This window comes from Paraburkholderia denitrificans, from assembly GCF_042655705.1.
In the GTDB taxonomy this organism is placed as follows: domain Bacteria; phylum Pseudomonadota; class Gammaproteobacteria; order Burkholderiales; family Burkholderiaceae; genus Paraburkholderia; species Paraburkholderia denitrificans.
The window spans coordinates 1-54,891 of the sequence record NZ_JBHSMP010000020.1 but is presented as its reverse complement, the minus strand read 5'-3'; the positions used below and the strand labels follow the sequence as shown (position 1 = coordinate 54,891).

56 protein-coding genes and 5 pseudogenes are annotated in these 54,891 nt (G+C 60.2%); 24 read left to right on the top strand and 37 right to left on the bottom strand.

Annotated features, from left to right (window positions below; all coding sequences use genetic code 11):
- Positions 1–21: 21 nt before the first annotated feature.
- Positions 22–936 carry a LysR family transcriptional regulator gene (locus ACFPTO_RS17160; RefSeq protein WP_377713032.1) on the bottom strand — a complete coding sequence of 305 codons (915 nt, stop codon included), beginning with the start codon at positions 934–936 and terminating at the stop codon, positions 22–24.
- A gap of 132 nt (positions 937–1,068) precedes the next feature.
- Here ACFPTO_RS17160 and ACFPTO_RS17155 point away from each other — a divergent pair, with 132 nt between their 5' ends.
- Positions 1,069–2,001: a DMT family transporter gene (locus ACFPTO_RS17155; protein WP_377713030.1), complete on the top strand. Its 933-nt coding sequence runs from the start codon at positions 1,069–1,071 to the stop codon at positions 1,999–2,001.
- Between the two features lie 57 nt (positions 2,002–2,058).
- Here the strand turns inward: ACFPTO_RS17155 and ACFPTO_RS17150 are convergent, their stop codons facing one another.
- The 3 genes from ACFPTO_RS17150 to ACFPTO_RS17140 form a co-directional block, all read right to left on the bottom strand.
- Positions 2,059–3,285 (bottom strand): YeeE/YedE family protein, encoded by a 1,227-nt coding sequence (locus ACFPTO_RS17150; protein ID WP_377713028.1) that lies wholly within the window; start codon positions 3,283–3,285, stop codon positions 2,059–2,061.
- A gap of 500 nt (positions 3,286–3,785) precedes the next feature.
- The gene (locus ACFPTO_RS17145; RefSeq protein ID WP_377713026.1) at positions 3,786–3,965 is read right to left on the bottom strand and encodes a hypothetical protein; all 180 of its coding nucleotides are present in this window, start codon (positions 3,963–3,965) and stop codon (positions 3,786–3,788) included.
- A gap of 177 nt (positions 3,966–4,142) precedes the next feature.
- Entirely contained in the window at positions 4,143–4,559 is a 417-nt protein-coding gene (locus ACFPTO_RS17140; RefSeq protein WP_377713024.1) for a L,D-transpeptidase family protein, read from the bottom strand.
- A 16-nt stretch (positions 4,560–4,575) separates the two neighbouring features.
- On the opposite strand from ACFPTO_RS17140, the gene ACFPTO_RS17135 reads away from it, so the two are divergent.
- Entirely contained in the window at positions 4,576–4,788 is a 213-nt protein-coding gene (locus ACFPTO_RS17135; RefSeq protein ID WP_377713022.1) for a hypothetical protein, read from the top strand.
- A gap of 223 nt (positions 4,789–5,011) precedes the next feature.
- On the opposite strand, the gene ACFPTO_RS17130 is transcribed toward ACFPTO_RS17135, so the two are convergent.
- From ACFPTO_RS17130 to phaP, 3 genes are all read right to left on the bottom strand, one after another.
- Positions 5,012–5,143: a hypothetical protein gene (locus ACFPTO_RS17130; protein ID WP_377713020.1), complete on the bottom strand. Its 132-nt coding sequence runs from the start codon at positions 5,141–5,143 to the stop codon at positions 5,012–5,014.
- Between the two features lie 91 nt (positions 5,144–5,234).
- Positions 5,235–5,978: an acetoacetyl-CoA reductase gene (gene phbB, locus ACFPTO_RS17125; RefSeq protein WP_377713018.1), complete on the bottom strand. Its 744-nt coding sequence runs from the start codon at positions 5,976–5,978 to the stop codon at positions 5,235–5,237.
- Between the two features lie 250 nt (positions 5,979–6,228).
- Positions 6,229–6,753, bottom strand: a complete 525-nt coding sequence (gene phaP / locus ACFPTO_RS17120; RefSeq protein WP_377713016.1) for a TIGR01841 family phasin — start codon at positions 6,751–6,753, stop codon at positions 6,229–6,231.
- Positions 6,754–7,619: 866 nt separating this feature from the next.
- Here phaP and ACFPTO_RS17115 point away from each other — a divergent pair.
- From ACFPTO_RS17115 to ACFPTO_RS17105, 3 genes are all read left to right on the top strand, one after another.
- Positions 7,620–8,171, top strand: a complete 552-nt coding sequence (locus tag ACFPTO_RS17115) for an NUDIX hydrolase (protein WP_377713014.1) — start codon at positions 7,620–7,622, stop codon at positions 8,169–8,171.
- 92 nt (positions 8,172–8,263) lie between these two features.
- On the top strand, positions 8,264–8,950 hold the full coding sequence (locus ACFPTO_RS17110) for an MgtC/SapB family protein (RefSeq protein WP_377713333.1): 687 nt from the start codon (positions 8,264–8,266) through the stop codon (positions 8,948–8,950).
- Positions 8,951–9,605: 655 nt separating this feature from the next.
- A complete protein-coding gene (locus tag ACFPTO_RS17105; RefSeq protein WP_377713012.1) occupies positions 9,606–10,508 on the top strand; it encodes a DMT family transporter in 903 nt (300 codons plus the stop codon).
- 77 nt (positions 10,509–10,585) lie between these two features.
- On the opposite strand, the pseudogene ACFPTO_RS17100 reads toward ACFPTO_RS17105, so the two are convergent.
- The 3 genes and pseudogenes from ACFPTO_RS17100 to ACFPTO_RS17090 all read right to left on the bottom strand — a co-directional run.
- A pseudogene (locus ACFPTO_RS17100) lies at positions 10,586–10,834 on the bottom strand (MarR family winged helix-turn-helix transcriptional regulator); the annotation flags it as partial.
- A gap of 7 nt (positions 10,835–10,841) precedes the next feature.
- Positions 10,842–11,996, bottom strand: coding sequence for a cytochrome P450 (locus tag ACFPTO_RS17095; protein WP_377713010.1), 1,155 nt, complete (start codon positions 11,994–11,996; stop codon positions 10,842–10,844).
- A 564-nt stretch (positions 11,997–12,560) separates the two neighbouring features.
- On the bottom strand, positions 12,561–13,304 hold the full coding sequence (locus ACFPTO_RS17090) for an oxygen-binding di-iron domain-containing protein (RefSeq protein ID WP_377713008.1): 744 nt from the start codon (positions 13,302–13,304) through the stop codon (positions 12,561–12,563).
- A gap of 197 nt (positions 13,305–13,501) precedes the next feature.
- On the opposite strand from ACFPTO_RS17090, the gene ACFPTO_RS17085 reads away from it, so the two are divergent.
- Both ACFPTO_RS17085 and ACFPTO_RS17080 read left to right on the top strand, forming a co-directional pair.
- Positions 13,502–13,723, top strand: a complete 222-nt coding sequence (locus tag ACFPTO_RS17085) for a hypothetical protein (protein WP_377713006.1) — start codon at positions 13,502–13,504, stop codon at positions 13,721–13,723.
- A gap of 291 nt (positions 13,724–14,014) precedes the next feature.
- Positions 14,015–14,830 carry a hypothetical protein gene (locus tag ACFPTO_RS17080; RefSeq protein ID WP_377713005.1) on the top strand — a complete coding sequence of 272 codons (816 nt, stop codon included), beginning with the start codon at positions 14,015–14,017 and terminating at the stop codon, positions 14,828–14,830.
- Positions 14,831–14,880: 50 nt separating this feature from the next.
- Here ACFPTO_RS17080 and ACFPTO_RS17075 read toward each other — a convergent pair whose 3' ends face one another.
- Both ACFPTO_RS17075 and ACFPTO_RS17070 read right to left on the bottom strand, forming a co-directional pair.
- Entirely contained in the window at positions 14,881–16,371 is a 1,491-nt protein-coding gene (locus ACFPTO_RS17075; protein ID WP_377713003.1) for a carbohydrate porin, read from the bottom strand.
- A 905-nt stretch (positions 16,372–17,276) separates the two neighbouring features.
- On the bottom strand, positions 17,277–17,477 hold the full coding sequence (locus ACFPTO_RS17070) for a hypothetical protein (RefSeq protein WP_377713002.1): 201 nt from the start codon (positions 17,475–17,477) through the stop codon (positions 17,277–17,279).
- Positions 17,478–17,845: 368 nt separating this feature from the next.
- On the opposite strand from ACFPTO_RS17070, the gene ACFPTO_RS17065 reads away from it, so the two are divergent.
- Positions 17,846–17,995: a hypothetical protein gene (locus ACFPTO_RS17065; protein ID WP_377713000.1), complete on the top strand. Its 150-nt coding sequence runs from the start codon at positions 17,846–17,848 to the stop codon at positions 17,993–17,995.
- A 250-nt stretch (positions 17,996–18,245) separates the two neighbouring features.
- The gene (locus ACFPTO_RS17060) at positions 18,246–19,193 is read left to right on the top strand and encodes a cation diffusion facilitator family transporter (RefSeq protein ID WP_377712999.1); all 948 of its coding nucleotides are present in this window, start codon (positions 18,246–18,248) and stop codon (positions 19,191–19,193) included.
- A 10-nt stretch (positions 19,194–19,203) separates the two neighbouring features.
- Here the strand turns inward: ACFPTO_RS17060 and ACFPTO_RS17055 are convergent, their stop codons facing one another.
- Together ACFPTO_RS17055 and ACFPTO_RS17050 are read right to left on the bottom strand one after the other, a co-directional pair.
- Positions 19,204–19,608: a nuclear transport factor 2 family protein gene (locus ACFPTO_RS17055; RefSeq protein WP_377712997.1), complete on the bottom strand. Its 405-nt coding sequence runs from the start codon at positions 19,606–19,608 to the stop codon at positions 19,204–19,206.
- 13 nt (positions 19,609–19,621) lie between these two features.
- Positions 19,622–19,798, bottom strand: a pseudogene (locus ACFPTO_RS17050) (short-chain dehydrogenase); the annotation flags it as partial.
- 236 nt (positions 19,799–20,034) lie between these two features.
- Between ACFPTO_RS17050 and ACFPTO_RS17045 the strand changes: the two are divergent.
- Positions 20,035–20,775 carry an SDR family oxidoreductase gene (locus tag ACFPTO_RS17045; protein WP_377713331.1) on the top strand — a complete coding sequence of 247 codons (741 nt, stop codon included), beginning with the start codon at positions 20,035–20,037 and terminating at the stop codon, positions 20,773–20,775.
- Positions 20,776–20,830: 55 nt separating this feature from the next.
- On the opposite strand, the gene ACFPTO_RS17040 is transcribed toward ACFPTO_RS17045, so the two are convergent.
- On the bottom strand, positions 20,831–21,400 hold the full coding sequence (locus tag ACFPTO_RS17040; RefSeq protein ID WP_377712995.1) for a TetR/AcrR family transcriptional regulator: 570 nt from the start codon (positions 21,398–21,400) through the stop codon (positions 20,831–20,833).
- Between the two features lie 138 nt (positions 21,401–21,538).
- Here ACFPTO_RS17040 and ACFPTO_RS17035 point away from each other — a divergent pair, with 138 nt between their 5' ends.
- Entirely contained in the window at positions 21,539–22,126 is a 588-nt protein-coding gene (locus ACFPTO_RS17035; RefSeq protein ID WP_377712993.1) for a 2-hydroxychromene-2-carboxylate isomerase, read from the top strand.
- Between the two features lie 147 nt (positions 22,127–22,273).
- Here the strand turns inward: ACFPTO_RS17035 and ACFPTO_RS17030 are convergent, their stop codons facing one another.
- From ACFPTO_RS17030 to ACFPTO_RS17020, 3 genes are all read right to left on the bottom strand, one after another.
- Positions 22,274–23,026 carry a hypothetical protein gene (locus ACFPTO_RS17030; RefSeq protein ID WP_377712991.1) on the bottom strand — a complete coding sequence of 251 codons (753 nt, stop codon included), beginning with the start codon at positions 23,024–23,026 and terminating at the stop codon, positions 22,274–22,276.
- A gap of 394 nt (positions 23,027–23,420) precedes the next feature.
- The gene (locus ACFPTO_RS17025; RefSeq protein ID WP_377712990.1) at positions 23,421–24,146 is read right to left on the bottom strand and encodes a hypothetical protein; all 726 of its coding nucleotides are present in this window, start codon (positions 24,144–24,146) and stop codon (positions 23,421–23,423) included.
- Between the two features lie 2 nt (positions 24,147–24,148).
- Entirely contained in the window at positions 24,149–24,280 is a 132-nt protein-coding gene (locus ACFPTO_RS17020; protein ID WP_377712988.1) for a hypothetical protein, read from the bottom strand.
- 548 nt (positions 24,281–24,828) lie between these two features.
- Here ACFPTO_RS17020 and ACFPTO_RS17015 point away from each other — a divergent pair.
- The 7 genes from ACFPTO_RS17015 (at position 24,829) to ACFPTO_RS16985 (ending at position 31,201) form a co-directional block, all read left to right on the top strand.
- Entirely contained in the window at positions 24,829–26,364 is a 1,536-nt protein-coding gene (locus tag ACFPTO_RS17015) for a DNA-binding protein (protein ID WP_377712987.1), read from the top strand.
- A gap of 510 nt (positions 26,365–26,874) precedes the next feature.
- On the top strand, positions 26,875–27,153 hold the full coding sequence (locus tag ACFPTO_RS17010; protein ID WP_377712985.1) for a DUF3649 domain-containing protein: 279 nt from the start codon (positions 26,875–26,877) through the stop codon (positions 27,151–27,153).
- The gene (locus ACFPTO_RS17005; protein WP_377712983.1) at positions 27,111–28,757 is read left to right on the top strand and encodes a PepSY-associated TM helix domain-containing protein; all 1,647 of its coding nucleotides are present in this window, start codon (positions 27,111–27,113) and stop codon (positions 28,755–28,757) included. Before ACFPTO_RS17010 ends, ACFPTO_RS17005 begins: the two co-directional genes overlap by 43 nt.
- A complete protein-coding gene (locus tag ACFPTO_RS17000; protein WP_377712981.1) occupies positions 28,757–29,053 on the top strand; it encodes a DUF3325 domain-containing protein in 297 nt (98 codons plus the stop codon). Before ACFPTO_RS17005 ends, ACFPTO_RS17000 begins: the two co-directional genes overlap by 1 nt.
- A 239-nt stretch (positions 29,054–29,292) precedes the next feature.
- Positions 29,293–30,000 carry an energy transducer TonB gene (locus tag ACFPTO_RS16995; protein WP_377712979.1) on the top strand — a complete coding sequence of 236 codons (708 nt, stop codon included), beginning with the start codon at positions 29,293–29,295 and terminating at the stop codon, positions 29,998–30,000.
- A gap of 46 nt (positions 30,001–30,046) precedes the next feature.
- Complete coding sequence (locus ACFPTO_RS16990) at positions 30,047–30,766, top strand: MotA/TolQ/ExbB proton channel family protein (protein ID WP_377712977.1); 720 nt, start codon at positions 30,047–30,049, stop codon at positions 30,764–30,766.
- Between the two features lie 15 nt (positions 30,767–30,781).
- On the top strand, positions 30,782–31,201 hold the full coding sequence (locus ACFPTO_RS16985; protein ID WP_377712975.1) for an ExbD/TolR family protein: 420 nt from the start codon (positions 30,782–30,784) through the stop codon (positions 31,199–31,201).
- A gap of 25 nt (positions 31,202–31,226) precedes the next feature.
- On the opposite strand, the gene ACFPTO_RS16980 is transcribed toward ACFPTO_RS16985, so the two are convergent.
- Positions 31,227–32,489, bottom strand: a complete 1,263-nt coding sequence (locus ACFPTO_RS16980; RefSeq protein WP_377712973.1) for an MFS transporter — start codon at positions 32,487–32,489, stop codon at positions 31,227–31,229.
- 301 nt (positions 32,490–32,790) lie between these two features.
- On the opposite strand from ACFPTO_RS16980, the gene ACFPTO_RS16975 reads away from it, so the two are divergent.
- Positions 32,791–34,029 (top strand): D-amino acid dehydrogenase, encoded by a 1,239-nt coding sequence (locus ACFPTO_RS16975; protein WP_377712971.1) that lies wholly within the window; start codon positions 32,791–32,793, stop codon positions 34,027–34,029.
- 79 nt (positions 34,030–34,108) lie between these two features.
- Here ACFPTO_RS16975 and ACFPTO_RS16970 read toward each other — a convergent pair whose 3' ends face one another.
- Positions 34,109–34,498, bottom strand: a complete 390-nt coding sequence (locus ACFPTO_RS16970) for a putative zinc-binding protein (protein ID WP_377712969.1) — start codon at positions 34,496–34,498, stop codon at positions 34,109–34,111.
- 862 nt (positions 34,499–35,360) lie between these two features.
- Between ACFPTO_RS16970 and ACFPTO_RS16965 the strand changes: the two genes are divergently transcribed.
- Positions 35,361–35,918, top strand: a complete 558-nt coding sequence (locus ACFPTO_RS16965; RefSeq protein ID WP_377712967.1) for a hypothetical protein — start codon at positions 35,361–35,363, stop codon at positions 35,916–35,918.
- A gap of 106 nt (positions 35,919–36,024) precedes the next feature.
- Here ACFPTO_RS16965 and ACFPTO_RS16960 read toward each other — a convergent pair whose 3' ends face one another.
- Positions 36,025–36,546 carry a DUF308 domain-containing protein gene (locus ACFPTO_RS16960; RefSeq protein WP_377712965.1) on the bottom strand — a complete coding sequence of 174 codons (522 nt, stop codon included), beginning with the start codon at positions 36,544–36,546 and terminating at the stop codon, positions 36,025–36,027.
- Between the two features lie 478 nt (positions 36,547–37,024).
- On the opposite strand from ACFPTO_RS16960, the gene ACFPTO_RS16955 reads away from it, so the two are divergent.
- On the top strand, positions 37,025–38,071 hold the full coding sequence (locus tag ACFPTO_RS16955; protein ID WP_377712963.1) for an AI-2E family transporter: 1,047 nt from the start codon (positions 37,025–37,027) through the stop codon (positions 38,069–38,071).
- 160 nt (positions 38,072–38,231) lie between these two features.
- On the opposite strand, the gene ACFPTO_RS16950 is transcribed toward ACFPTO_RS16955, so the two are convergent.
- The 8 genes and pseudogenes from ACFPTO_RS16950 to ACFPTO_RS16915 form a co-directional block, all read right to left on the bottom strand.
- Positions 38,232–38,561, bottom strand: a complete 330-nt coding sequence (locus ACFPTO_RS16950) for an RcnB family protein (RefSeq protein WP_377712961.1) — start codon at positions 38,559–38,561, stop codon at positions 38,232–38,234.
- A 451-nt stretch (positions 38,562–39,012) separates the two neighbouring features.
- Complete coding sequence (locus ACFPTO_RS16945) at positions 39,013–39,393, bottom strand: SHOCT domain-containing protein (protein ID WP_377712959.1); 381 nt, start codon at positions 39,391–39,393, stop codon at positions 39,013–39,015.
- Positions 39,394–39,598: 205 nt separating this feature from the next.
- A complete protein-coding gene (locus tag ACFPTO_RS16940; RefSeq protein ID WP_377712957.1) occupies positions 39,599–40,579 on the bottom strand; it encodes an ABC transporter permease in 981 nt (326 codons plus the stop codon).
- A 17-nt stretch (positions 40,580–40,596) separates the two neighbouring features.
- Entirely contained in the window at positions 40,597–41,616 is a 1,020-nt protein-coding gene (locus ACFPTO_RS16935) for an ABC transporter permease (protein WP_377712955.1), read from the bottom strand.
- A gap of 19 nt (positions 41,617–41,635) precedes the next feature.
- Positions 41,636–43,192: a sugar ABC transporter ATP-binding protein gene (locus tag ACFPTO_RS16930; protein ID WP_377712953.1), complete on the bottom strand. Its 1,557-nt coding sequence runs from the start codon at positions 43,190–43,192 to the stop codon at positions 41,636–41,638.
- 68 nt (positions 43,193–43,260) lie between these two features.
- Entirely contained in the window at positions 43,261–44,382 is a 1,122-nt protein-coding gene (locus ACFPTO_RS16925) for a substrate-binding domain-containing protein (protein WP_377712951.1), read from the bottom strand.
- Between the two features lie 155 nt (positions 44,383–44,537).
- Positions 44,538–44,912: a DUF2784 domain-containing protein gene (locus ACFPTO_RS16920; RefSeq protein WP_377712949.1), complete on the bottom strand. Its 375-nt coding sequence runs from the start codon at positions 44,910–44,912 to the stop codon at positions 44,538–44,540.
- Between the two features lie 107 nt (positions 44,913–45,019).
- Positions 45,020–45,682: pseudogene (locus ACFPTO_RS16915) on the bottom strand (aldehyde dehydrogenase family protein); the annotation flags it as partial.
- A 6-nt stretch (positions 45,683–45,688) separates the two neighbouring features.
- On the opposite strand from ACFPTO_RS16915, the pseudogene ACFPTO_RS16910 reads away from it, so the two are divergent.
- Positions 45,689–46,027, top strand: a pseudogene (locus tag ACFPTO_RS16910) (substrate-binding domain-containing protein); the annotation flags it as partial.
- A 135-nt stretch (positions 46,028–46,162) separates the two neighbouring features.
- Here the strand turns inward: ACFPTO_RS16910 and ACFPTO_RS16905 are convergent.
- The 5 genes from ACFPTO_RS16905 to ACFPTO_RS16885 all read right to left on the bottom strand — a co-directional run bounded on the left by ACFPTO_RS16905 (position 46,163) and on the right by ACFPTO_RS16885 (position 51,334).
- Positions 46,163–47,176: an SLAC1 family transporter gene (locus ACFPTO_RS16905; RefSeq protein WP_377712947.1), complete on the bottom strand. Its 1,014-nt coding sequence runs from the start codon at positions 47,174–47,176 to the stop codon at positions 46,163–46,165.
- Between the two features lie 138 nt (positions 47,177–47,314).
- Positions 47,315–47,752 carry a copper chaperone PCu(A)C gene (locus ACFPTO_RS16900; protein ID WP_377712945.1) on the bottom strand — a complete coding sequence of 146 codons (438 nt, stop codon included), beginning with the start codon at positions 47,750–47,752 and terminating at the stop codon, positions 47,315–47,317.
- 1,059 nt (positions 47,753–48,811) lie between these two features.
- Positions 48,812–49,498, bottom strand: coding sequence for a hypothetical protein (locus tag ACFPTO_RS16895; RefSeq protein WP_377712943.1), 687 nt, complete (start codon positions 49,496–49,498; stop codon positions 48,812–48,814).
- A 211-nt stretch (positions 49,499–49,709) separates the two neighbouring features.
- Positions 49,710–50,474 carry a Tat pathway signal protein gene (locus tag ACFPTO_RS16890; protein WP_377712941.1) on the bottom strand — a complete coding sequence of 255 codons (765 nt, stop codon included), beginning with the start codon at positions 50,472–50,474 and terminating at the stop codon, positions 49,710–49,712.
- Between the two features lie 32 nt (positions 50,475–50,506).
- The gene (locus ACFPTO_RS16885; RefSeq protein ID WP_377712939.1) at positions 50,507–51,334 is read right to left on the bottom strand and encodes a hypothetical protein; all 828 of its coding nucleotides are present in this window, start codon (positions 51,332–51,334) and stop codon (positions 50,507–50,509) included.
- 302 nt (positions 51,335–51,636) lie between these two features.
- Between ACFPTO_RS16885 and ACFPTO_RS16880 the strand changes: the two are divergent.
- Positions 51,637–51,816, top strand: a pseudogene (locus ACFPTO_RS16880) (hypothetical protein); the annotation flags it as partial.
- Positions 51,817–51,875: 59 nt separating this feature from the next.
- On the opposite strand, the gene ACFPTO_RS16875 reads toward ACFPTO_RS16880, so the two are convergent.
- Genes ACFPTO_RS16875 through ACFPTO_RS16865 form a run of 3 tightly spaced genes read right to left on the bottom strand, consistent with a single transcriptional unit; the run spans position 51,876 to position 54,075 of the window.
- Positions 51,876–52,643: an ABC transporter ATP-binding protein gene (locus ACFPTO_RS16875; RefSeq protein ID WP_377712937.1), complete on the bottom strand. Its 768-nt coding sequence runs from the start codon at positions 52,641–52,643 to the stop codon at positions 51,876–51,878.
- A 32-nt stretch (positions 52,644–52,675) separates the two neighbouring features.
- Positions 52,676–53,389, bottom strand: a complete 714-nt coding sequence (locus ACFPTO_RS16870) for an ABC transporter permease (protein WP_377712935.1) — start codon at positions 53,387–53,389, stop codon at positions 52,676–52,678.
- A complete protein-coding gene (locus tag ACFPTO_RS16865) occupies positions 53,386–54,075 on the bottom strand; it encodes an ABC transporter permease (protein ID WP_377712933.1) in 690 nt (229 codons plus the stop codon). Before ACFPTO_RS16865 ends, ACFPTO_RS16870 begins: the two co-directional genes overlap by 4 nt.
- 385 nt (positions 54,076–54,460) lie before the next feature.
- Between ACFPTO_RS16865 and ACFPTO_RS16860 the strand changes: the two genes are divergently transcribed.
- Positions 54,461–54,891: aromatic amino acid lyase (locus ACFPTO_RS16860; RefSeq protein ID WP_377712931.1), on the top strand; the 431-nt coding region annotated here is incomplete at its 3' end.

Sequence of the window (54,891 nt, the reverse complement as noted above, 5' to 3'; positions counted from 1 at the left end):
TCAGCTAAATCGGCGACTGAATTAACAACCGGACTGTTCCACTAACCAATCAATTAACACCCGCACTTTCGGCGGCATGAGCCGGTTCGGCGGATACAGCAACCAGACAGGCCCGCTGTAGGCGCGTGGCTCGAACAGCCATTCCGGCAGCACCTGTACCAGCCTGCCGGCACGGAGATCGTCCCCAACGGCAAATTCCGGCAGGCTCGCCACGCCCCAATCCTCCAGCGCCGCTTCACGCCTTGCGCTCACATCGTTCGCTATATATCGGCCTCTGACTTCAATCATCTGTGTGTGGTTGCCTTGGCGGAAAGTCCACTGGTTGTCGTCAGGCGTATCGCCGAGACATAGACAATCATGCTGCGCGAGCTCGTTTGGAACCACGGGCGTGCCGCGTGCACGCAGATAGCCAGGAGAGGCGCACGGCAGCCATCGCACCGTGCCGAGCCGTCTTGCCACGAGGCCTTGCGGTGGTGTCGGGGTGGGCCGCACAACGAGATCGATGTGATCGCGTACCGGATCGAACTCCCGGTCGTCGAATACAACCTGCACCTCGACTTCCTGATAGGTACGCAAGAAGCCGGAAATCTTCGGGTGAATCAGGCTTTTCGCGAGCGAAATCGGGGCGCTGATGCTGACCCGGCCGTGTGGTTGTGCCGTCAACTGGCTTGCCGCATCGACGGCTCCGGACGCTGCATCCATCATCTCCCGGCAGTGGCGATAGACCTGCATGCCGGACTCCGTTAGCCGGATGCGTCGGGTCGAGCGTTCGAAGAGCCGCGTGCCCAGTGCCCGTTCGAGCCGCTGCACTTGCCGGCTGATGGTCGAAGGTGTGGTGCCAAGCGGGCGGGCTGCTGACGAGAAGTTACCGGACTCGACCACCTGCGCGAAAGTCGCGAGATCCGGCAGCAACGGGAGAAGTTCGGTCGGTGTCATGGACGTATCCGGGCTGACGTGCGTTCCTGGTTTATTTATGCGCTGGATGCACAAAAGATATTCCAGTCGACCTGATTATCGCTGCCAATGCACTATCGGACAATGAGGGCCATTCATTACGGGAGGCTCGTCATGCGTTTCCGGTTCAGCACATCTGCCGATTTATTACTTCTTGTTGTGGCCTTTATCTGGGGAACGAGCTACGCCGTGGTGAAAAGCGCATTGCTCGTCTATCCGGTGTTGGGCCTTCTCGCCTTGCGCTTCGGCATCACGTTCGTGCTGTTGTCGCCATCCCTGTGGTCGATGCGCGGATTATCGCGTTCTCAGTGGGGCAGGATCGTCGGCGCCGGGTGCGTACTGCTCGGGATTTTTCTGGCTGAAACTTTCGGCGTGTGGATAACGAGCGCGTCGAATGCGGCGTTTCTGATCAGCCTGTGCGTGGTGATGACGCCGCTGGTCGAATGGGCATGGCTCAGGCGTACGCCGCGCGGCGTCGAATGGGTGGCAGCCGGGCTTTCTCTGCTGGGCGCCTTTCTGCTCGGCGGCGGCCGATTCGATTTCACCCCTGGCGATGCGTTGGTGGTGCTTGCCGCGCTGTTACGCGCGATCAATGTGTGCGCAACGAAGCGTGTCATGCAGGTCAACGCCGTTTCGCCGCTGGCGATGACGGCCGTGCAATCCGGCGTTGTGTCGTTCGGCTGCGCCGTGCTCGCTCTGACCGTCGCGAGGTCCGAATGGCAGCCCTTGCCTCTATTCGCCGGGTATGAGCGTTTCTGGATGATCGTTATTTATCTGGTCGCGGGCTGCACGTTGTTCGCATTCTTCGTGCAGAACTACGCGGTCAGCCGTAGCACGCCGACACGCGTCGCGCTGCTGATGGGCAGCGAGCCTGTCTTTGGCGCCTTGTTTGCGAGCATATGGCTTGGGGAACGGGTAACTGTGCTTGCGGCCATCGGTGGTGGGTCGATCGTCCTTGCATCCCTGCTCGCATCGATTAAAGGAAAGGATCGGCACGATCGGGATGTCGTTCCGGATTTTGAAGAGCCGAAACGGTTAGCCATCTAAGGGAAAAGCGCCGAGAGCCGCGCATCGCGCGGCGGCTCATGGCCGAAACCGCTCTGATCAGCAGCCCGTTTGCTTCACGCGCTCGACTGCGAGACCGAACGCCGGACGCAGCTTCGTGCCGATCACGTTGCCGGCAAATGCCGAGACGAGCCACAGCCAGCCGTGCAGGCTGCCCGACGCGATGCCGCTGAAGTACGCGCCGATATTGCAGCCGTACGCGAGGCGTGCGCCGTAGCCGAGCAGCAGTCCGCCGACGATTGCGGCGATCAGCGAGCGCCGCGGCAGACGCCACACGGGCGCATAGCGGCCGGCGAGCGAAGCGGCAACCATCGCGCCGATCACGATGCCGATGTCCATCACCGACTTCACGTCGTGGCTGATCGGGGCGGCGAGGGCGGCCGCGTTCGGGCCGGTGCTCCACGCATGCCAGCTTGCGACGTCGATGCCGATTGCGGAGAACGCCTTGGCGCCCCACAACGCGAACGCCGACGTGATACCCCACGGATGGCCCGAAATGGCGAGCGTCACGAAGTTGAGGACCGCAAGCACGACAGCGCCGGCAAGGACCGGCCACGGGCCATGCAGCCACGGCGACGCGTTCGGTGCGCGCTCAACGTCATTCACGAGGCGGCCGTGACGGCGCTTTTCGATCAGCACGGTCAGCGCGGCGATTGCTGCGAAAACCACGAGGTTCAGCACGATTGCCGGGCCGACGCCGAGCGTCTTCACGAGCGAGATCGGCTGGAGATGCGGCAGCGCGGCCCAGAACGGCATGTGCGCAGTACCGACCACCGAGCCGATGACGAACGCGATCAGCGTGACGATCATCCGCGTGCTGCCGCCGCCGACCGCGAACAGCGTGCCGGAGGCGCAGCCGCCGCCGAGTTGCATGCCAATGCCGAACATGAACGCGCCGATCATGACCGATGTGCTGACGGGCGACACTTCGCCGACAACCGGATGACCGAACAGCGTACCGGCGGAAAGCGCCGGGAAAAACAGCAGCACGCCGATCGCGAGCATCAGCATCTGTGCGCGCAGTCCGGCGCCGCGGCCGTCGGCAATGAACACGCGCCATGCGGACGTGAAGCCGAACGCGGCGTGATAGAGCGTGATGCCGAGCAGCGCGCCGAGGACGTACAGTGCGGCCTGCTTCACGCTGACTGTCTGCGCGAGATAGATCGCGCCGAGCACGACGAGCGCGAGCGCAATGGAGAGCGGCTTCGGATTGATGTTGGCGAGGCGGCGGGGCGTGCCGCCGAACGACGTGGACAGATCGGACATGATGAACGGGGTCGGACGCGCTTGTTTCGCAAGGGCGGCACGCCGGTGAAGCGGGCGTTCGCAGTGTGGACGAAAGGTCGCGAAAACTCGTTGAAGGAAAGCTGCCGAGTATATAGAAATGACGCGGTGCGCCCACGGCCCGCCACGGTCAGCGCTGCTCGATGGCAGGGCCGGGCGCACGCTGTGTCGTTAGCCCGAGAGGCCCGCCGTGCGGGGCTTTGCAGGAATCGATGCCGGTTGATGCCGATTGTTTAATAACCCTGTGTAATAGCGATATTTCAAATCTGCCTTGAAATCGCATTATTTTTTGCAGGAAAACGACAAGGTTAGCGGTGCTGACAAGGCGAAAGACAGCTCTTCTGGATTGGCGATGACGGGAGTCTCCGACCGACACGGAGCGGTGCTTCAGATTTGACCGAAGCGCTCAGGCCAGGTCACGAACGGCAGCGTCCGCGCCTTTCTTCCGCCCCGCGAACGAGGAGACCTGACGCCGGTTCCGATCAACCGAAAAGCCCTCTTAACGTGTCCCACGTGTGTTGAAGCCCGCAGTACAGCCCGCCGGAATTCTCGTCGCAGGTCTGATAACGTTTGCCTTCGGGGTGGTAATTGAACGTTACGGCACCCACAAGCAGTGCCACGAGTGCAAGGATCTTCGAACCTTCCAAAATAGCCTTCAGCATTGCCGTCTCCCTTGGAGTAGTTCTTCCGTACGCGACGATATCTGACTATTTTTAAGCGAAAGCTGATGTGAGCGACTGTGATCGATGTGGCTATGGGCAGATTGTCAGCAATCCAGGTCCGCCTGTCGAGTGATCGTTTGTCCGGACGGTTGCCCGATACGGCGGCTACATTGCACTTTATGGTTCGATGAAAACGGGTGTTCCTGACTCGACCAGATCGAATAGCTCCACGATGTCCGTGTTGCGCATTCTTATGCAACCGTGAGAAGCCGGCACGCCCATCGGTTCAGTGTCGGGGCAACCGTGAATGTAGATATAACGTCGCATCGTATCTACTTCACCTAAGCGGTTTTTTCCGTGTTCGCAGCCGCGTAGCCAGAGGATGCGGGTCAATATCCAGTCGCGTTCCGGGAACTGATCCGCGAGTTCGGTCGAGTAGATTTCACCCGTTGCTCTACGGCCGACAAAAACGGTGCCGACTGGACAGGAGGCACCGATCTTTATCCTGACGACATGCTGGCCGCGAGGCGTGCAACCGCTTCCCATTTGTTCGCCAGCGCCGTTTTTCGCTGTCGAGACCGGATAGGTCCGCACGGTTTCTCCTTCCCGTATGAACGTCAACGTTTGTCTGGAGAGGTTTGCAACGAGTCGCGGAATTGCCATTGGATTTTTCAGCTTCGGGAACGCGGATCGCCATCGCGTGAAGGATGTCGACTTCCTGCCGATGATTGTCGACGATCTGCGCGATGATGTCGAACGTCTTAAATCTGGCCAGGCGGCATTCCGCTGGCGCACAAGTGAAAATCCCCGCATGTGCTGTTAGCGGAAAAGCGTGTGCGGCGGTACTGGCGTAAGGTGTGTCGCGGTTAAACGAGCCGGACTGCGGCGACGCGCAGGCCGCCGCTCAGTGCTCGAATGGTGATGTGGTGCCCTGTGGACGTTAATAGTGCGGCAATGTCTGGTGTCATTCACCACCGCTTTCGCAGCTGTGTTCGCGCTATTGGCCGCACAGGCAGTGCGGCCAATAGCGCGCGCGTTGGGTGCCACTACTTGTAATGATTGAGATTGCGTAGCATTCCTGCCCGTATCCGCTCATGGTGATAATGAACAATCACCATGAAAAATCCGATACCAAGGGCCGAACCTCCGATGATCAGACCCAACCAGGTCTCACTCATGACTCATTCCTCTCACGGAACCACAGGGGAAGCGAATAGATCATGCGGGTTCGCATTGCGTCCCCCGCACGAAACGGACGCGCGCATCGTGTTACTGCATGTGCTGCCCGCCATTGATCGCGATATTGGAGCCGGTCACGAAGCCAGCATCGTCCGAGCACAGATAGAGGACGAGCGATGCCACTTCTTCCGGCTTGCCGAGACGCCCCATCGGAATCTGCGGCAGGATCTTCGAATCGAGGATCTCCTGCGGAATTGCCGTAACCATTTTTGTCGCCAGGTAGCCCGGCGAAATCGTGTTGACGGTCACGCCTTTGCGCGCGACCTCGAGCGCCAGCGACTTCGTGAAGCCGTGCATGCCGGCCTTGGCCGCGGCGTAATTGGTCTGGCCAATAGAGCCTTTGGAACCGTTGACCGACGAGATATTGACGATTCTTCCCCAACCGCGTGTGACCATGTCTTCACATAGCGGCTTGGTCATGTTGAACACCGAGTCGAGATTGGTGCGAATGACCGCGTCCCAGTTGACCTTGTCCATCTTCTTGAGCGTCATGTCCTTCGTGATCCCGGCGTTGTTCACCAGAATGTCGACTGGACCGACTTCGGCCTGAATGCTGGCCACACAGCGCTGGCATGAGTCGTAGTCGGAAACATCAACCGGGTAAGCGCGAAAATTCCGACCGGACTTTTCCATGCTCGCCAGCCAGTCGGCTACGCCGGTGTTGTTCGGCGAGTGTGTCACCACAACGGCATAGCCAGCGTCGTGAAGTTTCGTGCTGATCGCTTCTCCAAGACCGCCCATGCCGCCCGTCACAACAACAGTGCGTTTCGTCATAGTTTCCATCCGTGAAATTAATAACTGAGAGGTTCATGAATACCCATTGGCCACCTCGTATCACCCGTCATTGCGTTAGCACAAAGTGTCGCCGGCCGCCGCGTTTTGGGAGGCAATGGGTACAGCTTCGATTGAGCCGCGCGGGTTTTTGTAGTCTTGTGGTATTGCGCGAGTAGAGCCCGGTGCGCCGACGAACTACGACATGCTGCCGCGTAGGCGCACCGTTAAAAATTCCAGATGTCCGCCGTTCTCAGGCGCGCGTGTCCGAGTGCGACGCAACTGTGCTGCTGGCTCCCGCAATCATCGCGGAAACATTGGCCTGCATGCCTTCCACGACACTACGGACCGATTTGCGCATCGTTTCCGCCGCGTTGCTCGCCGTCGAAAACGCCGATTGCACGGTGATGAAAGCGGTTTCTGAGCCCGTTGGCGTTTGCTTTGCCCAGCTTTCAACACGGGCTAGCAAGTCGCGGGTGAACTGGTCGTAGTGCGCGTCGATGATCTTCGCAGCGGCGCTTTCGGTCGCGATTGCGATGTCATAGGCATGCAACTGATATGAGAGCGATTTCGCAATAGCGGACTGGGCGAGGCACAACGGCGAACCCGGCCAATCCACGGTTGCGGCGTCGGACTGCATTTCCCGCAGACGTGCAACGCTATCCGCCAACACGGAGTGTGCGGCCTGCAGATTCAGTTCCGCGAGCTTTTGCACCCCATCAGACGCCTCGCAAGCCAGTGAAATGAAGAGCGAAGTATTCGCTCGATAGAATTGCATCAGGTCTTCAGACGAAAACACGTTGATTTCCTCTCCGGGAATGTTGGTGGCGACCACCCGATCCGATGGATCGCACACGCCTGTGGTTTTCAGATTGCTCTTGGTGCGGAATTTACTTTCAAAGTTATTATTAGTATGACCAATTAGGTGAGAGACGAATCGACCGGAATCGGAACTTCCTCACTTGGTCTGCGACACGTGAAATCTTGCGCGGCACTGATTTCAGAATCGCGACTGGCGCGCTTATGCGCCGTGGCTGGATGATCGGCCGCGAAGCTGGCGCAGCATCTTCCGCTACTGAAACTTCGATTTATGCAACTACATAAATAATGAGTTAGAATTTTTATTCTAACCAGCAAATGTTAAATAACGCTACTGAATTCTGAGGTGGTTACATTTACTTACCGTGCCGTGGGCGCGCTGTCGCCGTTATTGTCTGACCACTTTGAATATTCGAACAAGAAATTGAAAGTCCGGGCCAGTGACTCTTTCGTGTCACACCCCAACGCGTGGATCGACTTTGGTCAATCATAAGTGAATGTGTCAATGCAAAGGGCATGAAGTGCCGCGCGGGCGACAACTCCGGTCACACATCAAATGTCAACTTGTCAACGTCTTGTGAGAACGACTTCAGATCAGTTTTGATCTGGATGCTGCGCCTCTCTCCCGCAACGATCGGTATGCCCAAAACATAGATCGCATGTGAACGAAAGCTGTACGCCGTCCGTTTCGCACGTGTCACAGCCACCAGACGAAGTGAAAGTAAAGCAGGCCAGGGGATCGGAGCCCGCGCAAGCAATTTCGGTGAAGCCATCTGGAGAATGATTGGTTGCGTGCGAGTCGGGAGCGAGAGCACGTGGGCTCTCATGTCTTTTGCTCCCCGTCAAATGCGGTGCCCGGGAAATTGTTACGAGAAAGTCGCGCGCCGGGCCCAAACGTTGCTTCATACTCGTCATTCACCTGTCTTGTTACCAGAGGCTTTCAAACCGTCCAATTTTTCGATTCACTCCGAAAACTGGGGCATCGTGTCCGAACTAGCGAATATGAAAGAAAGAGCGACCGTTGTGTGCTGGCGGCAAGGCCGAATCCTTCTCGTCGAACGGGGACGATCGCGGTGGGCGTTGCCCGGTGGAACGATTCGGCGTGACGAATCTCCGATTGATGCCGCGAAGCGCGAACTGAGCGAGGAAACGACCCTTTCGGAGTGCGAATTCGGATATCTGTTCCAGTTTGGCGGGTTGAACAAGCGGCATCACGTCTTCTACACGGTCCTGCCACGGGACGTCCGACCTCAGCCGAGCAACGAAATCCTCGCATGTCGATGGTTTCGGCCCGGCAAGGTGGCCACGCTTCTCACCAGTGTGCCGACGCGCGAAATCGTGAATCTCATTTTTGGTCATAAAGACGCCACAATCTAGACGCTGCGATCGTCCGCGTCCGGTGCCTTGCTCCAGGATCGCAGCTATCCGATTTGGCTGACTAATTGGACCGGGAAGATGGGGCCGAGACCATGATAGGAAACTTTGAAATTCTGGAGCGCCTGCTCATGGCCGCGGTGCTGGGCAGCGTAGTCGGCTTCGAGCGTGAAAGACTGAACTGGGCTGCGGGTTTGCGCACGCACATGCTGGTGAGCGTCGGGGCCTGCCTGATGATGCTGGTGTCGGCATACGGCTTTGCCGATGTGCTGGGCGAAAAGAACGTCGCGCTCGATCCATCACGCGTTGCGGCTCAGGTCGTATCGGGAATTGGCTTCCTCGGGGCAGGGTCAATCCTGCTTCGGGGCGAAGTCGTGCGGGGATTGACCACGGCAGCCAGCCTGTGGTCCGTCGCGGGCGTCGGCCTTGCTGTCGGTGGCGGAATGTACACCGCCGCCATCGGTGCAACCGTCATCATCCTGGCAATTCTCGCGGGCCTGAAGCCGCTTGAACGCCGCTTCATTTCCGTCCGGCAACAGCGCAACGTACAGTTGCTGGTCGAACGCGGAAGCGTGTCTCTGGACACCGTGCATCACACGCTCGGTTCGGGGAGCGTGCGGGTCAAGCAGTTTATCGTCCAGCAATCCGAAGACGATCCGGAACTCGACGACGTGCAAATCGCACTGTCGCGCGTGAGCGAAAGCGAGTTCCTGGCCATCTGCGCGCGGCTCGAGAAAATGGATGGCGTGCGCGTCTGCCGGCACGATGATGGAACGCAGTGAGACTGCGGATAAATTGCGAACACAACGGTTTTGCCGTGGAGACTCATGTGAGTCGGCGGCCGTAGCACGTAGCGCACATACGCACATACGCGGGGATCGGATGCGAGTGTCTGTATCGGATAGACAACTACGTACCCGTCGGCGGTTGCGCAGATTTGCCACGTGTCGTTCGGTCTGAACAATCCTGGCTTGTGGCGAAGAGTGCGCCGATCGCCCCGGAATCAGGCGGGGCGGGCGAGCGCGCGGAATAGCCTTGCATACCCTTTGCGGTTTTCTAGAATTAAAGGCGACACGCCGTTTCCACATTGCAGGGTGACAGAGCCTGCTTGTGATCCATACGGCTGCGCGCATTTTCCACTTCACGCCATCATTTCCCGAGTGGCTGACACCTGATCGGGGCCACGGCGTTAACGACCGCACCGCACGCGCTTCCGTACGCGGAGGCTGAGTCGAACTTGCCCGGCACCGCGTGTAATCGACACATCTTCCTGCCGGTACCCGGCACACCGTTTTGTGCCGAGCCCGTCGAGGCGGCTCGCCGCTTTAGCACGCAGTGCGCTACGCGCTGGTGCTGCGCTGCGTCGTAATGCTGATTTGGGCGGCGCTGCTCATGGCCAGCCATACCTGAGGCCTCTTCGAACCCGTGGGTGCGGATATGGACCAAAGTCAGCCCGCTGCACGCACCGTGCTGCTCACGAGCGCCACGATGGTCGCTTTCGCTTCCAACTCGCTGCTGTGCCGTCTGGCCTTGCAGCATGCCAGTATCGACGCGGCGAGCTTTTCCAGTATCCGGCTGGTCTCGGGTGCGGCAATGCTCATGGTGCTCACGCGCTCGGGTAGGACTAAAGCGCCGCGAGCGAGTGCGGACTGGATCGCGGCAACGATGCTGTTTTCGTATGTCGCGTTCTTCTCGTTCGCGTATCTAACAGTGAGTGCGAGCACTGGCGCATTGATTCTGTTCGGCGCCGTCCAGTTGACGATGTTCGGCGCCGGCCTGCGCGCAGGCGAACAATTCGCGCCGCGCGCGTGGCTTGGGCTCGCGCTGGCACTTGCGGGGCTCATCTATCTGGTGTCGCCTGGCATCACCGCGCCAACGCCGTTGGGTGCCTTGCTGATGAGCGTGGCAGGTGTGTCCTGGGGCGTGTATTCGCTGCGCGGGCGCGGCATCGCGAATCCACTTGCGGCCACGGCGGGTAATTTCCTCCGGGCGGCTCCCATGGCGCTCGTTTTGAGTCTTTTGTTTCATAACCGCTTTCACGCTGCTCCCGCTGGCATCGCGCTGGCGATCACATCGGGTGCGGTGACGTCGGGCATCGGCTACGTGCTGTGGTATGCGGCGCTGAAAGGGCTGTCCGCGATGCGCGCCGCGACGGTGCAGTTGTCAGTGCCGCCGATAGCCGCTTTTGCCGCCGTGCCGTTATTGTCCGAGGTCATTACTTTGCGCCTTGTGGTCGCGTCCGCTGCGATTCTGGGCGGGATTGCCATGGCGCTGGTGAGCCGCACGCAAAGCAAAAGCGCGACGCCGCTTTCCGATCAAGGCAGCAAGCCAGGACAATAGTTGCTGACGAATTCAGACTTTGGCGGCGCTTGAACAGCGGCTTGAAGAAATTTGCTGGTTGTCGATGGCAACCCGATCGAGACGCGGCGCTCCACGATTCCGGCTGCTTGGAGCCGCGAAACGTGTCGGCTCGTGTTCGATTTGTCCAGCGGCAGGATGTTGCCGAGGTGCTTCGCGCCGATGCCCGGCGGCACGCCGATTTCGAGGACGGCGTGAACCGCCGAAGGCGCCAGATCACTATCCGCAAGGGCTGCGCGCATGAAGCCTGGTTCGCGAACCAGTTTGCGGGAGAAAGTGCGTAGCTCGAGGTGCCCATTCGTGCACAAACACCGTTCAGCGCCGAATCCTTAGCGGAAGCGTGGAAAATCCACTGGCGGGATAAACGGCCTTTACCGGCCGATTGTCCGGTACCAGCTCGATCCGGCTGCGCTTGAGAAGTTCTTCCGTGATAAGCCGTAGCTCCAGCCTGGCCAACGGTGCACCTGGGCAAACATGAATGCCCGCCCCGTACAGGAGATTATTCGCCGGATCGCGATCCAGACGGAACTCATCGGGATCGCCGAACACCGCTTCGTCACGGTTGGCCGAAGCCCACATCAGCGTGACGCGTGCGCCGGCAGGCAGTTGTTGGCCGCTGATTTCCACTGCGCGGGTCGTCACCCGGCGATTGGAGACAAGCGGCGCATGAATGCGCAGAATCTCATCAATCGCAGCAGGCAGCAGCGAAGGATTTTCCCGCAATTCCTGCTGGAGAGCGGGGCGCTCGGCTAAATACTGCGCCAGAATGCCGACGCTGGCAGAGATTGTGCTTAACTCCCCCACCGTCCAGTTGCGCAAAATGCTGACGATTTCATCGTCGTTGATAAGACGATCGCCTACTTGTTCTCGCAACAGGCTGGTTGTGACGTCGTCCGGCGCATTTATGCCGGCGGAACGACGATCTGCCAGCAGTGCTTTGATATAGCCGTCAAATTCATAGGCGACATCCTCAAGTGCCGCTCTATCCCGCGCCAACGTCGCCTCGTGATTCTTGCGCGTCCAGCGGCGAAGCGGCTCGTGCAAATCAGTGGGCCAACCCATAAAAGCCGACTGAACCTGTAATGCAAAGTCTTCGGCAATTGCGGACATGAACTCCACCTCGCCGGATTGCGGAAGACTCTCCACCAACGTAATTGCAATCTTTTGGCATATCGGCTCAAACGCCTGCATACGCGCCGCGCTGAAATACGGCTCGATTATTCGCCGGTATAAATCGTGCTCGGGCGGATCCATGCCATTCGGCACTGAGGGGTGGCTGGATACGGCGTTGCTGAACGTCTCGTGCTCGTGCAGGGCACGCATCACATCCCGATGCTTGAAAAACGACCAGTTCAGATACGTGCTGTGCGCGACCGGACAGCGGCGCCGCATATCGTCATAGGCAGCAATCTGGTCCTCAAGCACGGCGTCGGACCTTGGATCCCAATCCGGGTTTTGTTTTTCAACCACGATTCCTCAGCAATCTATAGCAAATACCGAATTGATCCGGCGCTCTGGCAGCGTGTTGTGCAGACTTTGCCTGACAATCCCTGGGGTACATTTTGAAGCGCCCGCTTAATGCAAGCAGGGTTGCTGAAGTAATCTCAGTGGCCGGAAGTCGCGCGCCGGGGTAACACAGGCGCCTTGGGGCGAGAAACAATCCTGAGCCCTTGCTGCGCAGCGAGTCTGTTTGTTCACTTCAGGCTGCGTCAGCCTCAATAGGCGGTACCCGTTGGCAAAGAAAAATGGGGAGAAGGCTGACGCCTGTCTCCCCGAACGTTACTTTTGGTGAGATGAGAATGTCAAAAAAGATAACGGGGCTTACAGAGTTCAGCATACACGGTTGCACTATGTCTGAGCGGAGACACCCTACTGCCACCAAGGATATGTCATAGCGTGATATATGGCGTGGTTCTGCCCGGCGCAACGCAATTGCTGAAACCAGTCAGGTACCTTTTCCATCGCGACCTCTTCATGGAAAGCGCCGATGCTTTCGATGTCGACGCGGTCTACGCCGCACCATAAAGCGCCACTTCAGGCCGAAGGCTGGCCGTGTTCAACGCTATCGGCGAGCGCGCGCAACAAGACCGCACCATCGCCGCGCCAGGCGCTGCCGTGCATGCAGGCGAGCGTCGCAGGCTGTAATTCAGCGAGGCGTTCCAGCATGGCGCGCGCATTTCTCGTGTGTGAGAAGTAGTCCATCTTGTGACGGAATGCCTCGCTGGGTTCGAGAATATCGTCCTCGGTCAGCGGCGGATGATGCGAACCGCTCTGGGTAAACAAGTCGCTGCAGAGCAGCGTTGCCGACCTGGTCTCCATGAGGAGCCCGCATTCCCACGCATGCGGCAGATGTGGCGTATCGAGCCAGCGCACGCTGTGCTGACCGAGCGAGACCGTTTCGTCGTCGTTAAGCGCGCGGGGCGGCCGGTTGGCAAAATCGCCCACCGAGACCATGGCTGCGATCTGGCCGCACAGTGGTTCAGCCTGCGGCGCGACAGCGAGAAACTCATTGAGTGCGCCGCATTCGTCGGCTTCGAAATGCGAAAAGCCGATATAGCGCAAGCGATCGACAGGCATGATCCGCCCGACTGCTTCCGCTACAACCGGAAACAGTGCGCGCAGGCCGGTATGAAACAGCAGCGGCGCGTCGTCGTCGATCAGGTACTGATTGAACGAGAATCCGGTGCCGCCAGGAAGCTCGACTGGCGTGGCAATGCGATAGATGCGGTCTGCAATCTCGTCGATTGTCGTACCGCCTGGAAGGGATAGGGTCATCATGGTGTTCTCCCTTTTTGCGCAACTGACGTGGTCCGGCCCGATTGGATCGGCCGGGTGCCGATGTCCGGTAACCGCTATTGTGGCGCTTCGCGCGTAATGCCGGCGTTTTCAGGTAGCGCCCGGAAACGCGGGATCCGTGCGCGCCGACTATCACAGATCAGTTCCTGATCAATCAGCCCGGGAAGGACGCATGGCCCGTGATCGGGGCGACTTATGCAATTGTGCGGGCAAGGCCCGGCGATGCGCGCCACACCGAGGAAACGCCAAAGTTCTTCAACTGGGCGCTGCTGCATGGTCAATCGAGCAGTGAGGCGCTCGACTATAGTCCGCTGCCGATTCCGGTAATCGCAAAGATCCGGTCGCAGTGGCACAGCAATGCAGGTAACGTGGTGGCGCGCGCGCCAGTCGCCGGTCAATAATTCGATCGTTTCCGCGACACGGATCCTCATCGGAGCAGTCCGCGCGAGCAATGCCTGAAGCATCCCTGGCCGACTTGCGCGGGCTGCCTGTTGAAATCCAGTTCCTATATTCTGGAGTGCGACAGATTCCATGTCATCAATGGATATTGAAATGTCACTGGCACTCAAAGAAAATAGCGGCGATGGATCGATCGCGTCGCCGATCCATACCTGAGCACACTGCGAGTTGAGAATCCCATCCACACAGATCAAACAGCAAGTGTTCGCGCTGTGAACATCTGCCACCGAACGTTGGACCAGAAATCCTTGTCTCCTGAAAATCTCTACCGTTGCTTGAGCGCGTCGAAGCGCCTTCGGGTTTTTGCCATCATCGTTGCGACACTTGGCGTCGCAGCAGCGGCGAACGCGTCGCCGGAATCCGTCGCATCATCTCACCCGCCTTTCCTTGCGCGGGTCGACGGAAACAAGTTGCTATCGCTTGTTGTCGAGCCTCGGCAGCTGGCGCTGGATATGAATCGGGAAAATTCCATCAGATCCGAAACAAACGACTTCAAACCGGCGCGTTACTATTTCCCCGATGCTACCGTTCCGCGTTCTGTTCTGAAAAATCTCAAGGAAGTCTACCGCTACAACCGTCGCCGGGATGTACCGATCGTCTCTTCCGGCGGCAATTGGGTAATTGCCGAATACTTCCGGGCTAACTCACATATACCCTCAGTAAGATTCAGACTCCTCGGAAAACGGGTGCAACGTCAGGAGCAACTTGATCCGGCAGGGAAGGTAACGGGGATCGTGCTGGTGGGATGGGCGCCGCGCAGTTCGATTGAAGACGATGTGCAGTCGGGTAGTCCCTCTGCGCCGGGTGAGCATGCGGCGTGGATCCGTGTGCTGAAGGTGTCGGCAACGGGAAAGAAGACGCTGGTTGCCGTTGCCTGGAAAGCCGCTGGTGGTGCCGTCTCTGCATTGATGAATGACGAACCGAACGAGCGCGATCTAAATTTCGGTCGCCCGGATGGAACAGTGCGATGGCATTCAATGGATGAGTTTGTGAAATCCACGGGCATCGATCTCAACGCCAGGAGCCTTTCGGGGAAGTCTCCACAATAAGCGGCGGTCGTTGCCCGTGGGGCTGCGCACGATCAATCCGAACCGGTGGATCAGAACGTCACGACGGTGCGCAATCCCGCCACGGCCTCATTGCGCACCCGCGTACCGTTGTTATTCGGATCGGCGATGCCGCCGCCCGGATGGAAGATGTACTGGAGTTCGCCCTGTAGCAGCCACCATGGCGTGACCTGGTATTGATACGTCGCCTCGATTACCGTCTCTGCGGTACGCACGGGATAGCCCGGCGTCTGGAAAGTTGCGATGTCGCGATCGAGCGCGCTCGTGCTTGCGCTGACGTTCGCGTAACTGACCGCGAGTCCTGCAGAGTCGTTGTCGCGACCCTTGAACGGAGCCTTTAGCACGATCCCGGCATTGAGATTGAAGTCGAGCAGGTTGCGGTCGCCCGGCGCGCCCATTACGCGCGCGAACACGCCGAGCGATTGCGGGCTGTCCGCGCGCGGGCGCCACACCATCTGGTCTGCAATCGCATAAACGCTGAAGTTGCCGCGATGCATGGCGGGCTCGCCGTTCGACGTGGGGCTCGCGAGCGAGATGCCATTCGTGTCGAGATGTTGGTCTGCGAAGCGATTGTTGTTGTACCAGAAGCCCAATTTGTAGGTACCTGGGAGCCCGCTCGGCTGCGTTGCAGCGGAGTCCCCGGTCGAAGGCTGATTGATCGCGTACTGGATCTCGCCGATGATCATGGCGCCGTCGTGCAGGTTGAACTGCGTGCCGCTGGCGTTGAGCCGCTGTGGGTCGCCGTTGCCCGGCGCCGGGTTGCCGTCGAAGATGCCGCCGAGAAGCGTCATCGAATCGCTTGGCTTGACCCGCAGGCGCACGCCGAGCGATGCCAGCGGATAGGCGGGGCCGCCCGCGGGCAAGGCAGTAGCAGCCAACTCGGGCCAACCGAATGCCGCATTAGCGAACGTGCTGGCGTACTGGCTGACGATAAATTCCTGATCGAGGCTCTGCTGGCCGATCCTGACGTCGAATTTGTCGCCCAGCGACTGCTGATACCAGAGCTCCCACAGGCGCGTCGTCGCTTCCGCCTCGACGCCGCTTACGGTTTGCAGCGAATTCAGGCGTGCTGCGGTGATGCCGTGTCCGTGAATCTGCAGGGCATCGACAAAAAAGGTGCCGCCTTTCAGACCGAACGCCTTGCCGGTATCCACGTTAAGTCCGAATTGCGTGGCGCCGTTGTACGAAGCGCCCTTCGAGACGCCGCCGGAGAAGTTGCCGTAGAGCTCACTCGTTTCTTGCGCATTGAATGTCACACCGTAGTTGCCCAATAGCGTACGCAGGCCACCCATGTCGCCGAGCAGGTTCGAACGGTCCCAGAAACCAGTCGGCGCGGCGTCCTGGTTTGCTGCTGCCGGGTCGGATGACGCCGACTGCGCGTGAGCGGGAACACTTGCAACAGCGGTCAGTGCAAGCGTTAGCGTTGCGGCTATGCAGACTGGCTTCAGGCGCGAAAACTGAGCGAAGCGGCACTGCGTGTCAATGCCGTTGTCGTTTTGTGTGAGGGTGCCAATGGAAAGCATGGTGTTTTCTTCTGGTGAAACGAACCGATGAATGAGCGATGCCGAAGCTGAAAGGCATTCGATGCGGGCTTGCGGTCGATTTGCAGTTTGTGGGGAAGTCGTCATCGCGACGACAGCCCGCTCAGGCGGGCCATGATGTGCCGCGAACGTTGCGTGTTGATGTCGCCCAGAGCACTGCGATTGACGTGGCGCCTTGGACTGATTGCCCCATGCGCACGCTTGCGTGTCTCCGGAGCAGGCCATGTCCTTCGCGCTCCCGGCGCGATGCAATGGCCGCGGACGCGAGCAAGTAAGCGCGTGAGACGCGCAAAAACCGTTCGATATGCATGATTCAACTCCCGTCTGGCCCGGCAAGGCCGGGCAACGTTCGGAAAGCGCCGCTTGTCCAGCGAGTGAACGCTGTCGGCAAGCTTGCGCAAAAAAGGGAGCGTGCTACAGACAAACCGCAAAGGCGGCCTGGGAAGAAGCGCGCTGGCCCGGGGCAATCCGGGTCAGCGGCAGGACGGGGAATCCGGTGTCGCTAACGCGTGATTGCAGCTTGGGTGCCGGCATGGACCGGCTTACAAGATCGACTGCTAGAGCTTGCGTCCACGAGGGACTCTCCTGTTTGGAAGACAGGGCGGATTCTATGCGCGCCGTTTGTGACCGCGCAAGTAAAAATTGCTATGCAGTGCTTAGCCGCTTGAAAAACGACATCGAACGCGCTGCCGATCCCGAGCCGATGGCCTGCAGTCCCAGCGCGCGAACGTTCACTATGTCGCTCGTGTGCAACGCAGCGAGCGCAGCAATCCATGCTGCGTGGATGCAGTATGAAGAGGCGAGGAAAATGATTCGCATCCACGGCCGATAACGGATTCGAAAGAAAAAACTTCGAAAAAAACGTTGACTCGGCTCGCGCGCCGTCACTAGAATTCGCCTGTTTTCACGAAAGGGGCATATGCCTTGGACAGTTGCAGTAGTCGACCTTCGATCAGTTTTTCTGCCTGACCGGCACGACGCCCGCTTTGAATCTTCCTTAGCCGCCGTCCTGCCAGCAGGCAGACGGTGCGCGCCGCAGTAGCTTCCGCAGTTCTTTCCTCGCGCATCTTTCGATCGACCGCCGTCATGGACGCGTGTGTTGTCGCGCACATTCGTCCAGACGATTTGTCGCAGCGAGCCGTTGGCTCGCGGCGCCGCCTGCTCATACCACGTGCTCACGCCGTCTTGCGCACCGCATGCCGTGCGGATCGACGTGCGGTTTAACACGTCCGCCGATTTTCGATTCGGACTCAAACGACACAGGAGTTCACGATGCCCGACCCTGAACCTTGCCCTTGCACGACTGAACGCGCGTTCTCGCCGAACACCGTTCGCTTCGCCTGACCACCTGGCCACACACGTTCCTTCACCCGCGCGAGCACTTCGCCTCGCGTGAGCGGAAACGATGGCGGGCCTGGTCGAAGGCGCCATGTTTCAAGCTATTGGAGGAATCACCATGTACTTCGCTCTGCTCGTTTCGCAGCTCCCGCACGTCGAAGAATCTCGCACGTACTACAACGACAGGCTCGCGCTTGACACCCGTTCACACGCATCGGCCGGTGTCGCCGCTGCCATCTGGACGGCGCTCAGGAAGCTCGCTCGCTGACACTGCCTGGTGTGGCCGCGCGTGCCCGGAGCCATCTCCGGGCACGATTTTCATTTATTGCGCGCCAAAGCGTCGATGGACGGGCACTCTATCGCGCAGACAATTAAAAGAAAAGAGACCGAGAATTATTGTCATTCAAAGATTGCATAAAAATCAATGGGTTGCATGATTTTATTGTTTGATTGTGTGATAATCCGCGCTCTGATTTTTTAGTCTCTGCATTCAGCCGGAGACATGCGGAGCCACATCCATGAGCGTTAAAGACTCGATTGAAGCCAACCATCACGCCGCGGCCCAGCGCAGCATCGTGGTCAGCGTCTGCACAAACCTGCTCCTCTCGTTCGCGCAAGTCATCATCGGCGTCGTGGCGAGTTCGCAGGCTTTGGTATCCGATGGCGTCCATTCGCTTTCCGATCTCCTGGCCGATTTTGTGGTCCTCCTCGCGGGCCGACAAAGCAGGAAGGGGCCGGACGAAGACCATCCCTATGGACATCGGCGTTTCGAGAATGCTGCGTCCTTCATTCTGGGATTGCTTCTGCTTGTGGTGGGCGGTGGCATGCTCTGGAGCGCCGTCGTGAAGTTCGGCAATCCGGCGGCGATACCGCGCGTGCACGTGGCCGCTTTGTGGGTTGCATCCATCGCGCTTGTCGCGAAGGAATCGCTTTTCCGTTACATGCTCGCCGTGGCGAAGCGCATTCGATCGAGCATGTTGGCCGCGAATGCCTGGCATGCGCGGTCGGATGCCGCGTCATCGCTCGTTGCGGCGCTCGGCATTATTGGCAGCCTGCTCGGCTATCCGATTCTCGATCCTGTCGCGGCACTGATTGTGGGCGTCATGGTGACCCGCATGGGCTGGCAATTTGCGTGGGCCGCTTTGAACGACCTGATGGATCGTGCGGCAGACGAAGACGAAGTCGCCGCTATTCGAGCCACGCTGGCGGCCATGCCCGCCATCGCGGGCTTCCACGACCTTCGGACTCGCAAGATGGGCGACATGATCGTGGTCGACGTTCACCTCGAAGTGAACGCGCGGTTGTCGCTGGTCGAGGCACACGACATCGCGGCGGCTGCGCAGCGCGAGCTCGTCGACAAACATCGGGTGCTGAACGTCATGACGCACATCGATCCTGTGGGTGAAGCGACTCACGGCGAGGCCGGTATTCATGGCCACGATCATGGGCTTCGCCTGTCAAGCTGATGGGGAAGCGTTATTCCTCACCCGGGAATGTGCTGCCGAACATCGGGTAGCCGCCAGCCGACTCGCTACGCGTCGGCTCATCCTGCAGGACGTCCCAATGCTCGACGAGCTTGCCGTCTTCGATGCGCAGGATATCCACGGCAATTATCGCGGCGGGCGCGGCCGAACTCATGTAGCGGCTGTGCAGCCAGACGAAGTTGTCTTTGGCGATCACCATGTCGTACTCGAAACGGACGTCGCCGAGCGATCGCACGAGGCCGAAAAGCCCATCCCGCCCGGCTGGAACGTGACGGCTGTGCTGAACGTAGGAGTCGGACCAGAACTGCGCGGCTCGCTCGTAGTCTTTCCTGTTGAACAGCGTGTCGAGTGCCTCGAGGACGAGCGCTGTGTTCTTCGCTTCGGATGTTGCGGTCATGGCGGAACACCTCTCATTCGACGGGAATCGGATTGTCGACAACGAACTGGTTGAACCGTTCGACCAGCGCGTGTTCGTTGGGTCCTGCGTTATCGCGCATCGGTTTCGCTGCATCGACGACAACCTCGGTCGTTGCGGTTTCAAGCAGCTTCATTGTTTCGGCGATGAATGCGTCAAGCGGCACGGCGCGCGATCCATGTCCCCACCTCGCCGGGTAGGCGTCACGCCGCGATTGCTGAACCTTCCGTTCGAGCATCTACCTTTTAACGCCTGTCGGCAACTGGAACGTGTGAGGACGTTCAGTCCGATGATGCGGCTGGTGGCGGGAACCTTGCAGGTATATGACAAGGAAAAATATGATTGACAACGCACACCCATATAATTAACGTTCGTTTATTGAACGATCGTTCTATAAGAGGAGACGCAATGCAGTCAGACAATTCCACGCCGAAGGTCGTACTGGTAATTGGCGCAGGCGACGCCACGGGCGGGGCGATCGCCGCAAGATTCGCACGCGAAGGCTATATCGCGTGCGTAAGCCGCCGCTCCGCAGACAAGCTGGAACCGCTCGTCAACCGCATTCGGGAGCAGGGCGGCCAGGCATTCGGCTACGGCAGCGATGCGCGCAAGGAAGAGGATGTCGTCGCGCTGATCGAACGTGTTGAGGCCGAGCACGGTCCGATCGAGGCAATGGTATTCAACATCGGCGCCAACGTGCCGTGCAGCATCCTGGAAGAGACGGCGCGCAAATACTTCAAGATCTGGGAGATGGCATGCTTGAGCGCGTTTCTGAACGGCCGCGAAGTGGCAAAGCGCATGGTTGCGCGAGGTCGCGGCACGATCCTGTTTACCGGGGCAACCGCGAGTGTCAGGGGGGCGGCGGATTTTGCGGCCTTCTCCGGTGCAAAGCACGCTCTTCGCGCCCTCGCGCAAAGCATGGCCAGAGAGCTGGGGCCCCGCAACATTCACGTTGCTCACGTGATCGTCGATGGAGCGATCGATACCGATTTCATCCGCACGACATTTCCGGAGCGCTACGCGCTGAAGGAGCAGGACGGCATCCTCAATCCGGAACACATCGCGGAAAACTACTGGTATCTGCACCAGCAGCCGCGCGACGCGTGGACGTTCGAGCTGGATCTGCGTCCGTACATGGAGCGCTGGTAATTCTTCAGCGCCCGCCTACGCACACGCCCACGCCCACGCCCACGCAATGCGAACGTTACTTGAGGTTGTCGAGGCCCAACGCCTCTGCGAGAAAGCGTCTGCTCGAAACAAGTATGTCCCGGCGCGTGCGTTCGCCTGCAACCGTGCGCGCGAGCACGAGGGCGCCAACACATTGGGCCATCACCGCCCAGGCGGCTTCCGGGTTGTCGATCTGCGAACTCCAGCTCTTCTGAATGCGTTTGAGCGACTTCTCGACTTCGGCGCGCGCCGCGGGCGTGGCACGCGCGATTTCCGGGCCGAGTGTCGGCAGCGCGCAGCCCGACTCTGGATGCTGAACATGATGCGTGCTCAGATAGCTGCGCAGACGCTTGGCCAGATCTCCATCGGGAGCGCCAGCGTCGGCTGCGAGCAGATCGGCGCTGTTGGAGGCTTCCTCGCTCACGAGCGCCTCGAAAAGCGCCTGTTTAGAAGGGAAGTGGTTATAGAACGCGGCGCCCGTCAGTCCGATCGATGCCATCAATGCGTCGATGCCGGTGGACGCGAAGCCGTCTTCTTTCGCGATGGCGCGACTGCTCTCGATGAGCTTGCGTCGCGTTTCTTCTTTGTGAGAGCTCGAATAGCGCATGGTCGGTTCCGGACTGAATGGCAAACGAGAATAGCATAACCGTCGTTCAGTTAAAGATGGTTCATCTATTGTTTCGGTGCAATCTCGGGAACGGCTGGCGTCGAAAAACGGCAAGACAGTGCCATGGAGGATTTGAAAATGAAAACAGTCGAGTTTTATTTCGATTTCGGTAGTCCCGCGAGTTATCTCGCCTGGACCCAGCTTCCGGCGATCGCGACGCAGAGCGGCGCCCAGCTTGTCTACCGTCCGGTCCTGCTGGGAGGGATCCACAAGGCGACGAACAATACTTCGCCTGCGGCCATTCCCGCCAAAGGAGCGTGGATGCAAGTGGATCTCGCACGTTTCGCGCGGCGCTATGGCGTCGAGTTCGTGCACAACCCGCACTTTCCGATCAACACGCTGACGCTCATGCGCGGCGCAACCGGCCTGCAGATGCAGGACGAAGCGTCGTTCCTGCGCTACGTCGAGGTTGTGTTCCAGGCGATGTGGGCGCGGCCGCAAAACATGGCCGACCCGGCCATCGTCCGTGCGGTGATCGAGGCGGGCGGTCTCGACGCGTCGCTTCTTTTGCAACTGACCGAAAGCCCCGCGGTGAAGGAAAAGCTGAAGCAGGATACGGAGGCGGCTGTAGCGCGGGGCCTGTTTGGCGCACCGACGATGTTCGTGGGCGACGACATGTTCTTTGGACAGGACCGACTTGATTTCGTCAGGGAAGCACTGGGTTAGCCGGTGCCGCGCCAGTTTGAATTTCTCGGCGTGTTGCCGAAGTCTACCGTTGGGAAGATTTTGAGGAGCGCGTTACGCTGGCGCGCCGCGTTTTCAGGACGTTGTTGCCCGGCCCATCCGCATGCGAGAGCCGGGCAACGGCAGCGCTTATCGGCTCAGTCCGGTCTGCGCGCGGTGCAGCCACTCGCTGTTATGTTCGCGCGCGTGGCGTGGCCAATGCTTCGCGTCGTGCACGATCTCGGCGTAAAGCTCCTGCGCGCGTTTGCGGTCGGCTTCGTCGGGCTGCGCCGCCAGCCAGTCGGCGAACAGGCAGCGCGGCGCCGCGTCGCTCGCGCAGGAAAGCGCCGTCTCGAACGCAGCGCGTGTGCCGCTCGCACCGACCGCGGCCAGGGCCCGCGCATACAGCAAGGCGGGAACGGGTTGCCGGCGTGCGATCGGATGAACGTCGAACAGTTTTTCCAGCGTTTCCTGCGTGGCCAAAGCATCGCCGTTGGCAAACTGCGCCCGCGCCAACCCTTCGAGCAAGGCCGGATCGGATGAGAACGGCCCACTGGCTGCGGCGCGGTAATGCTCCAGCGCTTCGGCGGCGTTGCCCGCATCGAGCAGCGCGGCACCCAGCCGCATGCGATGCGCAACGGTCGGCGCGCGATCGAAATCCGTGCGCGCCTCACGCACCGCCCGGTTGGGATCGACGAACTGCGTGATCGCCCGCGTTGCCGCCGTTGCGCCACGCGACTGGCGCAGGGAGGGCAGGTAAATCACGAAAAAGTAGACCAGACTGCCAAGGCCGGGGAAAAGAAACAGGATGATCAGCCAATACATGTTCTGTCGGCTGCGAACGGCATGTATCGCAAAGAACAGGGCAATGATGACGTAGAGGCTTATTCCGAAGATGCGCATTGACGAGAGGATCAGTAGTGGTGCGTTGCCAGCGGCACGGCGGCGAAATGGCAAAGCGCTATTGTGACAGAAGTGGCAGAAGTTTATTGGCATGCCTGATTGCCGATTGCCCGGCAGATCGCCTGTGCACGCTACAGCCTTTCGACGACGCCACGTGAGCAAGGCCGGATGTGGCGTAGAGGGGATGTGTCGCGACGCATCACGCTGCCGATTCGAACGATGTCATGTGCGCGAGGGCGCTCGTGGCGATTGCGCAGCCGCAGTGACGCGTAATCCGCTCAGATCTGAAACGTATCGGGTACGTGCATGACACGACGTACCGTGACGGCGCCGGAGAAGCTGGAAATCCATGAGCGGCTGCGTTTAGCGTCCGGCGCAATTTGCGAACCACGTGTCATGACCCGCCGGGCTTGTAGGCTTCGAGCTCGGTCGTAAAACGCTGGGTGCGTACGCCATTGCTGCCGTAATACTCCTCTACCGATTTCACCCAGCGGCCGACTTCAGGCACATACCAGAATGCTTTATAGGTGTTGCCGGCTGTCGCCTCAGGCGTGACGTGTTGCGCCTGCGTGAGGAGCGTCGTTTGTCCCGGGCGCGCCTGCGCTGCCTGGACGACTGTGTTCGACGGAGCAATCTGGCCACGCCAGTCGCCTTCCGCTTCGATTTTCAAAGCGTGAAACTTGCCTGCGGGCACTTCGACGTCTTCATATCCGACGACCTTGTATTTCGTCGTCCACGTCGCCGAACTGAGCTTTGGATTCGGATGCGGCTCCGTGTACTGGAGTTCCCAGGTCTTGCCTGTTGTCAGCGGAAACGCCAACGGCCGGTTGACGACGACCTGGTTTCCGCTAATTTCGCGCACCCGGCTCCAGTCCGCGTCGACGATGACTTCGTTGCCGCCGGTGCTGGATCCGACTGGTTTCGATGAAACATAAATATGCGAATCCGTTATGCGCTGGACTGTGATCGCGTCACGCGTCTGGCGCCATCCGTTCGGGCCCGTTTCGACCGTATTGACGTACGTCCAGGAGTCGCCCGCCTTCACCGTCGGCGCGGCGATCGATTGTGCCATGGCTATAACCGGGATACCGCAGGCGAACAGCAAAGCGATTTTTTTCATTTTCAATTGCCTTGACCTTGCGTGACGGTGCCGACGATTTTAACCACTTTTCTGGCGTCGGGCATCGCGTAATCGAGTGTTGTAATTCGATGTAATAAAGCCTCCGCGCCGGCATCGATTTTAACGAATGCCATGGGCGTTCCGTCCTTGATCAATCTCACGACGAATACGCGGTCGTTCGCGAAGCGGATCGGATCCCGATATGTTTGCTATCGCAACCAGTTTCAAGCTTTGAAACCGAAGGTGGTATTTCCATAATCGTCAACGCCGTACTCTCCGGGTTTCAGTTCATCTCAAGGTAATCATTGGGTATCCAGAGGAAACCTGGACCGGGCTTGCCGCGGAACCCCAGTTGCATGGCGAACGACAAAATCCGCCGCATTTAAGGGCCTCGTGCGCACCGTGCGATCCAGACCCCAAATACCCCGGTCAGCCACACGCGGGATTGCGGCAGATCGAGAATCGGCTGTTATCGCGGGTCATGCCGGTTTCGGGCCAGAGGGGCGTTCGCGCAGATGCAGTGCAATCGCATGAATACCTGCCCGTAATCCGGGCTATTCGGGCGATCGGACGCGAGGTCGATCCCCGACAATCGGTAGATTCGCAGGGTGGGCCGTAACTTGCGCCCGCCGGTTGCAAAACTTAACGTATCCACCACCACTCGCGCTTTGTCGAGGCACATATGTCAAGCAACGTTACGATCACGGACGAACTGATTGCTGAAATCGCGGACCGGATGGCCGACGAAGGCCAGAAGATCTCTCCACTGGCTATCTGGTCCGAAGTCCATACCGGCTCGGTCGTCGCGGTGTCCGCCGCATTGCGCAAGTGGCGTGAAGCGCGCACGCCGCGGGTGCCGCAGGTCGTGGAGCGTCCGGCGTTGCCGGAAGTCGTGACGGATACGATGCGCGACGCGCTTGACCGGCTGTGGACGTCGGCGCAGGACGAGGCTGAACGCGCGGTGGCGCGGCGCCTTGCCGCGATGCGCCAGCGCGTGGACGATGCGAGCAGCGAGCGCGACGACGCGCTTGCTGAACTGCAAAGCACCGTCCAGGAGCTCGATTCGTTGCAGGGTCAACTGGATCAATTGACGCGCGCTTACGAGGCGAAGGTCGATTCGGCGGCAGGCTCGGAAGAGGACATCGCGCTCGCGGCGCAGCGGATCGATGCGGCGGAACAACGTGCTCGGGAACTCGCGGCGCGCGTTTCGGTGCTTGAAGCGGAACTGGAGCGCGCGACGTCGGAACTGGCTGCGGAGCGCGAAGCGCGCGCCACCCTTGAGGCTGGTATCGCCGACGAAGACGCGGTGGCGAGTGCTCCGGCCGAGCCGGTGGTTGCCGACGAAGACCGCGAATCGGAGCGTGCGGCGCTGGAGGCTGCGCATTCGGAAGCGGTCGCGCGTCTCGAAGGCGAACTGGACGCGATCCGTGCAGCGCTGCGGGCCGAGCAGGACGCGCATGCGGCCCAGCGGGAAGAGGCCGCCGGGGTGCACGCTGAACGGGATGCCGCAGCGCTCGATCTGCAAAATGCGCAGGCGCAGCTTGCGAGCCTGACCGATGAGCGCCATGTGGCTGCTTCGGAAATCGAGCGGCTCTCTGCGAGCTTGACCGAAGCGCAAGCGCGTGCCGAATCCGCCGAGCAGCACGCCGACGCCGCTCAACAGCAGATCGAAGCCGCCCAGCAGCAGGCTGAAGCCGCCCAGCAACACGCCGAAGCTGTCCAACAGCAGATCGAGGCCGCTCAACAACAGGCCGAAGCCGCCCGGCAACAGGCGGCCGACCTCGCCGAGCGCGCGGCAGCGGGCGAACAGGCGCACGGTGCGGATCAGGCATCGTCAGCGGGTGTCGATCCGCAAGCGCTCGAAGCACTCAAGGCCCAGCTCGCCAGTGAGGCTGAGGTGCATGCCGCTGCGATTGCCGAAGCACGCGAGAACATGAAGAAATGGTCCGAGTATGCAAACGGGCTAAAGCAGCAATTGACCCAGGCCAACGAGAAGATGATCGTCGTCCTTGCACGTGGCGCAGGCGAAGCATCGTTGAGCCGTCGCCTTGCCGCCGAACTGGGCCAGGTCAATCCGGAGCATCAACTGCTGCGCAAGGATCTCCAGCAGCAACTGGTGATCGAAGCGATCAGCGCACAGCTCGAGCAGCAGGGCTACCGTTACGACGCGAAGACGGGCGTGGTGTCGAAGGTGAACGCCGAAAACGTGACGGTATGACGGCGTAGTTGTCTGATCGAAGCTGGCGCGCCGAAGCCGGATAGCGGGCGCGAGCGAATAAAGGGAGCTGGCCGCCTCTGGCCAGCTCTACCGCAGTTCCCGGCAGTCCGCGTTTTCCCCGCACGCCCGATACAAGGGCGATCCTCACATATACGCGCAACCCCGGCCTCGCTTGTGTGCCCGGCGGCTGCGCGAAGCAATCAGCAATCAGCAATCAGCAATCAGCGATCCTCGAATCGGCCGTTTCGGGCGCGTTGCTACCTGCGCCTTGCGGGTCTGGCAGCCGACATCGATACCCGCAATGCGTGCACGACACGCTGACGCAGCATGTGGCCCCTGCGCGCACCTCACTTGCAAATGATTCTCATTGCCACTAACATTACGAAAATCTTTCGACAGCCGCTGCGCTGCCCGGCTGTCCTTCTTTCCTGCGAGCCAGATCCCACCCCTGCAGTTATGTCCGTCCTCGAAACGCCACTCCATCGCGATATGTTCGTCCGGCTATGCCGCATGGGGCCGCTCATCGCGCGCATCGTCGGCGCGGTTTTCGGCGGCTATGTGCTCGGCGCGCTTTCGAGCGTAGCCGCGCTTCTGTTGCCGATTCCGGCGCCACAAGCCGTGTTGACGGGCGCGCTCATCAGCTTCCTCGTGTATGCGGGCGCTGCGATCTGGGTGTTTATCGCGCGCAATCCGTTGCGTGCGTGGTCGGGACTCGTGATCGCAGCAGCGCCGCTCGCATTGGCGGCATGGTTGGCCACATCGGCCGCGGCACGAGCCGAACTGCTGTGAGCCGCGCCGCGATCAACCCGCCCGGGCGCGGCGTCAGGCAGAGCACGGCAGGTCTTCATACGTGGGCTGGCCTGCTGCTCGGCTGGTTGCTCTACGCAATGTTCCTGACCGGCACGGTCAGCTATTTCAGGGAAGAAATTTCGCAGTGGATGCGGCCCGAGGTTGCACGCCTGCGGACTGCGCCCGATCCGGCAGCGCTCGCACAACGGGTGACCGATGCGCTCGAAACGCAGGCGGCAGGCAGCGCGCAATGGAGCATCCGGTTGCCGACGGAGCGCAGCAATGTCGCTACCGCATTCTGGCGCACGCCTGGCGCGGCATCCGGCGAGCGCACGCTCCAGAGCGCAATCTTCGACCCCGCCACGGGCAAGCAACTGGTTGCGCGCGAAACACTCGGCGGCACGCTTTTCCATCGTTTCCACTACGAGTTTTACTACCTGCCTGCCCTGTGGGGCCGATGGCTCGCGGGCCTGTGCGCGATGTTCATGTTCGTGGCGATCATCAGCGGCGTCATTACGCACAAGAAGATCTTCGTCGACTTCTTTACGTTCCGTTGGGGCAAAGGGCAGCGATCATGGCTCGACGCGCATAGCGCGCTTTCGGTCTTCGGCCTGCCGTTTTATCTCATGATTGCGTACACGGGTCTCGTCATGCACATGACGACCTATATGCCATGGGGCGCGCAGGCCGCGCTGAAAACGCCCGCGCAGCAGCAAGCGCTTGCCGCACAGTTGAGCGCTGCTATCCGGCCCGGAAAACCAGAACACATCGCGGTGCCGCTTGCGCGCGTCGATGCGATGGTGCGCGAGGCCCAGCTTCGCTGGGGCACGAATAATGTGCAGCGCGTGACGGTGACGAACCCGGGCGATACGAGCGCGCGTGTGGCGGTTTCGCGCGGCGATGTTGCACGCGTTTCGTTGAGTCCACAGTATCTGCTGTTCGACGGTACGACCGGCCAGTTGCTCGAAGCGAAGGAGAGCGTGGGCGCAGCGGCTGAAACGCGCGGCGTGCTGGCCGCGCTGCATAGAGGCCGGTTTAGCGATCTGCCGTTACGTTGGCTTTATTTCAGCCTGGGACTCGGCGGCACGGCCATGATCGGCACCGGGCTCGTGATGTGGACCGTGAAGCGCCGCCAGCGCCTGCCCGATCCCGAGCGGCCGTACTTTGGTTTTCGTCTGGTCGAGCACCTGAATGTCGCGGTTATCGCGGGTTTGCCCGTCGCCATGGCCAGCTATCTATGGGCCAATCGATTGCTGCCTGTATCGATGACTCATCGCGCCGATGCGGAGATCAACGTGTTCTTCGGCGTCTGGGGCGCGGCATTGCTATTTGCGCTCGTTCGCCCCGCGAAGCGCGCGTGGATCGGACTGCTCTGGTGCGCAGCGGCGCTGCTGGCGCTCGTGCCTGTGGTGAATGCGCTGACCACTGCGCGCCCATTCTGGCGCAGCGTTGCTACCGGCGACTGGGTGTACGCGGGCTTCGATCTGGCGATGTGGGCGTTTGCCGCATTGCATGCGACGCTCGCGCTGCGCGCGGCACGGCATCGACCTCGCGTTCGGACCACGCACGCGCACGCCGCTGTCTCGCAGCCGCAGGACGCGTGATGCCGATTTACGTCCTGTTTTACGTCCTGCTCCTGTGCGTACTGGCCTTTGCGTGCCTCGCCCTTGCGATGGCGCGCCATCAGGAAGCGGTTTTCGGCAAGCTGCTTTCCTGCGCTGCGTCACGCGTTTTTCGAGGCGGTGGATGGAGTGGCCTGCTCATGGCGCTGTGGCTGTCGGTGTCCGCGGGACACGTTTGGGCACTGGGGCTCGTCTACTTCGTTGGTTGCACAAGTTTTTCCGCTGGCGTCGTCTACGGTGCCCTCATCGCGCATGAGCGATGGTTCGCAGCGCGGTGACGCGTTATCCGGCTGCGCGATCCGGGTCATCGAATCACGCCGCTGGTTGGCTAGCGGTCCTGGATTCAGCCGGGAACATGTGTGCTTTTTACCGAACCGTGCAGCGTGCCGATGTCTGCGCGAGTCGGTTTTCGATGTCGAACGCAGCCGAACCTTAGAGGCATTTCCGACAACGCGTTCATCCACGGCGGAACGGTTGCCGATTGCCCCGCCATCATCATGAAGTGAGTACATAGCCCATGCTCTTCGCCGCTCGAACGGATCGCAGTGTCGTCACCGCCGTCGCCCTCGTCGTGGTGCTACATGCTGCGTCGATCGCGTTCATGCTGGGGCGGCGCGACGCTGCCGCGCCGGTCGCGCTCAATTCGCAGACGATCGCCGCCGAACTGCTGGCGCCCGAACCCGTTGCGGCGCCGCCCGCCATTCAGTCGACGCCCACGCCTGCGCCGCCCAAATCCTCCCCGCCCGTCACGCGCGAAAAACCACGGGTTCAGCCGAAGCCGAAATCCGTGCCGCTGCCGCTCGCGCAGGCACCGTCGCAACATCCGGTCGAGGCGGAACCGCCCGCCGCGCCGACGACGACTGCGCCCGCCGAATCGTCTCCGGCTCCGGCGCCCGCCGCAGCGGCAGCGCCTGCAGCGGGCAAGCCGACGATGGCAATGAACGCGCCGAAAAGCGTCTCGCACCTCGACTGCCGGATCGTGCAGCCGGATTACCCGATGCTGTCGAAGCGGCGCGGCGAGACCGGTATCGCCTATGTGCGCTTCGTGGTTGGCGTGAGCGGTCGGATCGAGAACATCGAATTGCAGAAAACGAGCGGCTACAGCCGTCTCGATGATGCCGCGCTCGCCGCAATGCGCGACAGCGCGTGCAAGCCGTATCTGGAAAACGGCGAGCCGGTGCGCGCCGCGTACACGCAACCTTTTAATTTCAGCCTGCGCGACTGAGCGCGATCGAATCCAGCAGTTTCGTGAACCACCAAGAGGAATGACTATGCAGAACTACGGTATCGCCCACGTATGGGCGCAAGGGGATTTCGTGACGCGCAGTATCGCGATCACGCTGCTGATCATGTCGGTGCTGTCGTGGTGTGTGATCGTCGTGAAAGGGTGGAACGTCGTGCGCCTGACGCGGCTCACGAAAAACACTGAACGGGCGTTCTGGCATTCGGACGATTTCACGGATGGCGTGAAGAAGCTCGGCCATGGCGGTCGCGAAGGCAATCCGTTTCTGGCGCTCGCGCTATCGGGCCAGGAAGCTGCCGAGCACCATCACCAGACGCAGCCGCATCTGCACGACGGGATGGATTTTTCGGACTGGATCACACGCTGCCTGAAAGACACGATGGACGACGCAATCGCAAAGATGCAAAGCGGTCTTGCGGTGCTCGCATCGATCGGCAGCACGGCGCCGTTCGTCGGCCTGTTCGGCACCGTATGGGGCATCTACCACGCGCTGCTGCAGATCGGCGCGTCGGGACAGAGTTCGATTGACGCGGTTGCCGGGCCGGTCGGCGAGGCACTGATCATGACCGCGTTCGGCCTGTTCGTCGCGATTCCCGCGGTGCTCGGCTATAACGCGCTGACCCGCGCGAACAAGGGCGTCGTCACGAAGCTGAATCGTTTTGCGCACAGTCTGCATGGGTACTTCGTGACGGGCGCGCGGCTCGCGTCGTCGAAGGGCAATTTACGCGTCGCCACGCGCGGCCAGTGACGACGGAGGCTTGCGATGGGAATGAACACCTTTTCGAGCGACGATGACGACGGTCTCATGAACGAGATCAACATGACGCCGCTTGTCGACGTGATGCTGGTTTTGCTAATCGTATTCATGGTGACGATTCCGGTGATCCGCCACGCGGTGAAGATCGAATTGCCGCATGCGAGCAGCCAGAAGGAGGACACGAAACCCGCGCAGATCGACGTGTCGATTCAGGCGGACGGCACGGTGTTGTGGGACGGCGCGCCGGTCGACAGTGCCGCGCTGGGCGCAAAGATCGCATCGGCCGCGCAGGCCGCGCCGCAGCCCGTGCTGCGTTTGAGCGCCGACCGCAAGGTTGCGTATGAGAAGGTCGCGCAGTTAATGTCGGCTGCGCAGCGCGGCGGTCTCGCGAAGATTGGATTCGTGACCGATCCCGTGAAGGATTGAGCCGGTAGCGCTTTTGCTGCCCGATTCAGATCTTGATCTTGCGACGACGTAGATAAACCAGCGCAACAATCGCAACAATCGCGGCAATAAAGCCCGATGCCGCGCCGACGCCGAGCGCGAAGCGAGGGCCGAGCGTATCGGCGACCCATCCGACAAGCGGCGCGCCCAGCGGCGTGCAGCCGAGAAAGATGGCCATGTAGATCGCCATGACGCGTCCGCGCATGGCGGGGTGCGTTTGCAGCTGAACGAGGCTGTTGGTCGAGGTTGTGAAGGTCTGCGCGACGGCGCCGAGCGCCACGAGGACAATGCCGAACGACCAGACATTGGGCATCACCGCCGCGAGAGTGCAAACGACGCCGAAGGCCAGCGCGCTGGCCACCAGAACGACTAGCCGCGGCGTCTCGCGCCCGGCTGCAAACAACGCACCGACGACCGAGCCAACCGCCATCGCCGAAGACAGCGCGCCGTACAAATGCGGCCCGCCATGAAACGTGGAAAGCGACATCGTCGAAATGAAAATCGGAAAATTCAGCCCATAGGTTCCGATCAGGAACAGCATCGTCAGCGCGATCAGCAGATCGGGTCTGTGCCGTATGTAGCGCAGGCCGTCGGCCATGCCCGCGCCGGACGCTGCGGCGCGGGGCAGGCGGCGGAGTTCGCTGATGCGCATTTTGAACAGCGACGCCAGCACGGCGATGAAACTCAAGCCGTTGATAAAGAAAAGCCATCCGGTTCCAATGGCCGCGATCATCACGCCAGCGACCGCCGGGCCGATAAGCTGCGCGCTATTGAACAAGGTCGAATTCAATGCCACGGCGTTCGCCAGATCTTCATCGCCGACGAGTTCGGCAATGAAGGTCTGACGCACCGGCGAATCAAATGCGCTGATGCATCCCATGAGCGCGGCAAACAGATAGACATACCCGAGCGTGACCCATCCCGTGACGACCAGCACACCAAGGCCGATGGCGGTCGCCGCCATGGCGGATTGCGTGACCAGCAACAACTTGCGGCGATCGACGCGGTCGGCGACCATACCGGCGATCGGCATGAGGATGATCGGCGGGCCAAACTGGAGCGACATGACGATGCCGACCGCAGCGCCGCTGTGCTGGGTCAACCGTGTCAGCACGAGCCAGTCCTGCGCGATGCGCTGCATCCACGTGCCGACGTTCGAAACGAAAGCGCCGGCCGCCCACACGCGATAGTTGTACCGCTCAAGCGAGCGAAACACGCTCTTGAGCCAGGCGAGAAGACTGGCGCGCGAAGCGGGTGGGGGCGAGGTCATTGCCGGGAGGTCGAACGGTTTCAGGTTAAAAGCGATTTTGTCCCGATACTACGATCCAATGCCACATCTGGCTCGACAACGCCAGTCCGATCTATATTTTTCTGTTCAGTTTTTGCGCCATGAGCACTGGCGCGCGGGTAACGGGAAAGTGTAGCGGGCGATGCACCAACCCCTATCCCGAGCGCCGGACCTGAGGCAAACTACGCGCTGCAATTCGGCGATACCGCTGTTATGCCGGCATCGACCTGATACCTTCCAAACTCAACGATTCCGGGGCCTGTTCGACGCCGGATCATGTCACATGTCAAAAATTGCTGTCCTCGGAGCCGGTGTTACCGGCGTAACGACTGCGTACGCGCTTTGTCAACGCGGCTTTGAGGTCACCGTATTCGAGCGTCACCGCTACGCGGCAATGGAAACTTCGTTTGCCAATGGCGGGCAACTTTCGGCGTGCAATGCCGAAGTCTGGAATAGCCTCGCAACGGTTGCCAAAGGGTTGCGCTGGATGTTGACGCAGGATGCTCCCGTCCTGATGAATCCGCGCCCCAGTTGGCACAAATACAGTTGGCTCGGCGAATTTCTCAAGGAGATTCCCCGTTATCGCGACAACACCATCGAAGCTGTGCGTCTCGCTCTCGCTGCGCGGAATCATCTGTTCTCGATTGCCGAGCGCGAGCGCATCGATTTCGATCACGAGAAACGCGGCATTCTCCATTTCTACGCGACCCGCGATGAATTCGAGGTGGCGTCAAAGGTCAACGCGCTGTTGCGCGAAGGCGGTCTGGAGCGTCGTCCAGTGACGCCGGATGAAATCCATTCGCTCGAACCAACGCTGCGTGGCGAATTTTTCGGGGGATTTTTCACCGAGTCGGATTCGACCGGCGATATTCACAAGTTCACCCGTGGTCTTGCCGATGCCTGTGTGCGCCTTGGCGTCGACTTTCACTACGACGCGCGCGTTCAACACATCGCGCACGAGCGCTCGGGAAAAGTGGTGCTCAGTGTCGAGGAGGGCGCGGAAACCGTCCAGTCCACGTTCGACGGTGTAGTGATATGCGCTGGCGTCGAAAGCCGTGCCTTCGCTTCGGCCTTGGGAGACCACGTCAACATCTATCCCGTGAAAGGCTATTCAATCACGGTGTGTCTCGACGATCCGCAAAGCCGCGACAATGCGCCGTGGAAAAGCATGCATGACGACAAGGCGAAGATTGTCACCAGCCGGCTTGGAGAGGACCGGTTCAGAGTGGCTGGAACGGCGGAATGGAACGGCTTCAATCGAGACATTCGCGCCGACCGGATCGAGCCTCTGGTGAGGTGGGTGCGCGAGTATTTCCCCGGCGTCGCGACTTCGCGCGTTATACCGTGGGCTGGCTTGCGTCCGATGTTGCCGCGCATGGTGCCCCGTGTGGGGCGCGGCAAACGAGACGGCGTCTTCTACAACACCGGGCATGGCCATCTGGGCTGGACGTTTTCCGCAGCAACGGCCGATATGGTCGCCAATGTTGTGTCAAACGAAATGCCGGGCCGCGAGATGCATTAACCGGAGGTTCGGCGCGGCGGACAGCATTTACGCCGCGCCGCGCGCAGAACCCGCAAAGGCAGAAATCGAATGCTTCAGGCTATTGCCCGATGCGATCTACCTTGAGTGATTTAATCGACTCGGTTACCTGATCGACAATTCGTTTGGCTTCCTGCATATCGAAATCGGCGTGGAAGCGCTTTTTCACGCCGCACTCGGCCAGCTGGACGTGTTCATTGGGCGCGATGCCGTGCCGCTCCAGGCACTTTTGCGCACAAAATAGCGGGCAACCGTCGATTACGATGATAGGGCGGCCGGAACGGGCCACTTTCACCAGGGACGGGACGTCTCCGCCGACGCCAGCGATACACGACATTTCCGCTACGCCGCGACGGTCTAGCTGCAACGCTACGTAGTTGGCCATCTGCGCGGCACTCGAGCAGCCGGAGCATGAATAGACGAGCGGCAATTTTTTACTGTCGGCGGACATCCGGGAACCTCTCTCAAATCAGATTCGAACAGGCAGGTGCGCACCGCTTGATGGCGGTGCGCTTGCGCGCTGAACGGATCCCGAATCGTCTCCGAGTTGTCCCTGAATTGTTCAATCGCGTACTGCGAGTGGGGCCGGGACGCAAAAAGACATAAAACGCCCGCCTGCAAAGCCCACAACGCATTTACTTCAAGCGGCAAATTGTACACCAGCGCAGATTGAGCAGAAACGCCGCCGGGAATCCGAAACGACTGGCGGCCCCGCAGTTTCCGCGTCCGGTCTGGCGCTTGCCGTCCACATTCGCCCGCGATTCAATGACCGGAACTCAATGATCTGAAAAATCAGGCACCGATGTTGCGACATGTCGTCACCCGCCGCGACGCGCGCTTTAGTCGCGGCAACCCGTTCGATTCACCGGAGCCGTAACGTTTTTATGTTCAACGAACCTGGTCGAGCCGGCCCTGGTCCGCAGCAGTGTCTCCGTTGCGGGGCCAGGATTAACCGGTTGATGAAATTCTGCCCCCAATGCGGCGCGAACCAATCAAGCGAATCTCGTGCAGCGGACGCGAGCGAGCTTGCGACGCATCACTTGCGGCCACAGTTCTATGCGGTTGGCAGTGTGGTCGTCTTTGCGCTTGCGATCACGGCATATGGGATCTTGCACCGCACTGAACCGGAAACGCCCCACGTTGTAAATGAGGTGGGCGGGGCCGTGCTGATGTCGCCGCAAGCGTCCGCGCCACCGCAAACACCTGCGCAGCAAGAAGCGCTTACGCCGCCGCACGCGTCTTTGCCTCGGGAAGAATCTGCGCTTCAGGTAGCATCTGCGCCTCAGGAAGCGCTCGCGCCGCCCGATGCGTCTGTGCCTCAAGTCGTCGCAGTACCCGCTACGCTCACGCCGCCGACCGTGGTGGTAGACGCGCCGCCCAGCCAGCCACTGCCTGCATCGCCCAGCACGACACATCGCGAGACACACGCCAATACCGCGCAGCGGTACGCCGCTACGCAGCGACGTTTTTCCGCCGAACGCGCGCTCGCCCGGAGAGCCGATGAGAACATGCGGGCCGACGTCGCCAGAAATATCGCCATTGCGCGTGTCAGTCTCGACAAGAACGATCTTTCCGCAGCACGCCGGGCCGTCATGAATGTGCTTGCAGAGCAGCCCGGCAACGGCGCGGCGCTACAGATGCAACATGAACTGGTTTCGCGCGAACAGGAGCGCGATGCGATGCTAGGCTACGCGCGGTTATGTGTGCGTCAGGCACAGTGGGTTTGTGCGTGGCATAACGCCGGTCGCGCACTGACCATCGACGCATCGAGCAGCGAAGCGAGAGAATTGATCTCTCGCGCGATGGTCGAGCATTCAGCAGGCGGCACGCGGAGTTTCGATCCATCCCTGCCCGGCGCGAATAACGAATAGTCGTAATCGGTCGTCGCGATGGCGAACGGTGACACGCCACGCTTGTCACGCGCTGGCGGCTTGTCGGCGTATCGGCGTGTGCGATAGCGGTCCGTTCAAGCGGACCTTATTTTTTAGCGCGTTTGAGCAAGCCGCGTTGCGTTGGTGTGATACCCATCGAGATGAGATCCAGGCCGAGAAACAACGCGAGCAGCCGCATGGGTGCGGCTGGAAATATCGACGCAAGAAAAATAGCGAGAAAAAACGATAAGGCGGCGCTAATCAGCGAAACAACATTGATCCGGCCCGTTCCCGATTCGATGGATGCAACGATCTTGAAGAATCCGTCGAGCACGAAAAAGATCATCAATATGACCGTAAGGCCGCGTGCACGATTGCTGTTGTTGACCAAAATGAGCAAGCCGATAATGATCGGAACGAGAACGGGCGGAATGGCACGGATGATCGGCCATGTACCACGCGTGGCGATGAGTCTGAATGCATGCACGATGCCGCAGAACAGCAGCATTCGTGCAATGAAGAGCGTGCCGATGAACGAACTCGAAACGAACGGCAATACGATGCAAATGATGCCGCCAATGATAAGAAGCGCAGAACTGGACCGCGTAAAGAAGGAACTGTTTTTCATATCTTCAGCTATTGAATTGCGACTGCGCCGGTGACACGGCATCGTTCGCGTTAGCGGAAAATCGCATTCGACGGTTCAATGTTCCTGCTTCTCAAGCGCGACGTGCATTATCAAGGTTTGCTTACATACGCTGAGCTTCGTTTGCATTCGCTTTCTGAGAGTCTACGGCAGGATGGCATGAACGCTGTGGGGTGACAAGCCATGGAAGGCAATCGAAGCGATCTTTAGAGTGCGCGACTCATGGACGACGCAGATCAACAATAACCGCATGCAGTATGAATGGCAGGTTGTATTCGCACAGATCAAACGTGGTTCATAATGAGCGGCAGCATAGCTGAATTGCAGACGGTTTTTACGTGCGTTGCCTGCGTTGCGTCCGTCGCGTGTGAATTGCGGCGGATTTCATGACGCGTACCCACGCATTCTCGTACTGCCTGAGGTTCTGGCGGTTGAGAGGAGGTCTTGCTAAAAAGGGCCCATGAAACAGGATCTCGTCACTTGCACTTGCCTCGTCGTCATCAGCGCTATTACGGGTTGGGTGCTTTTCATTGGGCGCCCGGTATTGGCGCCGATCGCTTTCGCGATCATCACGTGCTACGTCATATTCGGGCTTGCGGAAATTCTCCGGCGCCTGCCGCACGTTGGCAAACGTCTTCGAGCAGGTGTGCGTTACTGGAGCGCCGCGGTGCTCATCCTGATTGCCGTGTATCTCGCGGCGAAGCTTCTGTTCATCGATAGCGACCGGATGGTGGCCGTAGCGCCGAAGTACGAAGCGACGCTGCTCGCGTTGTTGACGAAGTTCGCTGCGTTGCTGCATATCGAAACGGAGCCGACATGGACAGCGTTTCGCCGTGAACTGCTCGGCACCGTCAACGTTCAGGCGATTATCACCTCGCTGCTTGGATCGATTTCATCGATTATGGCCACCACGTTCGTGGTCATGCTGTATACGGCGTTCTTCATGATCGAGCATGGGAGATTCAGGAGAAAGCTATTGACGGTCATGCGGGGGAAGGCCGATCTCGATGGGGTCATTGACACGATCAACGCGAGAATCGGCACCTATCTGGCGCTGAAGGCGCTGCTTGGCGTGGCGCTCGGGGTGCTCAGCTGGATCTGCATGCATTTCATCGATCTGGAATTTGCCGCACTGCTGGCCCTACTCATCGTGTTGCTGAACTTCGTACCGTACGCCGGGTCGCTGATTTCCGTGGCCATTCCAACCCTGCTGGCCGCGCTCCAGTTTGGTCAATGGAGCGAGCCGGCCATGCTCGCCATCGCGTTGTCGGCGATCAACTTCGTGATGGGCAATATTGTCGATCCGTGGTTGATGGCCGGGTCGCTGAACCTCAGCCCCGCGGTCATTCTGATGAGCCTTGCTGCGTGGACCGCGCTGTGGGGCGTTGCCGGGGCATTTATCGCCGTGCCGGGAACCGTGGTGCTGACCATCATCTTCACGGCGTTCGATTCGACGCGGCCGCTCGCGTTGCTGTTGACGCGGGAAGACGTTCCGCCGGTTAGCTAGTGCACGATTTCAGTGATGGGACGGGCTCACAAGGTGCGGGTACGGCGCATGCCGTAAGCACGCGGTTGCGGGACGCCAGCTTGCAGGGTGAGACCGGAGTGCCTTGAATGCACTCCGGTGCAGGGCATTTGAACGGGCGAAGTGACTTTACTGCGTGCGTTTACTGCGGCGTGCCCGGAACGATCTTGGCGATTTTCCAGTCCTTCGTCGTGACGAGCACGTAATCGCCGTTGACGCCGAGCCATTTTTGTCCGCGAGCCGGTGCGTCCAGGCCGTGGCTCTTCCAGTCTTTCATGACGAAGTTGTAATGGCGGTACTTGGTGGGAACGCGTTTACCTTCGTGCCAATCCTGATGCGGCATGGTCGGCATGACCTGCTGCTGGCCGGTGCCCTGGCTTTCGTTCGGGGCCGGTGCGTTTTGCGCCATGACGGGTACGGCAACGCTGACGAGAAGTGCTGCGATAGCAGAAAGAACAAGCTGGCTTTTCATGAGCGAACCTCATTGGAAAGTGAGTAGGTAGTGCCGTTCATATCGTGTTGCCGGTGATAGCGAGTAGTCGGGCAACTGCATCAACCCATTGCGTGTGAAGTAGATGTTATTTACCGATATCCGCCTTGAGCGGTGCTGGTCTCCTGCTCGCGACAGTTTAGCTCGACTATCTGAAAGCCCCAAACAAGGTGCTCGCGTTGTCCGATGATCAAGCCGCCATACATCCATTAAAGCGCGATTGCGTCTCGGCTGCCTGTGAATTGCGAACCGAAATTGATCTTGCGCGCCATACGTATCGGCAGTTATGCAAATGAGATACGCACAATCGTTTATAAAGGTGCGAGTGAAAGCATTCATCAGGACAGCAGCGTCGGCTGGCGACGCCACTGCACCCGAAACGTGAATGCACACCTTTTCTTCAATGGCAGTCTCGTCTAAGCCCCGGTTGATCTTAGGCGACGAGTTTGGCGCGCAGCCGCTTGTACTCATCCTCCGTAAGCGAACCGGTCGACTTCAGGCGATCGAGCTTCTCGATTTCGTCTGCAACGCTAAAGCCAACGACCTGGCGTATTTCGTCGCGCGCTTTTTGCGCTCGCTCCTGACCGCGGAGGGCCATTTTTCTGCCCTGCGTAAGAAGGTAAGCAAATATGCCGATGTACGGGAGCACGATGAGAAAAATGACCCATATTACTTTCTGGAAGCCGGAAATATCGTGTCGGCTGAACAAGTCGCTGGCGACCGTGATGAACAGCCAGAACCACAATATGAACATGAAAATCGAAAACACATCGACAATAAAATTTGCAAACGTAAACCCGTTCGTGAAGATCATGGATGAACTCCGCTAGTTGTTGGTTGTGCGAGAGAACTCGCTGGATTCCGCAAGTGCATTATCCGCGCACTGATTTTTTCTTATCGGTCAGGTGTCCGGTGCCGTTCGCTTCACCTGTCATCTGCGCCGCAGAATGGCCAATGTCACGCTCGTGGGGCGGCTCTGAGCGCGATGGTGCTTCAAGTTTCAATGGCGGCGAGCTGCGCTAGCGAATCAGTCTTTCGCGGCCGTAAAGCATCATCATCATGATGATCACCAGCCCGAAAACGACCTGGCGGAACACATCGGCGGGCAGCTTGATGCCGATTTGCGCGAAATAGTCCTGCGGCTGCAGCACGGACAGAATCGATTGCAATAACGTGATCAGGATGACGCCTGCGATGGTGCCGAGATAGGTGCCGCGGCCGCCAAGTACATTGGTGCCGCCGAGCACGATGGCCGCGATCGTCGGCAGCAGGTACGGGTCGCCCATCGCCTGGTAGGAGCGGTTCGCCCAGCCGGCAAGCAGTACGCCGCCCGCTGCGGCGCAGGCGCCGGACAGCGCAAACGCGATCAGGATGACGCGTCGGCTGTCGACGCCGGAGAGAAAAACGGCCCTCTCGCGATTGCCGATCGCGTAGATCTGCCTGCCCAGCCGGGTGCGCGTGAGCATGTAGGCCGTGACCGTGCCAAGCGCGATCCAGACGAGCAGCGGATTCGGAATGCCCGGAATCAACTGGCCGCTGGCTACAGCGATCATGAAACCGGTGGCCCGATCCTGCGGCGCGAAGCCGCCGGTGTGATAAACCATGAGGCCCTGCGCGACGGCATTCATGCCGAGCGAAAAGATCATTGAAGGCGCACGCAACCAGGCAACCCCCAGGCCGTTCACCACACCGACGAGAAAACCGCAGAAAATCCCGAACGGGATTGCGAGCGGCACGCCGAGTGTGGGCCCAAGGATGCCCGACGCACCCGTGGCCATCATGCCGCCCATGGCGATGGTCCAGGGGATCGACAGGTCGATCTGCCCCATCAGAATTACGATCATCTCCCCGGTTGCGATGGTGCCGAGGAAAGAAGCGACCTGGAGCTGCTGGACGAGGTAGCCAACGGACAAAAATCCCGGCTTGGCGGCTCCGCCCAACAAGAGCAGCAGGGCGATGCAACCGAAGGCGGTCAGCGTCGCGGCATCGATCTTTGGCATGAAGCGAAGCATGGGGCCTACCGGAAGAGGTCCAGCTTGTTGCGCACGCGCAGCAGGCGCAGTGAGCCGAGGCTGACCGCGAACAGCAGCACGGCCCCGACGAACAGCGGCTGCAATACCGGATTGATGTTGAAGACGATGAGCAGATCCCCGACCGTGCGCATCACAAATGCCCCGAAGACGGAGCCGACCACGCCGCCAGAGCCGCCAAAAAGCGACGTGCCGCCAATCACGAGCGCGGCGATCGAATTTAATGTGTAGTCGCCGCCGAGCGCGGCGCGCGCTTCGCCGGAATAGGTAATGCAGGTCAGCAGCAACCCGCCCAACGCGGCGAAAAACCCGGCGAGCGTGTAGGCGCCGAGCCTGGCGCGCGCAATCGGCACGCCCGACATATACGCGGCCTGCTCCGATGAGCCTGCTGCATAGGCGGCCCGCCCGAGTGTCGAGTTCCGGTAGGGCATCCAGACGAACACGATGGCAGCGAGGATCAGCAGTACGGAGGAGGGAACGCCGAACGTTGAGCGTGTCATCCAGTCGGCGAAATCGCCGTTGATTTCGCCGCCGGGCTGGGGGCGCAGCGCGAGCGCGATGCCGAAATAGATCGCGCTGGTCGCAAGCGTGGCAATCAGCGGTTGCAGGCGGCCATACACGACGATCAAGCCGTTGACGAAGCCGCAAACGAGGCCCTCGGCCAGCACGCCGACGATGCCCAGCGCCGTTGCGGCCGGACTGCCGGTGACGATGGTCGATGCGAGGCAATTGCCCAGCATGAAGATCATGCCCACGGAAAGATCGAGCCCGCCGGTCAGAACGGGCAGCGTCTGCGCCATGGCGACCAGCGCGAGCAGCGCGCCTTTGTTGGCTGCTGTGTTGACGATGTCGACGCTGAGCCCCATCGGTTGGGCGGCACCGTAAACGCCGAACATGATGGCAAAGATCGCCGCGGCGATCAGCGCTCCGCGCTGCGCCGCCAGCCAGTAGCGCCAGGTGCCGTTGTGCCGTCTGTGCGCAGGAAGGCGCGTTCCGATGCCCGTCATGATCCGCTCTCGTCGGCGCTCATCCGGTTGCTCCGCGATGGCTGGGTGACTGGTTGGCCGTCGACGTCAGGTTCAGCGCCGCGCCGATGAGGTTGTGCTCAGTGAGTTCCGTGCCCTGTAGCATGCGCGTGACCGTGCCGTCGTAAAAGACGGCCACACGGTCGCAACAGCCCATTAATTCATCGTAGTCGGTGGAATAGAACAGGATTGCCGTGCCTTGCTCCGCGAGCCGCCGCAGCAAATGATAGATTTCCTGCTTCGTGCCGACGTCGATGCCTCTGGTCGGGTCGTTCAGAAGCACGATGCGCGGTTGCGTCATCAACCATTTGCCGATCACCACCTTCTGCTGATTGCCGCCGGAAAGCGCGGCCACGGGGCCGTCGAGCCCGTCCGATTTGATCGCCAGCTGGCGCACGACTCTATCGATCAACTGCGATTCGGCTTTGCGGTCGATCCGGCCAAACCGGCTCACCAAATCGAGCGCGGCGAACGACAGGTTTTCGCGTACGGTCATCGGCAGCATCAGCCCTTCGTTTTTGCGGTCCTCGGGAATCAAGGCCAGGCCGAGTCCGGGCGATTTTGCGTGCCGCGGGCTTGCGATCCTGACCGGCTTGCCGTCGAGTTCGATCTCGCCCGCAACGCCGATCAGCACGCCGAAGAGCGCCAGCAAAAACTGCCGCTGGCCCTGGCCGTCGAGCCCGCCAAGGCCGACCACTTCGCCCGGATGCACGTCGAGCGACACGTCCTTCAACGCAGTGGTCCACGAGAGATGGCGGATTGAAAGCGCCGGTTTGCCTTCGCGAGCGGTTCCGCCGAGCGGTGGAAACGCGCTCGAATATTCCCTGCCGATCATCATCTCGACGATGGCGTCATCGGATCGCGTACCGGCGGCGAACGTCTCGACGTAGCGGCCATTGCGAAAGACGGTGCAGTCGTCGGCAATTTCGGCGATCTCATGCATTCGATGGGAAATGTAGATGATGGCCATTCCTTGCGTGCGCAAGCGTTTCAGAAGCGTAAAGACCTTGCTCACGTCGGCTGCGGTCAGGGCCGAGGTGGCCTCGTCCAGGATCAATACTTTCGGTTGCCGCGCAAGCGCCTTGGCGATTTCGACCATCTGCTGGCGCGACAGCGGCAGGCTGCCTGCGGGCGCGGCGGGATGGATGTCCTCACCGCCGATCAGGGCGAGCATCTCCTCGGCCCGCCGCCGCTCGGCGACCCGGTCGATTCGCCCGAACCGGCGTAGCCGCCCGGCAATGCAGATGTTGTCGGCCACGGTGAGATCGGGCAGCAGCGAGAGCTCCTGGAAAATGCAGGCGATCCCTGCATCTGCCGCGGCTTTGGGTGTGGCGAAGCTGACCGCTGTACCGCCCAGAACGATGCTTCCGCTGTCTGGCAGCACAACGCCGGAGAGGATCTTGATGAAGGTGGATTTGCCCGCCCCGTTCTCACCGAGCAGTGCGTGAATCGAACCCGCGCGGCAGGAGAATTGCACGTCCTCCAGCGCCCGAACGCCGCCATAGTGTTTCGAAATGCCCTCTACGCGCAGCAGTGAGCCCGGCGTTCCTTCAGCCATCTTCGTGCGTCTCCGTCCTGCCCGGCGCAGTAATCGATCGTGCCGCGGTTTTCGTGCAGTCTTCCCGCTCAGTTGTTCGTACCGGACTGCGCCGCGATTTCTTCGGCAGAGAAGCCGATGTTGCAGCTCGGGAAGTTATTCCCGGCGAAGAAACTGCCGGGCAGATTCGGGAAGACGTTTTTACCCGCTACGAACGGTGAGTAATCGACCGAGGTGGGCAGGGCGATGGCCTGCGGAATCACGTTGCCCTGCAGCGCGGCAATCGCCGTCTTGATTGCGACTGCGCTCTGCGCCGGACCCGTGCCGCCGGACTGGCAGGTCAGGCTGGCTTTGTTGCAGAGCAGCCGATAGGCGTTTTCCGTTTCGCCCGAGATCGGCGCCTTGAACTTGCCGGCATCGAGCATCGCCTGAACCGCGCCTTGCGTTCCGCCTTGAACGTACAGGCCGTCGAAAACGCCCCCGGCGGTGATCGCGTCGGCGGTCGCCTTCTGCGCGTCGCCTGGCGCCCAGTTGCCGATTACATCGACCACTTTTACCTTGCGGCCCGACTTGTCGAGCACTTCATGGAAGCCCTGATTGCGGGCAAGATCGACCGGCTGGCCGGACGGTCCACGGACATGCAGCAATGTGAGGTCGCCCGTGGGCTTCGCCTGCTTCAGCAGGAACGTTGCGGCCATCTCGCCGAGGCCATGCTGATTCACGTTGACCGAAATCTGTTCCGGGTCGTCGATCACGTTATCGAACGAGACGACAACCACGCCCTTTGCATTGGCCTTGCGCACGACGCCTTTGAACGCGGCGGAGCTATTGGCATCGACGATGATCGCGTCAAAGCCCTGATCGATGAAATTGTTCGCGGCGGCGATCTGTGCGGCCACGTCCTGGCCGACGGAGACGACCTTGAATTCCCTGATGTCCTTCTTGACGGCCGGCTGCGCGACATACGCCTTGGCGACGCGGATCATCTGGACGCGCCAGTCGTTGGCGATGAAACCATTGACGAGCGCGATCCGGTACGGGCCATGATTGGCTGGCCACTGGAAGAATTTCGTGCTGGCCGATTCGGGCTTGAAGCAGGCCGGATCGGCGCCCGGGCCGCTTACCGCTTTCGGGCCCGCTGCCAGCGCGTGTGTCGATAACGCGAGCGTGATCAGCATGCCAATTGCCGTGGGATACAGGACTTTCTGCATACTTTTCATATGTCTCCCCCATCGACCAGGCCGTACCGCCCTGACTCAAAGAGGCTAGGTGATCGATAAACGGCATGTCAAGACGCACGGCAGCATGACCACTTAATGGGACGTTAATTGCGTGGATTTCGATGCGTGAGAGAAACGTAATTCAGTCAGAAGCGGGGTTTGGGCGGGATAAGGCGCCACGTGATGGCGACCGCGAGCAGGAACACGACGTAAATGAACGTGAACACCCAGCCCGGGAAGTTGTAATAGAGAAGGGCGCTCACCCAATGCTGGATGAAACCTTGCGGGCCAGCCGTTCCGGTGCGCAGAAAGTCTTCCAGCACGGTGAGAGGACACGGCACATTGAGAACCGCGAGGGCCGCGACGATACCGATGGCGACGATATGCAATGTCCGGAACACGCGATTGCGTGCCCAGCCGCGCTGCCAGTATGCGCCGGCCCAGATTGCGATCAGACCGCCGACGATAAACAGCACGATCAGCGCGTGCAACACGAGAATCACGTTGGCGAGCCGGATCATGTGGTGTCCGCGCTGGTTGACTGGCGGTGCCGGTCATGGCACCGCGATGGCTCCACGGGATTCGACGCTCACGCGTCTCGTCCCGCAAGCAGCGCCGTTAATGCCGCTTACACGGCGCCTGAATTGACATAGACGGTCTTCACCACAGTATAGAACTCCCTGGCATAGCTGCCTTGTTCCCGCGGTCCGTAACTCGAACCTTTGCGTCCGCCGAACCGAACGTGGTAATCGACCCCTGCGGTCGCCGCGTTGATCATCACCATCCCGGCCTGAACATGACGCTTGAAGTGCGCCGCGTATTTCAGCGACGTCGTGCAGATACCGGCTGAAAGTCCAAAGTGCGTATCGTTCGCGACGGCCAGCGCTTCTTCGTAATCCTTTACCTTGATGACCGATGCCACCGGGCCGAATACTTCCTCGCGGTTGATGCGCATGGCGGATGTGGTTTCCGTGACGAGCGCGGGCGCGAGGAAAAAACCTTTTGTCGCGGCTTCGACACGTTGACCGCCGAATACCGTTGCGCCTTCGTCGCGCGCAATCGCGATGTACCGTTCGTCCTGCGCGAGCTGGCTTTCGTCGACGACCGGGCCGATCTGCGTCGCCGCGTCGAGTGCGTGGCCGATGCGCAGGGTGCTCATGCGCGCTTTTATCGCTTCGATAAAGCGATCGTAAATGCCTGCCGTCCCGATCAGTCGGCTCGATGCCGTGCAGCGCTGGCCGGTCGAATAGAATGCGCCGTTGATACAGGCCTCCACGGCGATAATCCGATCGACATGAGTGTGGGCTTTTCCAATTCGAAGGCCGCGTGGGTTGGCGAATCGCCCGTCACGATGAGTCACGGCGCGCCAGCGCTCGGCGCCTTGCTTGAAGCATGGCCCGACACGGACGCGGTGATGTGCGTGAGCGATATGTCGGCCTTTGGTGCAATCATGGAATGTCATCGACGCGGCTTGTCGGTGCCGAACGATATCGCGGTGGCCGGTTTCGGCGATTTTGAGGTCGCCTGGTGCAGCTACCCGACGATCACGACGGTTGCCGTGGATGCCTATGGAATCGGGCTGCGTGCCGGGGACGCGTTGCTGGCCGCGCTCGGTGCGATTGAGGAGGAGGGGTAGCCGCGCGCCAGGACCGTCAAGATCGAGTACACGGTCGTACCGCGCGACAGCACTTGAACCGCATTTACGAGCGCCTGCTGCTTATACGGACGCTTTCGCGCAGATCGAACGGCTGCGCAACGCGGAGCCATGTGGTTAGACCACGCTACGATGTTCACGCACAATCGTTGCACGGGCAACCAGCCACACTGTTCTCACGCTGAGATAGCCAATAAACAGGTTCGCGCCGATAAACACGGGCCAGGAAAGCGATATCGCGGACGGTACGCCACGAACGGCGAGCTTGAGGCAAACCACGGTTCCCGAGACAACGCCGAAGCTGAAGGCCCACCACGCGTATCCAAACGGTTGCTCCTTCAGCCACGATTTCAGCCTGAGTCCCACCAGCGTCTGAAATAGTCCGTAGCCGAGCAGCATCAGCAACCATTCCGGCGGCGTACCGGGCGCGACAACCAGTATGGCCGCTCCACAAACGACGGGCGGTGCGAACTGAATACCCAGTAGAGAACGTTGTGCGATGGGCAGGGAGTGGCCGCTCCAGAGCCGCTGGATTATCGGCGGTTCCAACGCGAGCCACGAAAATACGCCGGTGCCGAGAAGTAGCCACGCCCAGCTCGGCTGATTCAATGCGCCGAATGCCGCGGCGCTGGTGAAGCTGCCCGCGACGGTCGGCAGGTAAAGCGTCGGTGTCGTGTCTTCGGCCCGCCGCTCCCCGCGCCATAGCGTGCCCGTATGCCACGCCGAAAACGCGAGCTGCCAGCAAATGCCCGCAATCAGCAATCCCCACGCCCACGATGTCGACCAGATCGTGACAGCCTGGCTGATCAGGAAGGTGGCGATGCCTGCCAGCGCGGGTGTCCCGCCTGCAACAGGGTGCTTGAATTCCGCCCGCATCAGATCCGGACGACGAATCGCGTGGACGATATACGCACACAGGAGACTCGCCCAAATCGCCGTTGCCACGACAAGGATGTCCTCCCCGACATGCGCACTGATTCCCCAAAGCCGCTCTGCAACTCGCCATGATTGTCCGAGGCCGGACAATCCGAGGATGACGCTGAACATCGATGAGGGTACGGGGGGTAAGCGAAACGACACAAGCCTCGGCGACATATCGCGGAATCGGACAGGAGAGAATAAAAAGGTCAACCGCTTTACTACGGCGACTTCACCGGCATACCGGGATCGTATGCACCGCCGTTAATCTGCATATTTCTCGGGTTGACCCACTCGATCAGTAGTTGGTCGGGCTGCGTTGATCCGCGCGCTCGCAGCCGTACTGCTGCCTTACTGGCCAGTCGCGCTCTTTACAGCGCATTTGGCCTCGATGCGGTCGCCGTCGCTGAACTTGAAAGTAACGGGCACCGTCGAGCCGACCGCGAGCGACGCCTTCGGCTTCTCGAACATCGCGTGATAGCCGCCTGGCGCGAAGGCGAACGTGCTATTGGCCGCAATCGTCACCTTCTCGATCGGCACCATTTTCGAGGTGCTGCCGCTCGTCAGTGTCTGGTGCAGCGCGGACATGCCGAACGCTTCGGTGTGGATGCCATCCAGATCAATGGGTTTGCTGCTCATGTTCATGAGCTTGAAGTAGCCGCCTGAGGGCGTCTCGCCCGGCATCGAGCGGATCCAGCAGTCGGAAACCATCATTGCGGCAGCCGAAGCACCAAGCGAGGTGGCGGCAAGCGGCAGTGCGATAGCGAGTTGGCGGAAGGTGCGGTGCATCGCTCAATCTCCAGTTCAAGGTTGAGAAAACGTGATTAAGTGGCGGGATATCGGTCCCGCAACGGGTGCAACGATCATGCTTCGTATCGCAATTGCACGACCGGAATTCACCGCGTGCCAGCTGCATGCCGGCATCTTGAGGCGCTGCATCGCGGCCAGCGCGAGCCTGGCAGGCGCGTGGTCTGAGCGGCAGACATCGGAGCAGCGCAACACTACAGGATAATCCCGGAAGCGAAAACCCTTGCCCGGCGCGCTTTTTTACCAGCTTGCGTGTCGTTCGGGGCAGAAACTCGCAACTTCCAATGAGGCGCGTCAATTTGACTCCTCCACCATGCGTCGAAACCGGGTTACCGCAGTGCATCGGCACAACGTTCCCGGAAGTGTGCGCGACGCTGCGGGGTTTGAGTAGGCTGCCCCCCCGTCGTGCCAAAGACGATAATACTGAGACAGAGCATTTCTTGATTTATTAAATATTTAAAGTTAATAAAAAGATTATGCGTTGTGAACGTAAATCCTATAGGACATCGAAAACAAATTTCTATGGAGATGGCTTGCGGCCACGATTTAACTCCAGATGATGGGCGAGGATCGCGTCGTGGAAGGAGGGGTTATCCAATGCCTTGCCTCGCCAGATCGAACCGAACCATCGGTGCTATGGCGTAAACGGTTCACTGGAACTCGACAAACGCGCGCCGATTCACGCTGCGCATACAGCCATCATCAACACCTCGGAAGATTTGCAATGAAGTTTTCGTGAAAATTAACGTGACAAGGCTAACATGGTTCATCAGGATAACCAATCATATGAAAGATTTTTCCGTGCCGCAAGGATCATTTCCAAATAGTTTCATCTGCATTCTTGCTGCATTGTCACCTTCATTTATGGGATTAGATTGGAATTTCGAAGAACATTGCCATGATCCGGCAATCGTAAGACGGCCGACTAGAACCGTTCGCGATGACGTCGAGCAGCATGCGTCGCGCACGACGCTGAATGCCCATGTTCGCCGCCCGCCCGGTGGCTGTGTTACCGGCCGCCAACCCGAACGGATCGACGCTTCAGAAGCAGGATTGCAGCTCCCCGCGACGGCGAATGTCGAGCGTCGCGCAATGGAAGGCGCCGCCGAACGGTCTGTAACTCAGGAAAGCGCACGGGATCGGTTCAAATCCCCAATCCTTGAACGCCTTGATCAGCGATAGCCGGGACGCATCCACGATCACCCCGAGGCTTTCCAGCACCATCGCTTCTGTGAGGGTCGGCTTGGCCTCCATGCACGTGAGGGTGATCCATATCTCTGTCACGCCGATGAACCACGCAGTCAGGTGGGCGAAGACGGCGCTCAGCAGCGCTGTTCTGTTTGCGTGGATGCGCTGCAGGTTGTCGTGGAGTCCGAGTTTGCCGAAGGACATCTTCAACCAGCGCGCCGCCGCCAACAAGCCGCGTTCGAGCAGGGCAAGCAGCCAAAAGCGCTGTGCGAGATAGAAGCCGATGAGCGCTGCTGCCGCCACCACCAGCCCGGTCGACAACCACTCTATCAGCGCTCCTCCGCGGCCGCCCGCCACGAGGAGCCCGAATCCCGCAATGGTAAACAGGAACTGTGCAAAGGCCTGAATCAGCAGGTCGACGAGGATGGAGGCGCCCGCAAGTCCGGCTGCCACGCCCCAAAAGGTCAGCAACCGCGCGCCAATCAGATTTTCATGGGTTTCCCGGCCGTTGGCGCACACCCGCTCAAACGGGGCCGCCAAGGCATTTAACTTGAAGCTACACGTTGTGTGCGTAAAGGCGTCCGAAAAGTGGCCGGGATACGACGTTACAACGTGGCAAGCGCCCGATTAAACCGATGGACAAAGATCGCGATATCGTCGGTCCAATGACGCACGACCCGTCGCGGCCAGCCGCGCTGCTTCGCTACGCGCGCCTTCTGGTGAATCCTCGTGGAGAAAAAGCGATGCAGGCTTACCCGTTTGGGTATTGCTGATTGATGAGCGCTAGCCGCAGCATCGCCAACTGCGCGGCAAGGTTGCCACGTAGATAGAGATCGCGACGGCGAAGCGCCGATTGCTGCGCGGACGCGTCATACGCCAACGGCAGCGTCAGTCCGTTTGCCGCCGCCGCTTTCATTCCAGCTCCACGCGACATCTGAATGGCGAGCGCAACCTGATCCGCGTGCGTAACGACAGCCACACTTCCCAGTGCAGCAGCCGTGCCGGCCTGCTTGACGATCTCGGCAGCGACGCCGTCGGGCGTCGGCACGTTGACGTCCAGGCTGCCCGGTCCGATGGGTGTTCCGATCGACGTGACGCCAGTGGTCATCGGGTACTTCGCCGCGAGCACATTCGCGACTTCCTGCTGCGCGTAGATCGGCGCGGAGATTTTCTGGCGAAGCTGAAACACTGCATCGGCGATCTGTTCATTCACGGGGCCGGGCGTCGGCGCGCCGCCGCCGGTCGCGGCGCGATTGCCGAAGCTGTACGCGACGATCGTATTGATCCGGTCGACGTCGACGGCCGGCGGCGTCCACGAAAAGAACGTGTTGAAGAGATACGTGGATTCGGTGCCAGCGACGGTCTGATCGTTCAGTTCGTTTGTCAGCTTGCCGAGCATCTGACGCTTCAGTTCGGCATCGGAAACGGAGGTATCGCTGGCGTAGCCAGGGTTGCTGACGGCGCACGCCGCGACGAGCGCGGGTGCGGATGCCAGGAAGTGACGGCGAGTTTGCATGATCGTTCGTGGTCTATGTGAGGCGGATTGCGTCAGCCGTTCGGAAATGCCCGGCTCGTGGCAAGCATCGACTGCATGTTCATTTGCGCGTACATGTCGTGCACGAGATACAGGCTGCGGCTGCGCGTCCACGGCTGGCCGGACTGCGCGTCATACGCCGCCGGGAGCGGCACTTCCTTCGCCGCGAATGCCTTCATGCCCGCATGTTGCGAGGTCAGGATGCAGCGTTTCGCGTGATCGCGATGGCCGACCACCGCGACGTTGCCCATCGCCGCAGCGCCGCCCGCGCGCTTGATGACCTCGAGCGCCACGCCAACCGTGCTCAGATACACGATCGTGCCGTCGCTTGCGACGTTCGGCTCAATTGAGGTCAGCACGTCCGTGCCCATCCGGTACTTCGAAACCAGAAAGCGTGCGATTTCCCATTGCGCGTAGATCTTGACCGGTTTCAACCGGTAGATCCGGTGAACTGCATCGGCCAGCGCTTCGTTGGTCGGGCCTGGATCGGGCAGCGCGCTCTGGTTGTCGCCGGTGCTCGACGTGTTGCCGCTTGCGGCATTCGGACGATTGCCGAAGCTGTACGCGACGATCGAATCAATCTGCGCGGCCGGAATCGACGGGAGCGACCACGTGAAGCCGACGTCCATCATGACCGGAACAATCGCGTTGACGGTTGCGGCGTCACCGAGCTGCGCGTGCAGCTTGCCGGTCATTTGCGACTGGAGTTCGGTGTCTGTAACAGGCGCAGGCGTCGCCGGGACGTCGTTGCTGCCGCACGCACTCAAGGCGGACGTTGCGGCCATTGCGGTTCCTGCGGCGAGAAAGTGTCTGCGCGGGGATTGTGATGAATTCGAATTCATAAGATATGCGAAAAAATATACAGGCGACACCACTTCGGGTGGCGTTTCGGTCGGCATTCCTGGATTGGAGGGGCGGAAATCAGCGCGCCGATGATGTGTGCGACGAACTGCACGATCGGCGTGATGAAGCCATGAAGCGACGAAGCGTGTATCGATCGGGCGATCGGTAGATCAGGATCTTAGTGATCCTTTATTAAATCGCAATGACGAGATTCTTCGATTTATTTGGCGACGCAGACAGGATCGGATTTTTACGTTGTTTGACGATCTGTCTCAGGGTGCCATCGGCTGGATGCGTAAGAATGGGTAGTCGGGACCGAGGCTGCAGCGAGGTGCAAAATCACGAACCCGCGTGCCCGGCACGCCCAGCGGAGCTGGAGGAACGGGAATGGCGGATGGTCTACACGCCCGGCGCGGCCGAGATCCGCTTCGGCTTCGGCCAGTTTCGCCAGGCGTCTACGCGCGCGCTAATCCTCACGCGCCACGCATGATCGGACCACGCGTTCCTGCCGTTCCATTCGCCGGTCGCACCGGCTGATACTCACTTCAGCCGCCCCGCGAGAAACTGTTGCAGCCGCTCGCTGCGCGGCGCATTCAGCACCTCGCGCGGATCGCCTTGCTCTTCGATTTTCCCCTGGTGCAGGAAGATGACGTGATTCGACACATTGCGTGCGAACCCCATTTCGTGGGTAACGACAATCATGGTGCGGCCTTCTTCCGCCAGCGCCTGCATCACTTTCAGCACTTCGCCGACAAGCTCGGGATCGAGCGCAGAGGTCGGTTCATCGAACAGCATCACTTCCGGTTCCATCGCCAGCGCGCGTGCGATCGCTACGCGCTGTTGCTGGCCGCCGGACAGATGCGACGGATACTTGTGCTCGACGCCGTTTGAAAGACCCACCTTCGTCAGATATTTGCGCGCACGGTCTTCCGCCTCGCTGCGGCTCAGTCCCAGCACGCTAATCGGCGCTTCGATGATGTTTTCGAGCACCGTCATGTGTGCCCACAGGTTGAAATGCTGAAACACCATGGACAGGCGCGTACGCATCGTCTGCAATTGCTTCGGATCGCTCACGCGCAGGCCGCCATTGCGGTCGGCCGTCGTGCGAATCTGCTCGCCGTTGAGCGTGATCTGGCCTGAGCAGGGCGATTCGAGGAAGTTGATGCAGCGCAGGAACGTGCTTTTTCCCGAGCCACTGGAACCGATCAGGCTGATCACGTCGCCAGCTTTCGCCTTGAGCGATACGCCCTTCAAAACTTCGTTCTCGCCGAACTTCTTGTGCAAGTCGTCGACAATCAGCTTGTACATTCTCAATACACTCCAACAGGGCGGCGCGGGGTTCAGTGCCCTTGCGGTTTCAGGTAAGCCAGCATGCGTGTTTCCGTGCGCCGGAAAACCCATATCAGGGCGAAGACAATCGTCGCATACAACACAGCCGCGATTCCATATGCCTGGAAGGTCATGTAAGTGGCCGAGTTCGCGTCGCGTGCCACTTTCAATATATCGGGCACGGTCGCGGTGAAGGCGAGGGTCGTGGCGTGCAGCATCAGGATGACTTCGTTGCTGTACGACGGCAGCGCACGCCGCAAGGCGGACGGCAGGATGATGCGCGTATACAGCTTGTATTTCGACATGCCATAGGCAAGCGCCGCTTCGATTTCGCCGTATGCGGTGTCTTTGATCGCACCAGCGAAGATCTCGGTAGCGTAGGCGCACTCGTTCAGCGTGAACGCCAGCAGCGTGCAATTCATCGCGCTGCGAAAGAATTCGCCGAGCAATACATGCGAGTGAACGAAGTGCAGGCTGTAAATGCCGGTGTAGATAATCAGCAACTGGACATAAAGCGGTGTGCCGCGAAAAACGTACGTATAGAGCCAGACCGTGCGCGATACGAAGGGATTGCGCGACGCGCGCGCGACGGCCAGCGGCACGGCGAGCAGAAATCCGAGTGCGATCGATACAACCAGCAGCCAGAGCGTGATGACGAGGCCGCTGTAGTTGAAGCCGTCACTGTAAAGATAGTTCGGCCAGTATTGGTGAAGGAGTTCGATCAAAGCGCAGCCCTCCGCACGCCGGTCGAATAGCGCTTTTCGAGCCGGTGCAATGCCAGATTGGAAACGGTGGTGATGCCGAGATAAATCGCGCCGGTGACGAGCGTAAAGAAGAAGAACGCTTGCGTGGCCTTGCCTGCGTCCTGCGCCGCTTTCACCACGTCTGCGAGACCGATGATCGAGACGAGTGCGGTTGCTTTCACAAGGACCTGCCAGTTATTGCCGATGCCCGGCAGCGCGAAGCGCATCATCTGCGGAAAAAGGATGCGCGTGAACACGCGCCTTGCGGTCATGCCGTAGGCGAAACCGGCTTCGATCTGCCCTCGGGGAACGGCGAGAAAGGCGCCGCGAAAGGTTTCGGTGAAATACGCGCCGTAAATGAACCCGAGCGTAATGACGCCGGCGACGAAGGGGTCGATGTCGATCTGATCCATACCGAGAGCGTCGGTCAGGTCGTTCAGCCAGATCTGGATGCTATAGAACAGCAACAGCATCAGGACGAGATCGGGTACTGCGCGGATCAGCGTCGTATACGTCGTTCCGATGCGCTGGAGCGTGCGATTGGGCGAGAGCTTCGCGGCAGCACCGGCGAGACCGAGCAGAAACGCCGCGGCAAGCGAAAGCACCGCGAGCTTGATGGTTTCCCACGTGCCCGCGAGGAGTAGTGGGCCGAAGCCTTGAAAAAACATGAACGGATGTCCTCTATGAAATGACGCGTGCCGGGCGAGGGCGCGGCGTGCTTGCGCAGTTTGATGCGCACGAAGAAGGCGAGCCCCAGGCGTTGCCGGAAGCCAGCACGAGTGCGGCGAAGCAGGCGGTTCTCTTCAAGAGGTCTCCGAAAAATGGTTTTCGACGCGGCACGTTGGGCGCTAGTTGTCTATACAAGATATCGTGGCAGCCAGATGGCCAACAATCAGTGTTATCACTGATGGGTATGGCTGACGCGCGAGGAAAAAGTCATCAAACACGGATATCAGACGAATCGTGCGAGGGTATACGAGTAGGTAATTTAACTTGTATAGACAAGCTCAATTCGATACGCTGACGTTACCTTGTCCATACAACTTTCCTGTGATGATTAAACTGACTCCCGGCCACCTGACCCTGCCCCAACTGCGCCAGATCGCGCGCGAAACGGTAAAACTCGAACTCGATCCGGCGAGCTACGCGGCGATCGACGCGGGCGCGCAAACCGTCGCCGCCATCGCCGCGAAGGGCGAACCCGCCTACGGCATCAACACCGGCTTCGGGCGCCTCGCCAGCACCCACATTCCGGCCGACCAGCTCGAACTGCTGCAGCGCAATCTGGTGCTCTCGCACGCCGTGGGCGTGGGCGAGCCGATGTCGCGCCCGGTCGTGCGCCTCCTGATGGCGCTGAAGCTCTCGAGCATGGGCCGCGGCCACTCCGGCATCCGCCGCGAGGTGATGGACGCGCTCATTACGCTGTTCAACGCCGACGTGCTGCCGCTGATTCCCGTGAAAGGCTCGGTGGGCGCCTCGGGCGA

Bases quoted from the DNA above. Each gene is read 5' to 3' on its own strand.
- ACFPTO_RS17160 (WP_377713032.1), bottom strand. From the start codon at position 936: ATGACACCGACCGAACTTCTCCCGTTGCTGCCGGATCTCGCGACTTTC.
- ACFPTO_RS17020 (WP_377712988.1), bottom strand. From the start codon at position 24,280: ATGGCATTCGTTAAAATCGATGCCGGCGCGGAGGCTTTATTACATCGA.
- ACFPTO_RS17115 (WP_377713014.1), top strand. From the start codon at position 7,620: ATGTCTTTTGCTCCCCGTCAAATGCGGTGCCCGGGAAATTGTTACGAG.
- ACFPTO_RS17005 (WP_377712983.1), top strand. From the start codon at position 27,111: ATGGTTGGCCACATCGGCCGCGGCACGAGCCGAACTGCTGTGAGCCGC.
- ACFPTO_RS16955 (WP_377712963.1), top strand. From the start codon at position 37,025: ATGAAACAGGATCTCGTCACTTGCACTTGCCTCGTCGTCATCAGCGCT.
- ACFPTO_RS17045 (WP_377713331.1), top strand. From the start codon at position 20,035: ATGCAGTCAGACAATTCCACGCCGAAGGTCGTACTGGTAATTGGCGCA.
- phbB (WP_377713018.1), bottom strand. From the start codon at position 5,978: ATGACGAAACGCACTGTTGTTGTGACGGGCGGCATGGGCGGTCTTGGA.
- ACFPTO_RS17110 (WP_377713333.1), top strand. From the start codon at position 8,264: ATGATAGGAAACTTTGAAATTCTGGAGCGCCTGCTCATGGCCGCGGTG.
- ACFPTO_RS17060 (WP_377712999.1), top strand. From the start codon at position 18,246: ATGAGCGTTAAAGACTCGATTGAAGCCAACCATCACGCCGCGGCCCAG.
- ACFPTO_RS17150 (WP_377713028.1), bottom strand. From the start codon at position 3,285: ATGTCCGATCTGTCCACGTCGTTCGGCGGCACGCCCCGCCGCCTCGCC.
- ACFPTO_RS17090 (WP_377713008.1), bottom strand. From the start codon at position 13,304: ATGATGACCCTATCCCTTCCAGGCGGTACGACAATCGACGAGATTGCA.
- ACFPTO_RS17145 (WP_377713026.1), bottom strand. From the start codon at position 3,965: ATGCTGAAGGCTATTTTGGAAGGTTCGAAGATCCTTGCACTCGTGGCA.
- ACFPTO_RS17130 (WP_377713020.1), bottom strand. From the start codon at position 5,143: ATGAGTGAGACCTGGTTGGGTCTGATCATCGGAGGTTCGGCCCTTGGT.
- ACFPTO_RS16890 (WP_377712941.1), bottom strand. From the start codon at position 50,474: ATGCAAACTCGCCGTCACTTCCTGGCATCCGCACCCGCGCTCGTCGCG.
- ACFPTO_RS16975 (WP_377712971.1), top strand. From the start codon at position 32,791: ATGTCAAAAATTGCTGTCCTCGGAGCCGGTGTTACCGGCGTAACGACT.
- ACFPTO_RS16900 (WP_377712945.1), bottom strand. From the start codon at position 47,752: ATGCACCGCACCTTCCGCCAACTCGCTATCGCACTGCCGCTTGCCGCC.
- ACFPTO_RS16925 (WP_377712951.1), bottom strand. From the start codon at position 44,382: ATGCAGAAAGTCCTGTATCCCACGGCAATTGGCATGCTGATCACGCTC.
- ACFPTO_RS17030 (WP_377712991.1), bottom strand. From the start codon at position 23,026: ATGCGCATCTTCGGAATAAGCCTCTACGTCATCATTGCCCTGTTCTTT.
- ACFPTO_RS17075 (WP_377713003.1), bottom strand. From the start codon at position 16,371: ATGCTTTCCATTGGCACCCTCACACAAAACGACAACGGCATTGACACG.
- ACFPTO_RS16995 (WP_377712979.1), top strand. From the start codon at position 29,293: ATGCTCTTCGCCGCTCGAACGGATCGCAGTGTCGTCACCGCCGTCGCC.
- ACFPTO_RS16970 (WP_377712969.1), bottom strand. From the start codon at position 34,498: ATGTCCGCCGACAGTAAAAAATTGCCGCTCGTCTATTCATGCTCCGGC.
- ACFPTO_RS17000 (WP_377712981.1), top strand. From the start codon at position 28,757: ATGCCGATTTACGTCCTGTTTTACGTCCTGCTCCTGTGCGTACTGGCC.
- ACFPTO_RS16945 (WP_377712959.1), bottom strand. From the start codon at position 39,393: ATGATCTTCACGAACGGGTTTACGTTTGCAAATTTTATTGTCGATGTG.
- ACFPTO_RS16935 (WP_377712955.1), bottom strand. From the start codon at position 41,616: ATGACGGGCATCGGAACGCGCCTTCCTGCGCACAGACGGCACAACGGC.
- ACFPTO_RS16940 (WP_377712957.1), bottom strand. From the start codon at position 40,579: ATGCCAAAGATCGATGCCGCGACGCTGACCGCCTTCGGTTGCATCGCC.
- ACFPTO_RS16875 (WP_377712937.1), bottom strand. From the start codon at position 52,643: ATGTACAAGCTGATTGTCGACGACTTGCACAAGAAGTTCGGCGAGAAC.
- ACFPTO_RS17065 (WP_377713000.1), top strand. From the start codon at position 17,846: ATGTACTTCGCTCTGCTCGTTTCGCAGCTCCCGCACGTCGAAGAATCT.
- ACFPTO_RS16985 (WP_377712975.1), top strand. From the start codon at position 30,782: ATGGGAATGAACACCTTTTCGAGCGACGATGACGACGGTCTCATGAAC.
- ACFPTO_RS17010 (WP_377712985.1), top strand. From the start codon at position 26,875: ATGGGGCCGCTCATCGCGCGCATCGTCGGCGCGGTTTTCGGCGGCTAT.
- ACFPTO_RS17155 (WP_377713030.1), top strand. From the start codon at position 1,069: ATGCGTTTCCGGTTCAGCACATCTGCCGATTTATTACTTCTTGTTGTG.
- ACFPTO_RS16885 (WP_377712939.1), bottom strand. From the start codon at position 51,334: ATGAATTCGAATTCATCACAATCCCCGCGCAGACACTTTCTCGCCGCA.
- ACFPTO_RS16920 (WP_377712949.1), bottom strand. From the start codon at position 44,912: ATGATCCGGCTCGCCAACGTGATTCTCGTGTTGCACGCGCTGATCGTG.
- ACFPTO_RS17055 (WP_377712997.1), bottom strand. From the start codon at position 19,608: ATGACCGCAACATCCGAAGCGAAGAACACAGCGCTCGTCCTCGAGGCA.
- ACFPTO_RS16990 (WP_377712977.1), top strand. From the start codon at position 30,047: ATGCAGAACTACGGTATCGCCCACGTATGGGCGCAAGGGGATTTCGTG.
- ACFPTO_RS16930 (WP_377712953.1), bottom strand. From the start codon at position 43,192: ATGGCTGAAGGAACGCCGGGCTCACTGCTGCGCGTAGAGGGCATTTCG.
- ACFPTO_RS17015 (WP_377712987.1), top strand. From the start codon at position 24,829: ATGTCAAGCAACGTTACGATCACGGACGAACTGATTGCTGAAATCGCG.
- ACFPTO_RS17025 (WP_377712990.1), bottom strand. From the start codon at position 24,146: ATGAAAAAAATCGCTTTGCTGTTCGCCTGCGGTATCCCGGTTATAGCC.
- ACFPTO_RS17040 (WP_377712995.1), bottom strand. From the start codon at position 21,400: ATGCGCTATTCGAGCTCTCACAAAGAAGAAACGCGACGCAAGCTCATC.
- ACFPTO_RS16950 (WP_377712961.1), bottom strand. From the start codon at position 38,561: ATGAAAAGCCAGCTTGTTCTTTCTGCTATCGCAGCACTTCTCGTCAGC.
- ACFPTO_RS16980 (WP_377712973.1), bottom strand. From the start codon at position 32,489: ATGACCTCGCCCCCACCCGCTTCGCGCGCCAGTCTTCTCGCCTGGCTC.
- ACFPTO_RS17035 (WP_377712993.1), top strand. From the start codon at position 21,539: ATGAAAACAGTCGAGTTTTATTTCGATTTCGGTAGTCCCGCGAGTTAT.
- ACFPTO_RS17070 (WP_377713002.1), bottom strand. From the start codon at position 17,477: ATGACGGCGGTCGATCGAAAGATGCGCGAGGAAAGAACTGCGGAAGCT.
- ACFPTO_RS17135 (WP_377713022.1), top strand. From the start codon at position 4,576: ATGAACGTCAACGTTTGTCTGGAGAGGTTTGCAACGAGTCGCGGAATT.
- ACFPTO_RS17105 (WP_377713012.1), top strand. From the start codon at position 9,606: ATGGACCAAAGTCAGCCCGCTGCACGCACCGTGCTGCTCACGAGCGCC.
- phaP (WP_377713016.1), bottom strand. From the start codon at position 6,753: ATGCAATTCTATCGAGCGAATACTTCGCTCTTCATTTCACTGGCTTGC.
- ACFPTO_RS16960 (WP_377712965.1), bottom strand. From the start codon at position 36,546: ATGAAAAACAGTTCCTTCTTTACGCGGTCCAGTTCTGCGCTTCTTATC.
- ACFPTO_RS16865 (WP_377712933.1), bottom strand. From the start codon at position 54,075: ATGTTTTTTCAAGGCTTCGGCCCACTACTCCTCGCGGGCACGTGGGAA.